General features: G+C 72.8%; 48 protein-coding genes (2 of these 48 only partly in view). 28 read left to right on the forward strand and 20 right to left on the reverse strand.

What is annotated here, in order from left to right; translation table 11 throughout:
* Positions 1–185, reverse strand: the start of a protein-coding gene (locus OG982_RS16745; RefSeq protein ID WP_266785990.1) for a response regulator transcription factor. Its footprint begins 490 nt before the window's first position; the window shows 185 of its 675 coding nt (coding positions 1–185); it begins with the start codon at positions 183–185; its stop codon lies beyond the left edge, outside the window.
* 32 nt (positions 186–217) lie between these two features.
* Positions 218–1,420, reverse strand: coding sequence for a sensor histidine kinase (locus tag OG982_RS16750; RefSeq protein WP_266785988.1), 1,203 nt, complete (start codon positions 1,418–1,420; stop codon positions 218–220).
* A 155-nt stretch (positions 1,421–1,575) separates the two neighbouring features.
* Between OG982_RS16750 and OG982_RS16755 the strand changes: the two genes are divergently transcribed.
* Entirely contained in the window at positions 1,576–2,511 is a 936-nt protein-coding gene (locus OG982_RS16755; protein ID WP_266791911.1) for an SAM-dependent methyltransferase, read from the forward strand.
* 356 nt (positions 2,512–2,867) lie between these two features.
* Here the strand turns inward: OG982_RS16755 and OG982_RS16760 are convergent, their stop codons facing one another.
* Together OG982_RS16760 and OG982_RS16765 are read right to left on the reverse strand one after the other, a co-directional pair.
* Entirely contained in the window at positions 2,868–4,421 is a 1,554-nt protein-coding gene (locus OG982_RS16760) for a M28 family metallopeptidase (RefSeq protein WP_266948808.1), read from the reverse strand.
* A gap of 186 nt (positions 4,422–4,607) precedes the next feature.
* Positions 4,608–5,732 carry a DUF5937 family protein gene (locus OG982_RS16765; protein ID WP_266785984.1) on the reverse strand — a complete coding sequence of 375 codons (1,125 nt, stop codon included), beginning with the start codon at positions 5,730–5,732 and terminating at the stop codon, positions 4,608–4,610.
* 325 nt (positions 5,733–6,057) lie between these two features.
* On the opposite strand from OG982_RS16765, the gene OG982_RS16770 reads away from it, so the two are divergent.
* The gene (locus OG982_RS16770; protein ID WP_266785982.1) at positions 6,058–6,267 is read left to right on the forward strand and encodes a hypothetical protein; all 210 of its coding nucleotides are present in this window, start codon (positions 6,058–6,060) and stop codon (positions 6,265–6,267) included.
* A gap of 1 nt (position 6,268) precedes the next feature.
* Here the strand turns inward: OG982_RS16770 and OG982_RS16775 are convergent, their stop codons facing one another.
* A complete protein-coding gene (locus tag OG982_RS16775) occupies positions 6,269–7,405 on the reverse strand; it encodes a low specificity L-threonine aldolase (RefSeq protein ID WP_266785980.1) in 1,137 nt (378 codons plus the stop codon).
* 86 nt (positions 7,406–7,491) lie between these two features.
* Here OG982_RS16775 and OG982_RS16780 point away from each other — a divergent pair, with 86 nt between their 5' ends.
* Genes OG982_RS16780 through OG982_RS16800 form a run of 5 tightly spaced genes read left to right on the forward strand, consistent with a single transcriptional unit; the run spans position 7,492 to position 13,029 of the window.
* Positions 7,492–8,469 (forward strand): Rossmann-like and DUF2520 domain-containing protein, encoded by a 978-nt coding sequence (locus OG982_RS16780; RefSeq protein WP_266948809.1) that lies wholly within the window; start codon positions 7,492–7,494, stop codon positions 8,467–8,469.
* Positions 8,466–9,479: a pantoate--beta-alanine ligase gene (gene panC, locus OG982_RS16785; protein WP_266785976.1), complete on the forward strand. Its 1,014-nt coding sequence runs from the start codon at positions 8,466–8,468 to the stop codon at positions 9,477–9,479. Before OG982_RS16780 ends, panC begins: the two co-directional genes overlap by 4 nt.
* Positions 9,476–11,221: an L-aspartate oxidase gene (locus OG982_RS16790; protein WP_266785974.1), complete on the forward strand. Its 1,746-nt coding sequence runs from the start codon at positions 9,476–9,478 to the stop codon at positions 11,219–11,221. Before panC ends, OG982_RS16790 begins: the two co-directional genes overlap by 4 nt.
* Positions 11,218–12,216: a carboxylating nicotinate-nucleotide diphosphorylase gene (gene nadC, locus OG982_RS16795; RefSeq protein WP_266785972.1), complete on the forward strand. Its 999-nt coding sequence runs from the start codon at positions 11,218–11,220 to the stop codon at positions 12,214–12,216. The genes OG982_RS16790 and nadC overlap by 4 nt, the downstream gene beginning before the upstream one ends.
* A gap of 3 nt (positions 12,217–12,219) precedes the next feature.
* Positions 12,220–13,029, forward strand: coding sequence for a type III pantothenate kinase (locus OG982_RS16800; RefSeq protein WP_266785970.1), 810 nt, complete (start codon positions 12,220–12,222; stop codon positions 13,027–13,029).
* Positions 13,030–13,074: 45 nt separating this feature from the next.
* Here OG982_RS16800 and OG982_RS16805 read toward each other — a convergent pair whose 3' ends face one another.
* Both OG982_RS16805 and OG982_RS16810 read right to left on the reverse strand, forming a co-directional pair.
* Complete coding sequence (locus OG982_RS16805; RefSeq protein ID WP_266785968.1) at positions 13,075–13,386, reverse strand: hypothetical protein; 312 nt, start codon at positions 13,384–13,386, stop codon at positions 13,075–13,077.
* A gap of 39 nt (positions 13,387–13,425) precedes the next feature.
* Complete coding sequence (locus OG982_RS16810) at positions 13,426–13,719, reverse strand: hypothetical protein (RefSeq protein WP_266785966.1); 294 nt, start codon at positions 13,717–13,719, stop codon at positions 13,426–13,428.
* Positions 13,720–13,851: 132 nt separating this feature from the next.
* Here OG982_RS16810 and OG982_RS16815 point away from each other — a divergent pair, with 132 nt between their 5' ends.
* From OG982_RS16815 to OG982_RS16845, 7 genes are all read left to right on the forward strand, one after another.
* Entirely contained in the window at positions 13,852–14,604 is a 753-nt protein-coding gene (locus tag OG982_RS16815) for a GntR family transcriptional regulator (RefSeq protein WP_266785964.1), read from the forward strand.
* Positions 14,605–14,734: 130 nt separating this feature from the next.
* Complete coding sequence (locus OG982_RS16820; RefSeq protein ID WP_266785962.1) at positions 14,735–14,920, forward strand: DUF397 domain-containing protein; 186 nt, start codon at positions 14,735–14,737, stop codon at positions 14,918–14,920.
* A gap of 83 nt (positions 14,921–15,003) precedes the next feature.
* Positions 15,004–15,612, forward strand: coding sequence for a hypothetical protein (locus OG982_RS16825; RefSeq protein ID WP_266785960.1), 609 nt, complete (start codon positions 15,004–15,006; stop codon positions 15,610–15,612).
* Positions 15,613–15,626: 14 nt separating this feature from the next.
* Positions 15,627–15,794: a hypothetical protein gene (locus tag OG982_RS16830; protein WP_266785958.1), complete on the forward strand. Its 168-nt coding sequence runs from the start codon at positions 15,627–15,629 to the stop codon at positions 15,792–15,794.
* A 112-nt stretch (positions 15,795–15,906) separates the two neighbouring features.
* Positions 15,907–16,338 carry a BlaI/MecI/CopY family transcriptional regulator gene (locus tag OG982_RS16835; protein ID WP_266785956.1) on the forward strand — a complete coding sequence of 144 codons (432 nt, stop codon included), beginning with the start codon at positions 15,907–15,909 and terminating at the stop codon, positions 16,336–16,338.
* Positions 16,339–16,347: 9 nt separating this feature from the next.
* The gene (locus tag OG982_RS16840; RefSeq protein ID WP_266785954.1) at positions 16,348–16,878 is read left to right on the forward strand and encodes an amino-acid N-acetyltransferase; all 531 of its coding nucleotides are present in this window, start codon (positions 16,348–16,350) and stop codon (positions 16,876–16,878) included.
* Positions 16,879–17,043: 165 nt separating this feature from the next.
* Positions 17,044–17,379: an Lsr2 family protein gene (locus tag OG982_RS16845; protein ID WP_266785952.1), complete on the forward strand. Its 336-nt coding sequence runs from the start codon at positions 17,044–17,046 to the stop codon at positions 17,377–17,379.
* Here OG982_RS16845 and OG982_RS16850 read toward each other — a convergent pair.
* Entirely contained in the window at positions 17,361–18,089 is a 729-nt protein-coding gene (locus tag OG982_RS16850) for an SCO3374 family protein (protein ID WP_266785950.1), read from the reverse strand. The genes OG982_RS16845 and OG982_RS16850 overlap by 19 nt on opposite strands.
* Before the next feature lie 450 nt (positions 18,090–18,539).
* Here OG982_RS16850 and OG982_RS16855 point away from each other — a divergent pair, with 450 nt between their 5' ends.
* Together OG982_RS16855 and OG982_RS16860 are read left to right on the forward strand one after the other, a co-directional pair.
* Positions 18,540–21,065 carry an ATP-dependent Clp protease ATP-binding subunit gene (locus tag OG982_RS16855; RefSeq protein WP_266785948.1) on the forward strand — a complete coding sequence of 842 codons (2,526 nt, stop codon included), beginning with the start codon at positions 18,540–18,542 and terminating at the stop codon, positions 21,063–21,065.
* Between the two features lie 380 nt (positions 21,066–21,445).
* Positions 21,446–22,069: a M23 family metallopeptidase gene (locus OG982_RS16860; RefSeq protein ID WP_266785946.1), complete on the forward strand. Its 624-nt coding sequence runs from the start codon at positions 21,446–21,448 to the stop codon at positions 22,067–22,069.
* A gap of 27 nt (positions 22,070–22,096) precedes the next feature.
* On the opposite strand, the gene OG982_RS16865 is transcribed toward OG982_RS16860, so the two are convergent.
* The 7 genes from OG982_RS16865 to OG982_RS16895 form a co-directional block, all read right to left on the reverse strand.
* The gene (locus OG982_RS16865; RefSeq protein WP_266785944.1) at positions 22,097–23,074 is read right to left on the reverse strand and encodes a LamG domain-containing protein; all 978 of its coding nucleotides are present in this window, start codon (positions 23,072–23,074) and stop codon (positions 22,097–22,099) included.
* 65 nt (positions 23,075–23,139) lie between these two features.
* A complete protein-coding gene (cseC, locus tag OG982_RS16870) occupies positions 23,140–24,453 on the reverse strand; it encodes a two-component system sensor histidine kinase CseC (protein WP_266785942.1) in 1,314 nt (437 codons plus the stop codon).
* Positions 24,450–25,157 (reverse strand): two-component system response regulator CseB, encoded by a 708-nt coding sequence (cseB, locus tag OG982_RS16875; RefSeq protein WP_266785939.1) that lies wholly within the window; start codon positions 25,155–25,157, stop codon positions 24,450–24,452. The genes cseC and cseB overlap by 4 nt, the downstream gene beginning before the upstream one ends.
* Positions 25,158–25,216: 59 nt before the next feature.
* Entirely contained in the window at positions 25,217–25,867 is a 651-nt protein-coding gene (locus tag OG982_RS16880) for a hypothetical protein (RefSeq protein WP_266785937.1), read from the reverse strand.
* 38 nt (positions 25,868–25,905) lie between these two features.
* Positions 25,906–26,466 (reverse strand): SigE family RNA polymerase sigma factor, encoded by a 561-nt coding sequence (locus OG982_RS16885; RefSeq protein WP_037794920.1) that lies wholly within the window; start codon positions 26,464–26,466, stop codon positions 25,906–25,908.
* A 230-nt stretch (positions 26,467–26,696) separates the two neighbouring features.
* Positions 26,697–27,626: an A/G-specific adenine glycosylase gene (locus OG982_RS16890; protein ID WP_266785934.1), complete on the reverse strand. Its 930-nt coding sequence runs from the start codon at positions 27,624–27,626 to the stop codon at positions 26,697–26,699.
* Positions 27,627–27,655: 29 nt separating this feature from the next.
* Positions 27,656–28,264 (reverse strand): phosphatase PAP2 family protein, encoded by a 609-nt coding sequence (locus tag OG982_RS16895; RefSeq protein ID WP_266948811.1) that lies wholly within the window; start codon positions 28,262–28,264, stop codon positions 27,656–27,658.
* Positions 28,265–28,487: 223 nt separating this feature from the next.
* Between OG982_RS16895 and OG982_RS16900 the strand changes: the two genes are divergently transcribed.
* Positions 28,488–29,222, forward strand: coding sequence for a hypothetical protein (locus tag OG982_RS16900; RefSeq protein WP_323139261.1), 735 nt, complete (start codon positions 28,488–28,490; stop codon positions 29,220–29,222).
* A gap of 39 nt (positions 29,223–29,261) precedes the next feature.
* On the opposite strand, the gene disA is transcribed toward OG982_RS16900, so the two are convergent.
* Both disA and radA read right to left on the reverse strand, forming a co-directional pair.
* A complete protein-coding gene (gene disA, locus OG982_RS16905) occupies positions 29,262–30,386 on the reverse strand; it encodes a DNA integrity scanning diadenylate cyclase DisA (RefSeq protein ID WP_266785928.1) in 1,125 nt (374 codons plus the stop codon).
* Between the two features lie 158 nt (positions 30,387–30,544).
* Positions 30,545–31,960 carry a DNA repair protein RadA gene (gene radA / locus OG982_RS16910; RefSeq protein ID WP_266785926.1) on the reverse strand — a complete coding sequence of 472 codons (1,416 nt, stop codon included), beginning with the start codon at positions 31,958–31,960 and terminating at the stop codon, positions 30,545–30,547.
* Between the two features lie 61 nt (positions 31,961–32,021).
* Here radA and OG982_RS16915 point away from each other — a divergent pair, with 61 nt between their 5' ends.
* Together OG982_RS16915 and OG982_RS16925 are read left to right on the forward strand one after the other, a co-directional pair.
* The gene (locus OG982_RS16915; protein WP_266785924.1) at positions 32,022–32,363 is read left to right on the forward strand and encodes a hypothetical protein; all 342 of its coding nucleotides are present in this window, start codon (positions 32,022–32,024) and stop codon (positions 32,361–32,363) included.
* An 819-nt stretch (positions 32,364–33,182) separates the two neighbouring features.
* The gene (locus OG982_RS16925; protein ID WP_266949931.1) at positions 33,183–34,523 is read left to right on the forward strand and encodes a hypothetical protein; all 1,341 of its coding nucleotides are present in this window, start codon (positions 33,183–33,185) and stop codon (positions 34,521–34,523) included.
* On the opposite strand, the gene OG982_RS16930 is transcribed toward OG982_RS16925, so the two are convergent.
* Positions 34,524–35,330: a hypothetical protein gene (locus OG982_RS16930; RefSeq protein ID WP_266785920.1), complete on the reverse strand. Its 807-nt coding sequence runs from the start codon at positions 35,328–35,330 to the stop codon at positions 34,524–34,526. It lies immediately after the preceding gene.
* Positions 35,331–35,393: 63 nt separating this feature from the next.
* Between OG982_RS16930 and OG982_RS16935 the strand changes: the two genes are divergently transcribed.
* From OG982_RS16935 to ilvD, 4 genes are all read left to right on the forward strand, one after another.
* Positions 35,394–36,323, forward strand: coding sequence for a Ppx/GppA phosphatase family protein (locus OG982_RS16935; RefSeq protein WP_266785918.1), 930 nt, complete (start codon positions 35,394–35,396; stop codon positions 36,321–36,323).
* A gap of 238 nt (positions 36,324–36,561) precedes the next feature.
* Complete coding sequence (locus OG982_RS16940) at positions 36,562–37,365, forward strand: sugar phosphate isomerase/epimerase (protein WP_266785916.1); 804 nt, start codon at positions 36,562–36,564, stop codon at positions 37,363–37,365.
* Positions 37,362–37,997 carry a TetR family transcriptional regulator gene (locus OG982_RS16945; protein WP_266785914.1) on the forward strand — a complete coding sequence of 212 codons (636 nt, stop codon included), beginning with the start codon at positions 37,362–37,364 and terminating at the stop codon, positions 37,995–37,997. The genes OG982_RS16940 and OG982_RS16945 overlap by 4 nt, the downstream gene beginning before the upstream one ends.
* Positions 37,998–38,140: 143 nt before the next feature.
* A complete protein-coding gene (gene ilvD, locus OG982_RS16950) occupies positions 38,141–39,991 on the forward strand; it encodes a dihydroxy-acid dehydratase (RefSeq protein WP_266948813.1) in 1,851 nt (616 codons plus the stop codon).
* 151 nt (positions 39,992–40,142) lie between these two features.
* Here the strand turns inward: ilvD and OG982_RS16955 are convergent, their stop codons facing one another.
* On the reverse strand, positions 40,143–42,284 hold the full coding sequence (locus OG982_RS16955; RefSeq protein WP_266948815.1) for a PQQ-binding-like beta-propeller repeat protein: 2,142 nt from the start codon (positions 42,282–42,284) through the stop codon (positions 40,143–40,145).
* A gap of 106 nt (positions 42,285–42,390) precedes the next feature.
* Here OG982_RS16955 and OG982_RS16960 point away from each other — a divergent pair, with 106 nt between their 5' ends.
* From OG982_RS16960 to proC, 5 genes are all read left to right on the forward strand, one after another.
* Positions 42,391–42,693: an SH3 domain-containing protein gene (locus OG982_RS16960; RefSeq protein ID WP_266785908.1), complete on the forward strand. Its 303-nt coding sequence runs from the start codon at positions 42,391–42,393 to the stop codon at positions 42,691–42,693.
* A gap of 156 nt (positions 42,694–42,849) precedes the next feature.
* On the forward strand, positions 42,850–43,380 hold the full coding sequence (locus OG982_RS16965) for a hypothetical protein (RefSeq protein WP_266785906.1): 531 nt from the start codon (positions 42,850–42,852) through the stop codon (positions 43,378–43,380).
* Positions 43,381–43,429: 49 nt separating this feature from the next.
* On the forward strand, positions 43,430–44,260 hold the full coding sequence (locus tag OG982_RS16970) for an ABC transporter ATP-binding protein (RefSeq protein WP_266948816.1): 831 nt from the start codon (positions 43,430–43,432) through the stop codon (positions 44,258–44,260).
* Complete coding sequence (locus OG982_RS16975) at positions 44,257–45,012, forward strand: ABC transporter permease (RefSeq protein WP_266785902.1); 756 nt, start codon at positions 44,257–44,259, stop codon at positions 45,010–45,012. Before OG982_RS16970 ends, OG982_RS16975 begins: the two co-directional genes overlap by 4 nt.
* A gap of 87 nt (positions 45,013–45,099) precedes the next feature.
* Positions 45,100–45,909 carry a pyrroline-5-carboxylate reductase gene (gene proC / locus OG982_RS16980; protein ID WP_266785900.1) on the forward strand — a complete coding sequence of 270 codons (810 nt, stop codon included), beginning with the start codon at positions 45,100–45,102 and terminating at the stop codon, positions 45,907–45,909.
* Between the two features lie 52 nt (positions 45,910–45,961).
* Here the strand turns inward: proC and trpS are convergent, their stop codons facing one another.
* Positions 45,962–46,180: the 3' portion of a tryptophan--tRNA ligase gene (gene trpS / locus OG982_RS16985; protein ID WP_266785898.1), read on the reverse strand. It continues 780 nt past the right edge of the window; the window shows 219 of its 999 coding nt (coding positions 781–999); its start codon lies beyond the right edge, outside the window; the stop codon is at positions 45,962–45,964.

The raw sequence follows: 46,180 nt of genomic DNA on the forward strand, positions 1-46,180 counted from the left end.
TCCAGCTTCGGCATGCGGACGTCCATCAGCACCACGTCCACCTTGGTGGCCCGCAGCACCTCCAGCGCCTCCAGGCCGTCGCCGGCCTCGGCGACGACCTCCATGTCCGGCTGGGCGGCGAGCACCATCCGGAAGCCGGTGCGCAGGAGTACCTGGTCGTCGACCAGCATCACTCGGATGGACATCAGTTACCTCGTCCTCGTACTCGTACTCGTCATCATCTTTTTTTGAGCGGGAGCAGCGCGCTGACCCGGAAGCCGCCACCCGGCCGCGGGCCCGCGTCCAGGGTGCCGCCGACCATGCCGATGCGCTCGCGCATGCCGATCAGGCCGTGCCCGGCGCCGTCGACGCCGCCGTCCTCGTACAGTTCGTGCGGCGAACCGCGGCCGTCGTCCTCGACGAGCAGGCCGAGCCCGTCGTCGAAGTAGACCAGCCGGACGCTGGCCTTCGCCCCGGGCCCCCCGTGCTTGCGCGTGTTCGTCAGCGCCTCCTGCACGATCCGGTACGCCGTCAGCTCCACACCGCTCGGCAGCCGCCGCGGCGCGCCCTCGACCTCGAAGTCCACGTCGAGCCCGGCCGCCCGCACCTGCTCGACCAGGACCTCGATCTGCTCGACGTCCGGCTGCGGCACGTAGTCCTCGGACTCCTGCGGCTCGCCGGTGCGCAGCACCCCCAGCAGTCGCCGCATCTCGGCGAGCGCCTGGCGCCCGGTGCCGGAGATGGTCTGGAGGGCCTCCTTGGCCTGTTCGGGGGCCACGTCCATGACGTACGCGGCGCCGTCGGCCTGGACCACCATCACCGAGACGTTGTGCGCGACGACGTCGTGCAGCTCGCGGGCGATCCGGGCCCGCTCGGCGGCCACGGCCACCTTCGCCTGCGCCTCGCGCTCCTTCTCCAGGCGCTGGTTCCGCTCGACGAGCTGGGCGTAGTAGGCCCGGCGGGTGCGCAGTGAGTCGCCCGCCACCCAGGCGAGGGCGAAGGGGATCGCGGCGAAGACGACGAACCCCAGGTTGTCGGTGGCGCTGCCCTTGTCCACCGTGAAGCGCAGCGCGTAGAGGGGGGAGGCCGTCAGCCCCAGGGCGAGCGCCAGCCGGGACAGCCGACGCGAGACCTCGGCCGAGGCCGCCACCGTGAACAGGATGACCAGCATGGCGAGGTCGGCGCTGTGCGCGTTGGAGTGGGTCACCAGCTGGTAGACGCCGGTGCCGACGGCCAGCCAGAACATCTGTGGCGTCCACTTGCGGCGCAGGGCGACGACCACGCCCATCGCGGCCACGGAGGGCATGGCGATCAGGCGCGCGGCGGTGGTGCCGTAGCTGGAGTCGGCGACTTGCAGCATCGCGATCCCGGACAGGAGAACAGCCCAGAAGCTGTCGACGCCCGTCGGGTGTCTGCGGAGGAAGTCGTAAAGGCGCTGCACGTAACCCAGCGTAGGCAACGGAGATAGGTGCTGGAGTCAACCACAGGGGCGAACCTCTCCCCGGGGGCGTACTCCGCAAGGTGGAGGCCGAGCTTAGCCTTTGGTGGGTGAGAATCCAGGGCGAATCCCGAGGTCCGGTCAGGTGGCGCGAGGCGATGGAAGCCGCGCTGTACGGCCCCGGCGGCTTCTACGTGCGCCCCGGCGGGCCCGGTCCCGCGGGCCACTTCCGCACCTCGGTGCACGCGTCGGCTCTGTACGCGGGGGCCGTCGCCCGGCTGCTGCGGTGGGTGGACGCGCAGCTCGGGCACCCGCAGGTGCTGGACCTGGTTGACGTGGGGGCCGGGCGGGGCGAGCTGCTGACGGGGGTGCTGGCCGCGCTGGAGCCGCAGACGGCGGCCCGGGTGCGGCCGTACGCGGTGGAGCGCGCGGCGGCGCCGCAGGGGCTGGATCCGCGGATCCGATGGGTCGCGGCGCCGCCCGAACGGACGACGGGCCTGCTGTTCGCGAACGAGTGGCTCGACAACGTACCGCTGGACATCGTCGAGGACGGCCATTACGTCCTGGTCGCACCCGACGGTACGGAGAGCAGGGGCGGCGCCGTCGAGGGCGAGGACCTGGCCTGGCTGGAGCGGTGGTGGCCGGGCCCGGGCCGCGCGGAGCTCGGCCGCCCGCGTGACGAGGCGTGGGCCGCGGCCGTGGCGGGCCTGGAGCGGGGGCTGGCCGTGGCCGTGGACTACGCCCACACCCGGCGGACCCGGCCGCCGTTCGGGACGCTCACCGGGTTCCGGGCGGGGCGGGAGGTTCCGCCGGTGCCGGACGGGAGCTGCGACGTCACCGCGCACGTCGCGCTGGACGCGTGCGCGGGGGCGGTGCCGGGGCCGGGCGCGGTGCTGCTGACGCAGCGCGAGGCCCTGACCGCCCTCGGGGTCTCGGGGGCCCGGCCCCCGCTGGCGCTGGCCTCCACCGATCCGGCGGCGTACGTCCGGGCCCTCGCCTCGGCCGGAGAGGCGGCGGAGCTCACCGCGCGGGGCGGCCTCGGCGACTTCGGCTGGCTGATCCAGCCGGTCGGCGTGGCCCCCTGGCGGGCGTGACCTCGGGCGGGTCTGACCTCGGGCGGGCGTGACCTCGGGCGGGTCTGACCTCGGGCGGGCGTGACCTCGGGCGGGTCTGACCTCGGGCGGGCGTGACCTCGGGCGGGTTTGACCTCGGGCGGGTCTGACCTCGGGCGGGCCTGCCCCCGGGCGGGCCTGCCCCCCGCCGGGCCTGCCCCCGGGCCGGTCTGAGGCCGGGAGCGCTGCGCGGGGTCGGCCCCGCCCCTTTCCGGAACCGGGAGCTCCGTCCCCGGACCCCCGGTCCTCAAAAACGCCGGACGGGCCGGGAGTGCCGCCGCGCGGCACCGTCCAGCCCGTCCGGCGCTTGAAGAGGCCCCGCGCGGCGGCGACCCGGCTTACTCCGTCACGTCGTGGTCGTGGCCCTCGCGCAGGCCGCCGCCGTTGTTCGCGGAGCCGTCGGTCGGCGCCGACGCGACCGGCCGGCTCAGCGGGGCCAGGTCGTACGCGTAGTGGCCCACCGCGTTCGCGATGACGTCGACGTTGATGTCGAGCGCCTTCTGGTTGATGTTGGTGATGTCGTCACCCTCGCCGTGGTAGTTCACGTCGTAGGCGACACCCGCCTGACCGCCGAACTTCACCGCCTGCGCCGCCGTCTTGATCCCCTCGGCGCCCGTGTCCGTACCACCGGACGGGATGCCCGCCTCGATGAACGGGCCGTAGTCCGAGCGGCCCGTGAAGTCCGAGCCCTCGTGCGGGATCTTCTGCGTGTCGAGGAAGTCGGTGATGCCCTTCTCCAGCTGGGCCGAGCCCTCCGGGCCGGGGCCCGCGCCGACGTGGTCGGAGTCGTCGCCGTCGTAGACGAAGTACGCGGCGTTCGGCGAGGCGATCATGTCGAAGTTCAGGTAGAGCTTGATCTGCTTCTTCTGCGCGTCCGTCAGCCCGCCGACGTACGCCTCGGAGCCGAGCAGGCCGAACTCCTCCGCCGACCACCAGGCGAACTTGACCTTGTTCTTGACCTTCTTCTGCTCGCTCGCGAGGCGCTGCGCGACCTGGAGGATGCCGGCCGAGCCGGAGCCGTTGTCGTTGATGCCCGGGCCCGCCGCGACCGAGTCGAGGTGCGCGCCGAGGAACACGGTGTTGTTCTCGTCGCCGCCCTTCGTCTCGGCGATCACGTTGAACGTCTTGCGGTTCTCGCGGAACTCGCGGATGTCCAGGGTGACCTCGACCGGGCCGGCCGCGGCCTCGGCGGCGAGCTTCTCGCCGTCGGCCTGGGAGACGCCGCCGGTCGGGACCTTGCCCGCGTTCGGGTCGCCCAGGGTGCCGTTGAGGGAGCCCTCGGTGTTGTTGTAGATGACGGCGCCGACCGCGCCGGCCGCCGCCGCGTTCTGCTGCTTCACCGCGAAGGTGCAGCCGCCGCGCTTGACCAGCGCGATCTTGCCGGTGAAGGCGCCGGCCGCGAAGTCGCCGGGCTCGCAGCCGTTCGTGCCGTCGGCGTCGACCGGGGCGACGGCGACCTGCGCCGTCACGCCGTCCTCCGGGCCGCTGGCCGTGTACGTCATCAGCTTGACCGGGACGTCCCGGCCGGCCGAGCCGTTCACCGTCAGCTTCTCGGCGACCGTCTCCACGTAGACGAAGTCGAACTCGTTGCGCGTGACGTTGTAGCCGGCCGCCTTCATCACGGCCTCGACGTACTGCGCGGACTGCACGTGGCCCTTCGAACCGGCCACGCGGGTGCCGTTGTTGTACTCCGCGATGGACTGGAAGACCTTCAGGTGGTTGTTGGCGCCCTTGCCGGTCGCCTCCTTGACCAGCTTCCTGGCGAGGGCGTCGCCCTTGGCTGCGTCACTTTGAGGACTGGTGGCACCGGCGGGCCCGGCGAGCAGCAGCGGGGACGCGAGGGCCACGGCCGCCAGGGCGGCAGTCGCTGCGGCTATACGGCGAGAGGGCATGAAGGTCCTTTCACGGCAGATGCATGCATACATGCGGACATGCGAAAGAAACGTGCGCACTGCGTGGGGGAGTGGTGGAGGCACGTTAAACAGCAACTCGCCACTCTGGCCAGAGTTTTCACTGTTTCCGGTTCGTGAATACCGGATATCGGTGAATTCGGCCGTTTGAATCAGGCCATGCCCCGGCTAGCGGAGGATGCCCTCTATGAAGTCGGAGCCGACCCGGGCGACCAGGGTCAGATCCAACTGATGCTGGACATAACGACCTTGGCGCCAGGTGTGCAGCAGTCCGGCCTTCTTCAGGACGGCCAGGTGCCGCGACACCTCCGGCGCGGATATCCCGTGCACGGTGGCGAGCTCGCTGGTCGTGTACGGGGCGCGGGCCAGGCTCCGGCACAGCATCATCCGCATCGGATGGGCCAGTGCCTCCATCCGCCGGACCAGGGTGTCGACGGAGGCGGGCTCGGCGCCGAGTTCCGGGGAGTTCAGCGGATAGTGGACCACCGGCCGCCAGCCGGGGGCGTGCAGCACGAGCAGGTGCGGCCAGCCGAAATGGGTCGGTACGAAGACCAGCCCGGCCCCGATCCGGGGATCGGTCGCGACCGCGGACCCGTTGACCATCTTGTCGACGGTGATCAGGGTCCGGGCCTCGTCCACGCTCAGCGCGGAGGAGACCTCCTTGAGGGCGGCGGGCAGCCCCTTACGGCGCAGCACCTCGGCCTTGTGACGGGCGTCGGCGGCCTGCTGGGGCCCGATGCGCTTCCAGGTCTCGGCGAAGAAGGCCTCGTCGCAGTCCTCCAGGAGCCGGCGCATCCAGACGCGGACGGCGGCGGTGTCGTCCAGCAGCCGCAGCGAGAACGCGAGCTGGCGGGGGCCGCGGGCGGCGGCGGTGTCCAGCGCCTTGGCGCGGGCCTCGGGGTGCTTGAGGGGGGAGGGGCCGCCGCCCTCGTTGTAGAGCGCGAGCCAGCAGTGCTCCAGGGCGGCCATCACGAACCGCTCGTCATCCATCCGGTCGAGTACGTCGAGCTCCTCGGCCAGGGTCCGGGCGGGCAGCCCGGATCCGCCGGGGACGCCGGCGAAGGCCATGAAGATGTCGGAGAAGGAGCTCCGCCACATGAAGTCGCCCTCCATCAGCCGGTCCGCGAGGCCGGGGTCGAGCGCGGCGGCGGTGGCGGAGGTCCAGGAGGCGAGGCCGGGGTGGTGGGCGGGCTGCGAGAGCGCGTGCAGCGCCATGCAGAGCTCCGAGAGCGGGGAGGGCGCGAAGCGGATCCGCTCGACGGGGAGCCCGGCGATGTCGATGGTGACGCTCATCGCCCCATTCTGCCGTCGCGCCGGCCGCGCGTCCCTCCCCGACCCCCTCGGTTCCGCCGCCCGTGTCTCACCCGGTTCCCCCTGGCGGCGGCGCCGCAGCCGGGTTCCCTGGGGCTCCGCTCCAGACCCCGCGCCTCAAACGCCGGCGAGGCTGGGATCGCCCCGGCCCTGGGCAGGGCTGCGCCCTGGGGAGGCGCGGCTGCCGGCGCGGGCAGGGGGTGCCTCCGTAAGGGAAATATCGCTGGTCAGGCGAGGGAAAGCCGTTCGATTGACGGGGGTTGTCAATTGTCGGGGCCGGGCGTCGCGGCGGGGTGAGGGTGGGGGCATGACCGCGATCGAGCAGTACCTCATCGACACCTACCGCGCCTCCCAGCACGCCTCCCCCATGCCCCCGCTCCCCGGCGAGAAGGACGTCGCGACCCTCCGCGCGGCCCGCGCGTACGTCCAGTTCCAGGCCGTCCTCGACGAGCGGCCCGCCCGCCACCCGTGGCTCGCCGCCTTCCGGCGGGCTCTGCGGCGCCCGCGCGCCTGCTGAGCTACAGCCGGGCCAGGAAGTCGGCCGCCGCCCCCGCCACGTCCGCCGGCGTCCACGCGAGGCCCGGCGCCGTGACCTCCAGTTCCGTCATCGCCAGCCCGGGAGGGCCCTCCCGGTGCCAGCGGCGGAACAGGACCGTGCCCGTCTCCTGCGCCTGCCGCAGCCCCGCCTCCGTCAGGACGTCCGCCTCGTACGGGAGCCAGACCTGGAACTGGTGCGTGTGCGGAACCTCCGGGTTGATCCGGAACCACGGGACCCCGGCCGACGCGAACGCCGAGCGCAGCGCTTCGGCGACGACCCCCGCCTGCGCCACGTACGACGGGAGCCTCGGCAGCTCCCGCTCCAGCCCGGCCAGCCCCGACAGCGCCTGCGGGAACTGCCGGAAGACCTGGCCCCCGTACCGGTGCCGCCAGACCCTCGCCTCCGCGATCAGCGACGACGGCCCGGCCAGGCACGCCCCGCTGATGCCGCCCAGCGACTTGTACAGCGACACGTAGACCGAATCCGCCAGCCCCGCGATCTCCGGCAGGGACCGCCCGAACCGGACCGTGGACTCCCACAGCCGCGCCCCGTCGAAGTGGATCACCGCGTCCCGGTCCCGGCCGGCCGCGACCAGCTCCTCCAGCTCCTCCCACGTCGGCAGCAGGAACCCCGCGTCCCGCAGCGGCAGCTCCAGCATCAGCGTCCCGAACGGCTCCGCCAGCTCCGCGACCTCCGCCGGCGTCGGCTGCCGCGGCTCACCCGTCACGTGCACCGTCCGCAGGCCGGATACCAGCGACACCGCGCCGCCCTCCCACCGCTCCGGGTGGCTCATCGGGTGCAGCGCCACCACCGGGTTCCCCGTCCGGCCCGCCCAGCACCGCAGCGCGACCTGCTGCGCCATCGTCCCCGAAGGGAAGAACGCCGCGTCCTCCATCCCCAGCAGCTGCGCGACCCGCGCCTCCAGCCGGGTCACCACCCCGTCCCCGTAAAGATCGGCGGGCTCACCCGCGGCGTCGGCGCCGGCCGCCGCCAGCTCCGCCAGCAGCTCCCCGACGGTCGGCTCCAGCAGGCTCCGGGACAACACCCGATCGGCTCCCCGCCACGCCGCCACCAGCCGCTTCTTGTGCTCCAGGTCATCCGTCACGCCCCGAATCATCGCCGACCGGCCACGGCACCCAGGGGCTAGCATGGCGGCGTATCGTCCGGTACCCCCCGCGGACTGGAACGGAAGGCACTCCCCGCGTGAACTCATCCCAGCAACCGCGACCCGCCCGGCTCACCGTCGGCGTCGTAGGGGCCGGCCGGGTCGGCCCCGCGCTGGCCCGCGCCCTGCAGCAGGCCGGGCACCGGCCCGTCGCCGTGTCGGGCGTCTCCGACGCGTCCCGCCGGCGCGCCGCCGAGCTGCTGCCCGACGTACCGCTCGTACCGCCCGCGCAGGTCCTGGAGCACGCGGACCTCGTCCTGCTCACCGTCCCCGACGACGCGCTGCCCGCGCTCGCCGAGGGCCTCGCCGAGACCGGCGCGATCCGGCCGGGACAGCTCCTCGTCCACACCTCCGGGCGCTACGGGACCGCCGTCCTCGACCCCGCCCGCCGCGCGGGCGCGCTCCCGCTGGCCCTGCACCCCGCGATGACCTTCACCGGGACGCTGGTCGACGTCCAGCGCCTGGCCGGCTGCTCCTTCGGCGTGACCGCCCCCGACGAGCTGCGGCTCGCCGCCGAGGCCCTGGTCATCGAGATGGGCGGGGAGCCCGAGTGGATCGCGGAGGAGAACCGTCCGCTCTATCACGCGGCCCTCGCCCTCGGCGCGAACCACCTCGTCACCCTGGTCGCCCAGTCGATGGAGCTGCTCCACAAGGCCGGTGTCGAGCACCCCGACCGGATGCTTGGCCCGCTGCTGGGCGCCGCCCTCGACAACGCGCTGCGCTCCGGCGACGGCGCCCTGACCGGCCCGGTGGCCCGCGGTGACGCCGGCACGGTCGCCGCGCACGTCTCGGAGCTGCGCAGGCACGCTCCCGCCGCCGTCGCCGGGTACCTGGCCATGGCCCGCACCACCGCCGACCGCGCCCTCGCGCGCGGCCTGCTCAAGCCCGAACTCGCCGAGGACCTGCTCGGCGTACTCGCCGACGGCGCGACCGGCGCCGAGCCCGGCCGCCCGGCCGACGACGCGACCGGCCCGGACGACGACGCGTTCGGCGCCGAAGGGAGCACCGACCGATGACGACCGCCGAGCTGCTGCTCAACACCGCCGAGGAGCTCCGGGAGCTCCCCCGCGCAGGCCGCCGCGCCGTCGTCATGACCATGGGCGCCCTCCACGAGGGCCACGCCACCCTCGTGCGCGCCGCCCGTGAGCTGGTGGGCCGCGAGGGCCAGGTCGTCGTCACCGTCTTCGTCAACCCCCTCCAGTTCGGGGCGAACGAGGACCTCGACCGCTACCCCCGCACTCTCGACGCGGACCTCCGCCTCGCCGCGGAGGCCGGCGCCGACGCCGTGTTCGCGCCGGCCGTAGACGAGGTCTACCCCGGCGGCGACCCGCAGGTGCGGCTCTCCGCGGGCCCCATGGGCACCCGCCTCGAAGGCGCCACCCGCCCCGGCCACTTCGACGGCATGCTGACCGTCGTCGCCAAGCTGCTCCACCTCACCGCCCCCGACCTGGCCCTCTTCGGCCAGAAGGACGCGCAGCAACTCGCGCTGATCCGGCGGATGGTGACCGACCTGAACTTCCCCGCCGAGGTGGTCGGCGTACCGACCGTCCGCGAGGAGGACGGCCTCGCGCTGTCCTCCCGCAACCGCTACCTCTCCGCCGCGGAGCGCCGCACCGCCCTCGCCCTGTCCCGCGCCCTCTTCGCGGGCCGCGACCGCCTCGCCGCCCAGGCCGCGCTGGTCGCCCGCGCCGAGGCCGCCCCGGCCAGCGACGAGCGGGCCACCGCCCTGGCCCGGCTCGGCGAGATCCGCGCCTCCGCCGACGCGCACGCCGTGTCGGCCGCCGGCGCCGGACTGCCCGGATGCGGCCTGCCGGACGCCGTACGGGCCGCCGCCCGGCACGTCCTGGAGGAGGCGGGCCGCTACGAGCCGCCCCTCGAACTGGACTACCTCGCGCTGGTCGACCCCCAGGACTTCACCGACGCCGGCCCCGGCTTCACCGGGCAGGCAGTGCTGGCCGTCGCCGCGAAAGTCGGCACGACCCGGCTGATCGACAACATCCCATTGGAGTTCGGAGCACACACGTGAGCACCCCAGGCACCGGCACCGGCACAGGCGCCCCCGGCACCGGCATACGGCTGCACGCCCCCGCCCCCGGCTGGGCCGTCGACGCCGACGTCGTGGTCGTCGGCTCGGGCGTCGCGGGCCTGACCGCCGCCCTGCGCTGCGCCGCCGCGGGCCGCCGTACCGTCGTGGTCACCAAGGCCCGGCTCGACGACGGCTCCACCCGTTGGGCCCAGGGCGGCATCGCCGCGGCCCTCGGCGACGGCGACACCCCCGAGCAGCACGAGGGCGACACCCTCGTCGCGGGCGCGGGCCTGTGCGACGAAGCGGCCGTCCGGCTGCTGGTCACCGAGGGCCCGGACGCGGTGCGCCGCCTCATCGCCACCGGCGCGGTCTTCGACACCTCCGCCGAGACCGGCGAGATAGAGCTGACCCGCGAGGGCGGCCACCACCGCCGCCGGATCGCGCACGCGGGCGGCGACGCGACCGGCGCCGAGATCTCCCGCGCCCTCGTCGAGGCCGTCCACGCCGCCGGTATCGAGACCGTCGAGAACGCGCTGGTCCTGGACCTCCTGCAGGACGCCGAGGGCCGTACGGCGGGCGTCACCCTGCACGTCATGGGCGAGGGCCAGCACGACGGCGTCGGGGCCGTCCACGCGCCCGCCGTGATCCTCGCGACCGGCGGCATGGGCCAGGTCTTCTCCGCCACCACCAACCCCTCGGTGTCCACGGGCGACGGCGTGGCCCTCGCGCTGCGCGCCGGCGCGGAGGTCTCCGACCTCGAATTCGTCCAGTTCCACCCGACGGTGCTCTTCCTCGGCCCCGACGCCGAGGGCCAGCAGCCCCTGGTGTCCGAGGCGGTCCGCGGCGAAGGCGCGTACCTCGTCGACGCCGACGGCGTCCGCTTCATGGTGGGCCAGCACGAACTCGCCGAGCTGGCGCCCCGCGACATCGTCGCCAAGGGCATCACGCGCCGCATGCAGGAGCAGGGCGCGCAGCACATGTACCTGGACGCCCGGCACTTCGGCGCCCAGATGTGGGAGCAGCGCTTCCCCACCATCCTGGCCGCCTGCCGCTCCCACGGCATCGACCCGGTCACCGAGCCCATCCCGGTCGCGCCCGCCGCGCACTACGCCTCCGGCGGCGTACGGACCGACCTGCACGGCCGCACCACCGTCCCCGGCCTGTACGCGTGCGGCGAGGTCGCCTGCACCGGCGTGCACGGCGCGAACCGGCTCGCCTCCAACTCCCTGCTGGAGGGCCTGGTCTTCGCCGAGCGGATCGCCGACGACATCACGGCGACCGCGCCCGTCGGCAGCGGCCCGGGCATCCCGGTGCCCGCCACCGGCCCGCTCCAGCCCGCCGAGGCGCGCTACGAGATCCAGCGCATCATGACGGACGGCGCTGGCGTGCTGCGCTCCGCCGCGTCCCTGCGCACGGCGGCCGAGGCCCTCGAAGGCCTCTACGCGACGGCCCTCACCGAACTGGAATCCCGGGGCAAGACCGCGGTGCCCGGCACCGAGACCTGGGAGGCCACGAACCTGCTGTGCGTGGCCCGCGTCCTGGTCGCCGCCGCCCAGCGGCGCGCGGAGACCCGCGGCTGCCACTGGCGCGAGGACCATCCCGACCGGGACGACGCCGAATGGCGCCGCCACCTCGTCGTCAGGCTGTCCGCCACCGAGAGGCGGGCCCTGGTCGTCACCCCCACCGACACCGCGGACCTTCCGTCCGTACAGCACCCCCTGAGCCAGGAGCAGTCATCGTGAGCACCCCCGAATCGCACGAGCACGAGCACGAGCACGCCGAGCTTCCCCTCCTCGACGGGGCCGAGGCCGGCTGCGGCGACGACTGCGCCTGCGGCGACGGCGAGGAGAGCGGCCTCGACCCGGCGCTGGCCCAGCTCCTCGCGGACGCGGGCCTGGACCCGATCGAGGTCGAGGACATCGCCCACATGGCGCTCTCCGAGGACCTCGACGGCGGCGTCGACGTGACCACCGTGGCCACCGTTGCGGAGGAGGCCGAGGCAGTCGCCGACTTCGTCGCCCGCGAGGACGGCGTCGTGGCCGGTCTGCGCATCGCCGAGGCGGTGTTCTCCGTGGTCTGCACGGAGGCGTTCGAGGTGGAGCGGCACGCGGAGGACGGCGACGCCGTCAAGGCCGGCGAGGTGCTCCTCTCGGTCCGCGCCCGCACCCGCGACCTGCTCACCGCCGAGCGCAGCGCGCTGAACATCCTGTGCCGCCTGTCCGGCATCGCGACGGCCACCCGCCGCTGGTCCGACGTCCTGCAGGGGACGAAGGCCAGGGTCCGTGACACCCGCAAGACCACGCCCGGGCTGCGCGCGCTGGAGAAGTACGCGGTGCGCTGCGGCGGCGGCGTCAACCACCGCATGTCGCTCTCGGACGCCGCCCTGGTCAAGGACAACCACGTGGTCGCCGCGGGCGGGGTCGCGCAGGCCTTCACCGCCGTGCGCGAGGCCTTCCCGGACGTCCCGATCGAGGTCGAGGTCGACACGATGCACCAGGTCCGCGAGGTCCTGGACGCCGGCGCCGACCTGATCCTGCTCGACAACTTCACCGTCCCGGAGACCGAGGAGGCGGTCGCGCTGGTCCGCGGGCGCGCGGTGCTGGAGTCCTCGGGCCGGCTGACCCTGGAGACCGCCCGCGCGTACGCGGAGACGGGCGTCGACTACCTCGCGGTGGGCGGGCTCACCCACTCCTCCCCGATCCTGGACATCGGCCTCGATCTGCGCGAGGCGGTGTAACCCGTGCTCCTCACCATCGACGTAGGCAACACCCACACGGTCCTGGGCCTGTTCGACGGTGACGAGATCGTCGAGCACTGGCGCGTCTCGACCGACCCGCGCAGGACGGCCGACGAGATGGCCGTCCTGATGCAGGGCCTGATGGGCATGCACCCGATGCTCGGCAACGAGCTGGGCGACGGCATCCACGGCATCGCGATCTGCGCGACGGTGCCGTCGGTCCTGCACGAGCTGCGCGAGGTCACCCGCCGCTACTACGGCGACGTCCCCGCGGTGCTCGTGGAGCCCGGCATCAAGACGGGCGTGCCGATCCTCATGGACAACCCCAAGGAGGTCGGCGCGGACCGCATCATCAACGCGGTCGCCGCCGTCGAGCTCTACGGCGGCCCCGCGATCGTCGTCGACTTCGGCACGGCGACCACCTTCGACGCGGTCTCCGCCAAGGGCGAGTACGTGGGCGGGGTGATCTCCCCGGGCATCGAGATCTCGATGGAGGCACTCGGTGTACGGGGCGCGCAGCTGCGCAAGATCGAGCTGGCGCGGCCGCGCAACGTGATCGGCAAGTCCACGGTCGAGGCGATGCAGTCCGGCGTGGTCTACGGTTTCGCCGGCCAGGTCGACGGGATCGTGACCCGCATGGCCAAGGAGCTGGCCGGCGCGCACGGCGACCCGGACGACGTCCGCGTCATCGCGACGGGCGGCCTCGCGCCGATCGTCCTCGGCGAGGCCTCGGTCATCGACGACCACGAGCCCTGGCTGACGCTGATCGGCCTGCGGCTGGTCTACGAGCGCAACGCGCCCAACTTCGAATGACCGACGGCCGCCGGCCCCGGCCCCCGCGGGGCCGGGGCCGGTCCGTCACACGGGCGGCCGCCCGGGGGTGGGCGTCGGCGCGGGAGTGGGCAGCGGCGGACCGGGGTTGGGCGGCTGCTCCGGGTAGCCCGGGTTGCGGTGCTTGTCCATGGTCACCTTGTCCCAGGTGAGCCCGTAGACGCCCAGCGGCGGGAACAGCTCGACCCGCACCGGGTAGCCCTGCTCCGCGCAGGAACAGCACAGCAGGTCGCGCCGGGCGCCGCGGGTGACCGTCCGGGCGGCCTGTACGGGCTCTCGCCAACAGGCCTCGCAGGTCACGACGTCCGTCACGGTGGTCTCGAACTCGGCTGTGATCACTCGCTCGACCTCACTTCGACCGGGGTGCTCGGGGTGTGTTCACGGTGTTCGTGGCGTTCGGGGTGTTCGGGGTGAATCCGGCAGCCCGGTACTGGTCTTGTCGATCTCCACCCACACGGTCTCGGCGCCGCCGCTGATCCGCTCGTGGCCGTACCGGGCCCCCGCGGCCAGGGCGCTGAGCAGCGCCGCGTGCGCCGGCGGAGCCAGTTCGCCGGGGAGGTCCGCCTCGATCCGGATGCGGTCGCACGTCGCCTCGGTGCGTGTCTCGGCGCCGCCGAGGACCGTGCTGAGCAGGGCGGCGAGCGCCGCTGCTTGTGTCTCGGCGGAACACACGGGTCCCCCTCAGGGCGAGCTCAGGGCGAGCGGTCGGTCACCCGTCGTAATGCTGAGCAATCAGCTTTAACCTGATGGGTTAGCTTTGTCAACGTCGGCCAACGCAGGACGGACGTGTACAGGACGGCCCAAATGCCCCGTGAATCCCCGTACTTGCAGGTGTTCGAGTCGATCCGGGCCCGCGTCGAAGCGGGGGAGTGGGCGGTCGGCGACAAACTCCCGTCCCGGGCGCGCTTCGCCCGCGAGTACGCCGTCGGACAGAGCGTCACCCAGCGCGCCATGGAGCGGCTGATCATCGAGGGCTTCCTCGAAGGACGCGCCGGTTCCGGCACCTACGTCCGCACCCCGCGCCGCCGGATGCGCATGCTCCGCACCCGCCGCGGTGAAGCGCGCGCCGGCAGCCCCTTCCGCGGCGAGACCACCGCGCACGGCCTCGCCGGGACCTGGGACTCCAAGACCGACGCCCGGGTGCCCGCGCCCGAGCGGATCGCCGCCCGCCTCGCCATCGCCCCCGGCGACCCCTGCGTCATGACGCGGTACGAGTTCATGGCCGACGGCAGCCCCGTCGAACTCTCCGAGTCCTGGGAGCCGTTGGCCATCACCGACGGCACCCCGATCGTCCTCCCGGAGGTCGGCGACCTGCGCGGCGCGGGGGTCATCGCCCGCATGCGGTCCATCGGCGTCACCGTCGCGGACGTGCTGGAGGTCCCGCGCCCGTCGCGCGCCACCCAGGTTCAGGCCAACCTGCTCGGCATCAGTGTCGGTGACCTGATCACGGAGATCGAGCGCACCTACTTCGACGCCGACGGGCGCCCCGTGGAGACCGCCGACCTCGTGGTCCCCGACGCCCGTTACGAGATCGCGTACCGCTTCCCGGTCGTATAAGCGCAGCGGGAAGTACACGAATTTCCGCGGAAATGGCCGGATCGGGCCCGCCCGGGGGTTACCGTCGCCCACGGAAGTACCGCGACCTGCGTCCACGGCGCCACGAGCGCCCGCGACCGGAGGAGACACCATGACCGCTGAGACCGACTGGCAGAAGTCCTCGTTCTGCGGCGAGGGGGACGCCTGCGTGTACGTCTCCGCCACCCCCGGCTCCCTCGTCAGGGTCGCCGACCGGGTCGACCCGGCGCACCTCGTCATGGCCACCACGCAGGCCGCCTGGGCCGATTTCCTGCGGGCGGTCAAAGAGACGGGCTAGACAGCTGCGGAACCCGGCGTTCCGCCGCGCCGTACGCGCCCGCCTTCAGGGGATTTTGTCCGATTAGCGCGTATCTTCGGCCCATGCCCACGCCCTACGGATCCCGCGGCGGCATGGCGTTCAGCGCCGCCGAGCTGCACGTGCTCAGGCGTTCGCTCGCCCACGCCCTCCAGTCCTCCACGGCCCCCCTGACGGCCGCCGAGGTGTCGGACTGCCTGCGCCTGGCGCAGTCGGTGGACGAGGCGGTCCGGGAGGCGGGGCGGCTCAGAGCGTTCCTCCTCGCCGACCTGGCCCGCTATCGGGGCGCCCTGCCCGGCAGCCTCTCCGGCTACCTGGAGCTGCTCCAGGACGCCCTGGCCGCCGGCTACGAACCGGTGCCCGACGATCTCGCCGCCCTGCGGGCGCTGCGCGCCAACCCGGTCGCCGCCGCGCTGCTGGAGCGGGCCCAGGTCGTCGCGGAGCGCTCCGTACGCCGCAGGCTCTCCACGACGCCGCCGCCGCGGACCCGGCTGCTGGCGCTCGCGGGCGGCAAGGAGGATCCCGCGCAGCCGGAACCGAAGCCCGAACCGCGGCCGAAGGACCCGGCGCACCCCGAGCGGCCCTCGGAGCGGCCCATCCCGACGCCCGGCGAGGTGTTCCCGCCACGCCGGAAGCCGACCCCGCCCCCGGGGTCCGGGCGCGCGGCCGTATAGCTACGCTGGGGGGCATGGACTACGTCTCCGCGCTCGTGCCCCCCGTCGTGATGGCCGCGTTCTTCATCGCCCTCGTCGTGACGATCGTGAAGAGCCAGGGCGGCGCCAACAAGGCCAAGGAGGACGCGGCGGTCGACGCCGTGATCGCCAGCGCCGAAGCCGCCCGCCAGTCGCAGAAGTAGCCTTCCCGCAGCCCCTCGATGCCGTCCCCGCAGCGGGACCCGCAGCGATTTCGCCGCGCGTTGCCGCGCGAATGGCCGGGCAATTCCGCACAAGCCGCACTATCGTGCTGTTGTGCCTCGCCCCTTGGGAGAACTCGAAGACGCGGTCATGACGCGGGTGTGGCAGTGGAACCGCCCGGTCACTGTTCGTGAAGTCCTGGAAGACCTCCAGCAGGAACGGTCCATCGCGTACACCACGGTCATGACCGTTATGGACAATCTCCATCAGAAGGGCTGGGTCCGCCGGGAAGCCGAAGGCCGCGCCTATCGATATACGGCGGTCTCCACCCGCGCCGCCTACTCGGCCGCACTGATGAACGAAGCCTGGTCGACGAGCGACAACCCGGCGGCCGCTCTCGTCGCCTTCTTCGGCATGATGTCGGCGGAACAGCGCGAAGCCCTCCGGGACGCCATCCGCATCGTCGGCCATGACGGCGAAGCCCCCCCGCCCGGGCCCGGCGCGGAAGGGGACTCCGCCGAGCGTGGGCCCGAGCCGGGGCGATAGCGTCCGGGCATGGGTGAGATTTCCGCGCCAGACGCAAAAACAGTGACGATCCGCCGTGCGCGCACCGGTGATGTTCCCGCGCTGCGCCGCCTGCTCGACCAGTACGTGCAGCAGCGGATCCTGCTCGACAAAGCCCCGGTCGTCCTTTACGAGGACATCCAGGAGTTCTGGGTCGCGGAACGCGACTCGGACGGTCAAGTGGTCGGCTGCGGCGCTCTCCACGTGATGTGGGAAGACCTCGCCGAAGTACGCACTCTCGCGGTCGACCGCGACTTGAAGGGCGCCGGCGTGGGCCACCAGGTGCTGGCGCAGTTGTTGGAGACCGCCCGCCTCCTCGGGGTCAGCCGGGTTTTCTGCCTGACCTTCGAAGTCGACTTCTTCGCCAAGCACGGCTTCGTCGAGATCGGGGAGACCCCGGTCGAGACCGATGTCTACATGGAGCTCCTGCGTTCCTATGACGAGGGCGTCGCCGAGTTCCTCGGTCTCGAACGAGTGAAGCCGAACACCTTGGGCAACAGCCGGATGCTTCTGCACCTGTGATCGATCGCCCGGGCTTTTCCGGCGCACCACGCACCTGTGACCTATGTCCGAATCGCGTACGTTTCCCGCCCTGTTGTGGTCCTGAACCTCTCGCCGGGGGTTTGTGTTTTCCAGGCAAAAGCGGTTTCCTTTCCGCGTACTGCATTTTCGATGAAAGGAAATCCGGTGGCACAGAAGGTTCAGGTCCTTCTTGTCGACGACCTCGACGGTGGCGAGGCGGACGAGACCGTGACGTTCGCTCTGGATGGCAAGACCTACGAGATCGACCTCACCACCGCCAACGCTGAAAAGCTCCGCGGTCTGCTCGACCCGTACACGAAGGGCGGCCGCCGCACCGGTGGGCGCGCCTCCACCGGCCGCGCCAAGGGCCGCACCGCCGCGCCCTCCGGCAACCCGGACACCGCCGAGATCCGTGCCTGGGCGAAGTCCAAGGGCATGAGCGTCAACGACCGCGGGCGCGTCCCGCAGGAGATCCGCGAGGCCTACGAGAACCGGGCCTGACCCGTCAGGGCCCGACCCGTCAGGGTCTGATCCGTCAGGATCCGGCCCGGCCGGCCCGCGCAGGGTCCGGCCACGGCGCTCCGCAGGGGCGTACGGCGCCGCAGCCGCGCCCGGTGGCATTCCGTCGCCGCCGCGGCGACCAGGCGTACGAGATCGGGCCCGGCGCTCGTCAGCCCGGGACCGGCGCCCCGTCCGGGACCGGACAGGGCGGGCAGAAGTGCCTCGCACCCCTGCTCGGGGGGCCGCAGCCACACGGCGGCCCCCCGGGAACTCCCCTCGTGGACGGGATGGCCCGGCGGCGCCGGGGCGGTGATCCGGCCGCCCGGACCCAGGGCGGCGAGATCCAGGGCGACCCCGCCCCACTCCAGCCAGTCGAGCAGCCCGTCCAGCTCCTCCGCGCTCCCCGGGGCCACGAGGAAGCGCATCCGGCGGCCCATGACCGCCACCGGACCGGTGGGGACCGGCCTGCGCAGCAGCTGTCCGCCGGCGTCGGAGGGCAGCTCCAGCACGTCGAACCGGGTCCCGGTGTCCAGCTGCCCGGGCGGCCCGCCCACGAGGCTCCAGCCGAGCTCCCGCCCGTACCAGAGGGCGTAGGCCCGGTCCGGCGCCCGGGAGGCTCCCACCGCCTCCCGCGGGCCCTCGGAGGCGCTCCGCGACAGCGGGACGGTGGCGGGGGGAACGGGCGCGGGGGGCGGCACGTTGACAGCCATACCGGAGCAACTCCCGAAACGCTCCGGGGTTACGCACCGCGCCGTCATGGATGCGGAACGTAAACATCCGCGGGGCTCGTGTCCTACATTCGAGACGCAAGCGTGTTCGCCCTTAGCGGAGGGAACCGGTGCTGAGAGCATGGAGTGTCAGTGCTTACGGGTAAGACATTCCTAGTGGTACGGGGCGACACGCTGATTTGAGCGGCTTCCGTTCGCCATCGGCGTACACCTGTGACGGGTATCTGCCTGGCCTGCGGGAACATCGTCTCGCACCATCGGGTTGGAGCAGTTGTCGGCTCTTCAAGCCGGTTTTCCCTACCGATGTCGGGGTGAGCCGCGGACGGATGTCGGCAGTTGGAATGAGCTGTCCCGCCCCGCGGGACTAGCATGCGGAAGGACAGGGCGGGGACCGACCCCGAACTGCCCGACCGCTCTGAGGAGCGATAAACGATGTTCGAGAGGTTCACCGACCGCGCGCGGCGGGTTGTCGTCCTGGCTCAGGAAGAAGCCCGGATGCTCAACCACAACTACATCGGCACCGAGCACATCCTCCTGGGCTTGATCCACGAGGGTGAGGGTGTCGCCGCTAAGGCCCTGGAGAGCCTCGGGATTTCGCTCGAGGCTGTTCGCCAGCAGGTTGAGGAGATCATCGGTCAGGGGCAGCAGGCCCCGTCCGGCCACATCCCCTTCACCCCGCGGGCGAAGAAGGTCCTGGAGCTTTCGCTCCGAGAGGCCCTCCAGCTCGGCCACAACTACATCGGCACCGAGCACATCCTGCTCGGCCTGATCCGCGAGGGCGAGGGCGTCGCCGCCCAGGTCCTCGTGAAGCTGGGCGCCGATCTCAACCGAGTCAGGCAGCAGGTCATCCAGCTGCTCTCCGGCTACTCCGGAGGCGGCAAGGAGTCGGCCACCGCCGGCGGCCCGGCCGAGGGCACCCCCTCGACCTCGCTCGTCCTGGACCAGTTCGGCCGCAACCTCACCCAGGCTGCCCGCGAATCCAAGCTCGACCCGGTCATCGGGCGCGAGAAGGAGATCGAGCGGGTCATGCAGGTGCTGTCGCGCCGGACCAAGAACAACCCGGTGCTCATCGGCGAGCCCGGCGTCGGCAAGACCGCCGTCGTCGAGGGCCTGGCCCAGGCGATCGTCAAGGGCGAGGTGCCCGAGACCCTCAAGGACAAGCACCTCTACACCCTTGACCTGGGCGCCCTGGTCGCCGGTTCCCGTTACCGCGGTGACTTCGAAGAGCGCCTCAAGAAGGTGCTGAAGGAGATCCGCACCCGCGGCGACATCATCCTGTTCATCGACGAGCTCCACACCCTCGTGGGTGCGGGCGCCGCCGAGGGCGCGATCGACGCCGCCAGCATCCTGAAGCCCATGCTGGCCCGTGGTGAGCTCCAGACCATCGGTGCCACGACGCTGGACGAGTACCGCAAGCACCTTGAGAAGGACGCGGCCCTTGAGCGCCGCTTCCAGCCGATCCAGGTGGCGGAGCCTTCCCTCCCGCACACCATCGAGATCCTCAAGGGCCTGCGCGACCGCTACGAGGCCCACCACCGTGTCTCCATCACGGACGAGGCCCTCGTGCAGGCGGCCACCCTGGCCGACCGGTACATCTCGGACCGCTTCCTGCCGGACAAGGCGATCGACCTGATCGACGAGGCCGGCTCCCGGATGCGCATCCGCCGGATGACCGCGCCGCCGGACCTCCGCGAGTTCGACGAGAAGATCGCGAACGTGCGTCGCGACAAGGAGTCGGCCATCGACTCCCAGGACTTCGAGAAGGCGGCGTCTCTCCGTGATTCGGAGAAGCAGCTGCTGGCGGCGAAGGCCAAGCGCGAGAAGGAATGGAAGGCCGGCGACATGGACGTCGTCGCCGAGGTCGACGGCGAGCTCATCGCCGAGGTCCTCGCGACCGCGACCGGCATTCCCGTCTTCAAGCTCACCGAGGAGGAGTCCTCACGACTGCTCCGCATGGAGGACGAGCTCCACCGTCGGGTCATCGGCCAGAAGGACGCCATCAAGGCGCTCTCCCAGGCGATCCGCCGTACCCGTGCGGGTCTGAAGGACCCGAAGCGTCCGGGTGGCTCGTTCATCTTCGCCGGTCCGTCCGGTGTCGGTAAGACCGAGCTGTCCAAGACGCTCGCCGAATTCCTCTTCGGCGACGAGGACGCGCTGATCTCCCTCGACATGTCGGAGTTCAGCGAGAAGCACACGGTTTCGCGTCTCTTCGGTTCGCCCCCCGGCTACGTGGGCTACGAAGAGGGCGGCCAGCTGACCGAGAAGGTCCGCCGGAAGCCGTTCTCCGTCGTCCTCTTCGACGAGGTCGAGAAGGCGCACCCGGATATCTTCAATTCCCTTCTCCAGATCCTGGAGGACGGTCGCCTGACCGACTCCCAGGGCCGGGTCGTGGACTTCAAGAACACGGTCATCATCATGACGACCAACCTGGGTACGCGGGACATCTCGAAGGGCTTCAACCTGGGCTTCGCGGCCCAGGGCGACACGAAGACCGGATACGACCGGATGAAGGCGAAGGTCAACGAAGAGCTCAAGCAGCACTTCCGGCCCGAGTTCCTCAACCGTGTCGACGACACGGTCGTCTTCCACCAGCTCACGCAGGAAGACATCATCCAGATCGTCGACCTGATGATCGCCAAGGTGGACGAGCGCCTCAAGGACCGCGACATGGGCATCGAGCTCAGCGGTGACGCGAAGCAGCTCCTGGCCAAGCGCGGCTACGACCCGATCATGGGTGCCCGCCCGCTGCGCCGGACCATCCAGCGCGAGATCGAGGACATGCTGTCGGAGAAGATCCTCTTCGGCGAGCTGCGTCCCGGTCACATCGTGGTCGTGGGTGTGGAGGGTGAGGGCGACGACGCCAAGTTCACCTTCCGAGGCGAGGAGAAGTCGGCCCTGCCGGACCTCCCCCCGATCGAGGCCACGGGCTCCGGCCCGGACCTCTCCAAGGGCGCCTGAGCGGGTAGCCGCAGGCAGCAGTACGAAGGGGCGGCCCCGGGACCTCACGGTTCCGGGGCCGCCCCTTTTCGCGGTCCCTGAGCAGGGCGCCCGGAGGTGGCCAGGGGTCTCCGCCGGTGACAAGCCGCACAGAACAAAACGGACCTACGAGGGCGTTTCGTAGATCCAGTGTCCGATTTGCCGCGCCTGTCACCGCAGGCGGGGAGGGGTCAACCGGGTCGGGAGGAATTCCTCCGTTACGAGCTCCGGTAGTAATCGGGACGTTTGGGGAAGTCCGGGGGCACGGGTTACCAAGGTTGGGCAAGCCCGGCATCCGCAGTGGCGGAGTGCCGGGTCGCTTGTTGCCCCACGTCCTTGTCCCCGGCCCCGGAGGTCTCCACATGTTCGCGAAGCGCGTCAGCACCCGTCGTACCCGCACCGCCCTCGTCGCCACCGGTCTCGGTGTCACGCTGGCTCTCGGGGCGGGGACGACCGCCGCCTTCGCCGACGAGGCCCCCTCCGTGACCGGTACCGCCCACCTGGTGGCCGCCCAGGCCCAGGCCCAGGCCAAGAAGGCGGAGAAGTCCGAGAAGTCGGAGGCCTCCGCCCTGTGGGCCAAGCCGGTCTCCGTCTACACGCTCTCCGCCACCTTCGGCAAGGGCGGCACCATGTGGTCCCACAAGCACTCCGGCCAGGACTTCGCCGTCCCGACCGGCACCGCGGTCCACGCGGCCAGCGCCGGCACGGTCGTCAAGGCCGGCCCCAACGGCGGCGGCGACGGCCCGGCGTACGGCAACGCCATCGTGATCAAGCACGCGAACAACACGTACTCCCAGTACGCGCACCTCTCGAAGATCAAGGTCTCGATCGGCCAGAAGGTCGCCAAGAACCAGCTGATCGCCCTGTCCGGCAACACCGGCAACTCCAGCGGTCCGCACCTGCACTTCGAGATCCGCACCACCGCGAACTACGGCTCGGCCGTCAACCCGATGTCCTTCCTGCGCAACGCCGGCGTGACGGTCTGATCGTCCGCCCGCTGAACCCGCGGCCGGTCAGCCGACCAGCCACGAGTGGCTCGGCTTGACCGCCGGGTCCAGCTTGCCCGCCTGGTACGCGGCAACCTGCTCCGCCGACAGGGCGGTGTCGAAGACCCGCACCCGGTCCATGGACCCGGACCAGGCGCCGCTCCACAGCCCGTGATGGCGGGCCCGGCCCAGCTGGAAGGGGCCGGGGCCCTGCCAGATGCCGGAGACCTGCTCCGGCTTGCCGGCGGGCTTCCCGTCCACGTAGAGCGCGATCGTCTTCTTCCCGGCGTCGTACGTCGCCGTCAGCGTCGTGCGGACCTTCTTCGGAGCCGGCCCCTCGGCCGCGACGGTACGCGCCGTGGACGAGGCCCCCTGGTCGCCCGTCTGGACGCGGAACACCCAGGTGAGCCGGCCGTTCACCTGGTCCCCGCCCAGCTCGAAGGTGAACGACTCCCCGTCGCCCTGGCTGACCGCGATCCGCGACGTCTTCTCGGCCAGGTTGTACACCCGCGCCGTGACCGTGAAGCTCCTGGTCGTCTCCACGACCCGCTCCGACGCCTGGGCGTACGACTTCGAGTTCGCCCGCATCTTGACCTCGTGCTTGCTGCCGAGCGGGACCACCGAGGCGTCGTCGCCCATCCGCAGGCCCACACCGCCGTACACGTCGCGGATCACCTTCGGCTCGCCCGCCACCAGTGCCGGATTCTTCGACGGGTCCGACGCGCCGGGCTTCGGCGAGCCCGAGCCCGAGGCCGGCGCGGTGGGCCGGCCGTTCTTCGCCTCCGGGGTCGTCCCCGGCCCTCCGGCGGCCAGCAGGTACGCCCCGCCGCCCGCCAGCAGCGCCAGTACGGTCGCCGCGCCGCCCCACGCCCAGAGCCGCTTGCGGCGCCGCTGCGTCTCGGCGCGCTCGCTCAGGGCCTCCCAGTCCGGCTCCGCGGGGTAGCGCGGGTAGCCGTAGGCGGGCTCGGGCTGCGGGGTGCTCGGGGGAGGTGTGCCGTAGGACATGCCCCGGATGCTAGGCCGTCTCCCGGATCACCCCGGAAGGGGCCCCTCCGGCGGCTGACGCCGGGCTACTGCGGCAGCGTGATGATCGGGAAGCTCCCCGTCGCCGTCGGCGCGTGCTCGGGCAGCCACAGCACCGCCACCGCGCCCGCCGCCCTGCCCTCGGACTCCCAGCCGCCCGGCGCCGCCACGTTGCGGAACGTCAGCCGGGCGCCCAGCACCCGCGCCTGTCCCTCCGCGATGGTCAGCCCGAGGCCGTGCCCCACGCCGGCGCGGTCCGTCGACCCGGTGCGGAACCGGCTCGGCCCCTCGCGCAGCAGCGCCTCGGGGAAGCCCGGCCCGTGGTCCCGGACGCGGACGACCCGGCCCTCGATGTCGACCTGGATGGGCGCCTGCCCGTACCGCGCGGCGTTGGCCAGCAGGTTCCCGAGGATCCGCTCCAGCCGGCGCGGGTCGGTGCTGACGATCTCGTCCGCGACCACCCGTACCGTCGCCTCCGGCATCAGCGCGCTCACCCGCCGGCTCACGAACTCGCCCAGCGCCACTTCCTGGAGCTCCGCCCGCTCGGACGCGCTGTCCAGCCGGGCCACCTCCAGTACGTCCTCGACCAGCGCCCGCATCGCCTGCGCCCGGTCCCGCACCAGCTCGGTCGGCCGGCCCGGAGGCAGCAGCTCCGCCGCCGTGAGCAGGCCCGTCACCGGGGTCCGCAGCTCGTGCGCGATGTCGGCCGTCACCCGCCGCTCCGCCTCCAGCCGCTGCTGGAGGGCGTCGGCCATGGCGTCCACGGCCCGCGCGAGGTCGTCGGTCTCGTCCCGTACGACGCCGCCGACCGCGTCCCGCACCCGTACGTCGGGATCCCCGTGCGCCACCCGCTGCGCGGCGGCCGCGGCCTTGCGCAGCCGGCGCGAGATCTGGCCGCCGATGAGCACGCCGAGCGCCGAGCCGCCGATGATGACCGCGAGCGAGCCGACCACCAGGGCCCGGTCGAGGTCGCGTATGACCTTCGCGTTCTCGACGAACTTGGAGTGCAGCGTCAGGATCTGCCCATTGCCGAGCGGGACGGCGGCCCACACCTCGGGCAGGCCCTTCGGGTTCTCCTGGACGTAGGTGCCGCGCCGGCCGGACTGGGCGGTCTTGCGCAGGTCGCCGGGCACCTCCGGGTCGTTGATCTTGGCGTTCATCGGCAGCTTGCGGCCGGAGTCGGCGTAGCGGGAGATGAACTGCACGCGTTCGAGCTGCGAGTCGCGGGCGCTCTCCAGCATCGACACCCGGGCAGCGCTGTGCACCACCAGACTCAGCGCGACCGCGATGAGGGCGCCCACGGCGGCGACGGCGAGTGTGATCTTCCAGCGGATCCCGGTACGGAAGGTGACGCTCCTCATGCCTTCAGCTTGTATCCGAAGCCTCGGACCGTTTCGATCCGGTCCTGTCCGATCTTGGTGCGCAGTCGCTGGACGTGGACGTCCACGACGCGGGTGTCGCCGCCCCAGTCGTAGTCCCAGACCCGCTCCAGCAGGCGGTCGCGCGACAGGACGGTGCCGGGCGCGGAGGAGAACTCCAGCAGCAGCCGCATCTCGGTGGGCGTCAGCGCGACCGGGGCGCCCGACTTGCGTACCTCCATGCCCTCGGTGTCGACCTCCAGCTCGCCGAAGGTGAGCACCCCGCGCTCGCCGTCCGCGTCGCCGTCGCCCCGGCCCCCGCCGTTCGCGCCGCCCGCGTGGCCGAAGCGGCGCAGCACGGCGCGGATCCGGGCGACGAGCACCGAGCCGTCGAAGGGCTTGGTGACGTAGTCGTCGGCGCCCGCCTCCAGGCCGAGGACGACGTCGATGGAGTCCGCGCGCGCCGACAGCATGATCACCGGGACGGTGGACTCGTCGCGGATCCGCCGGCACAGGCTGACGCCGTCCATGCCGGGGACCATCACGTCGAGCAGTGCGATGTCGGGCCGGTCGGCGCGGAAGGACTCCAGTCCGGACAGCCCGTCGGGCATGGCGGTGACCACGAACCCGTCGCGCTCCAGCGCCAGGGTCGTGGCTTCGCGGATGACGTCGTCGTCCTCCACAAACAGCACATGGGTCTCGGCCATGCCCAGCCTCGCTTCGGTTCCTCTGGGTACGTGTGTACGGGTGTGGTGGTGTTCGCGAGTCAGTTCTTCAGCGTGACCGCAGGCGCCGGCTGGCCCCCGCCGTCCACGTTGCTGTACTCCGTGTACACGCGGTCCTGCTCGGTGAACCCCTCCCCGCTCCAGCGGTACGTGATCACGTCCTCGCCGGAGGGGTAGTCGAGCGCGTCGGTCTTCGCGTAGACCGGCTTGGTGAGCACCAGCTCGCCCCGGTCGATCTCCGCGTAGACGGGTGGCTGCTCGTCCGCGAAGACATTCTCGTACCTGCCGCCCTCCGACCGGTACACGTACGAGCCCCGGCCGAGCGCGTCGGCGCAGGACAGCACGTTCACGACGACGTCGACGGCGTCGCCCCCGGTGACCTTCCCGTAGCTGACGTCGATCGGGTACTCCTTGCCCGTGCAGGGCTTGAGGTTCCGCTTGATCTCGGCGCTGACCTTCGGGTCCGCCTTCAGCAGGGCGACCGGGTCGATCTTCGTGAGCGCCGGCCGCCCCGAGGGCGCGGGCGAGACCGTGGACCCGCCCGAGGCGTGGGGCACGACGGCCGCCGGCGGGGCCGTCTTGGACACGGATTCGGTGCGGGCCGGCCCGCCGTCCTTGAGCCCCGTGCCTCCGCTGGAACAACCGACCGCGAACAGCACTGTGCCGACGAGGACGACCGTCCCCGCCGACATCAGCACCAGCGAACTTCTGCCGCTCAGGCTTTGGCCAGTCAGGCCGCGCACCGCTCCCGCCCCTCGTAACGGCTGGTGTGGTCACCGCGTTCGAGCGCACGCATGTCCAGGTCCCGGCTCTCCAGCTCCTGCCGGAGCCTGGCCAGTGCGCGGTGCAGAGTGCTCTTCACGGTTCCCGCCGACATGCCGAGCGCCGCGGCCGTCTCCTCGGTGCTCATCTGCTCCCAGTGTCGCAGCACCACCACACTGCGCTGCTTGGGCGCGAGCACCTTGAGGATGTCCATCAGCAGGGCGCGGTCGGCGCGCTGGTCGGAGCCGTCCTCGACGGAGGCGTCGGGGAGCTGCTCGGTGGGGACCTCTTCGAGCTTGCGGGCCCGCCACCACTCGGTCCGGGTGTTGATCATGACCCGGCGCAGGTAGGCGTCGGCGAGGGACTTGTCGGCGATGCCGTCCCAGCGGCCGTAGGTGCGCACGAGGGCGGTCTGCAGGAGGTCCTGCGCGTCCGTCGGGTCCGGGACCAGGCGCCGGGCGCTGCGCAGGAGGGCGTCCTGTCGAGTGCGTACGTAGTCCTCGAACTCGAGTACCTCGCCGTGCGCCATCTCAGACCGCCTCCCCGTTCCGTCGAACCCGCTCGTCCGCTGTCTTGCGGATTCCGCTGTCTTACGGATCCGAAGGTACGGAGGCGTTGTCACGGAGCTGTGCGGGTCAGCCTTCGGAGGGCGCACGGACACCCATAGGTTGTGTAACAGTGCCCTTGAGCTGGGGTTTCACCGTCACAACCGGAATGGTTGAGTCATGAACCTATCAGGGGGTGCGGGCCGCCGCCGGATCAGTTCGGCGAGCTCTGCGGAAGCCGGTACATGCCCTGCGCGAGCGGCTCCACCAGCCCGTCCGAGACCAGCCCGTCCAGCGCCCGGGCCCGCTGCACGGGCTCGTCCCAGACGGTGTCCAGCAGGGCCCCCGGAACCGGCCCCACCGCCTCCCGGAGTACGGCGAGCAGCTTGCCGCGCACCTGCCGGTCCGTCCCGGCGTACGTCTGCCCGCGCCGCGGCGGCCCCTCGTGGGCCGGCTTCCCGGCCAGCCGCCACGCGCACAGCCCGGCCACCGGGCAGCGCGCGCAGTCCGGGGACTTCGCCGTGCACACCAGGGCGCCCAGCTCCATGGAGGCCGCCGCCCAGCGCGCGGCGGTCTCCTCGTCCTCGGGCAGCAGCGCCCGGGCCAGGCGCCGCTCGGCGGCCGTGGTGGCGTTCGGCGGGTACTCGACTCCGGTGGAGGTGCGGGCGAAGACCCGCCGGACGTTGGTGTCGAGCACCGCGTGCCGCTGCCCGTAGGCGAAGGAGGCCACGGCGGCGGCCGTGTACTCGCCGATGCCGGGCAGTGCGAGCAGCTGCGCGTGGTCGCGGGGTACGTCGCCGCCGTGCCGGTCCGTTATCGCGACGGCCGCGCCGTGCAGGCGCAGCGCCCGGCGCGGGTAGCCGAGCCGGCCCCAGGCCCGAACCGCCTCGCCGGGGGCCTCGGCGGCCAGGTCGGCGGGCCGGGGCCACCGGGCGAGCCACTGCTCGTACACCGGAAGGACCCGGCTGACGGGGGTCTGCTGGAGCATGAACTCGCTGACCATGACCCCCCAGGGGCCGGCCTCGGGGCGGCGCCAGGGCAGGTCGCGGGCGTGCTCGTCGAACCACGCGATCACGGGGGAGTGCAGGGCGTGGGACACGTCGGGGGTGGTGACGGTGGCGGGGGATACCGGGGTCGCAGTCATGGCAAACGGCATCCTGGCATGTTTTGGGCCTACCTCGCCGGTCCCGGACCGGTGAACCAGACAGCCGCGCGGCCGCCGCTCGCCCGCATGGCGGCGGTGATCGTACTGATCCGACCGGCGAACCCGAGGACGAGCAGCGCGGCCAGCGAGCCGCCGAGCAGCAGGCCGAGGGTCACGTCGTGCGGGTAGTGCACGCCGACGAAGACCCGGGAGAAGGCCATCAGCAGCGCGAGCGGGATCGTCACCGCCGCGAGCCGGCGGACGGCCAGGGCCAGCGCGACGGCGGCGGCGCCGGCGATGGCGGAGTGGTTGCTGGGGAACGACCAGTCCCCGAAGGCGGGGCACTCCACCAGCGGGATCGCCGCCCCGGCAACGGCCCGGCAGGGCCGCTCCTCGTCCACGACGGACTTGACCAGCTCCGAGACGACGTAGGCGACGGCGGTCGCCAGCGGGGCGAGGATGGCGAGCGCCACGGCGCGGGAACCGTCCTGGCGGCGGGCTCGCCACCACACGGCGACGAAGAGCAGACCGAAGACGAACAGTCCGTACCGCGTCCAGGCCTCGAACAGCGACTGCACCCATCCGGGTGTGGAGTGCGCGAAGCCGGTGATGTCGAGGTAAAGGCGTGAACTGTCCATGGTCACCGAGCGTACTGATGTCCGATTACGTCCCGCATGCGACTGTTGGCCGATTCCGGGCGGTCCGGTGTCCTCCCGCAGGATGATCATCGGCAAAACAAGCGGAACGCGCGGCATGGGGGGCGCGGATCGGGTCCCGGACTCTCGTAAAGTTCCGTCCGTGGGATCTCTGCGCAATCCGGTCGGGCCGCTCCCCTCCTCCATCTACTGGCGACGGAGGGCTGTGCTGGCTTCCGTTGTCGCGCTCCTCGCGCTCCTCGCCGTATGGACCGTCAGTTCCGGTGGGGGGAAGTCGAGTACGAACGGCAAGGGCGGCGACGGCCGCGACCCGGTCAAGTCCATCACCCCGGGGCCCTCCGGCACTGGCCCGGCGATCAGTCAGGCGCCGGGCGGCCGCGGCGAGTCGGGCGGTGGCCCGGGCAAGAACGGCGAGCCGAGCGGCGACCCGAGCTCCTCGGAGGGCGGCGGCGGATCCACCGAGTCCGGAGGCTCCGCCGGCTCGGGCGGGGGCTCCGCCGCCCCCGGGCAGGCGCTCCCCGCGGACTCCCCGCTCCCCACCTGCGCGCCGACGTCCCTCCAGTGGGAGGTGCGGAGCGTGAAGAACGAGTACGAGGCGAACGAGAAGCCCCGCCTCGAACTGATCGCGCGCAACACGTCCGGCACGACGTGCAAGGTCGACCTCGGACCGAAGCAGGCGGTGCTGACGATCCTCCAGGCGACGGGCACCAAGGCCGTCTGGTCCTCGGCGGACTGCCCGACGGGCGCGGGGAACGTCTTCTTCCGCCTGCCGGGACAGGGCGAGACGAAGCACTCCCTGGAGTGGGACCGCAAGCCGAGCGCGGCCTCCCAGTGCCAGTCGCCTCCGGCGCAGGCCGTGGCCCCGGACACGTACGTGGTCGAGGTCAAGTCCCCCGGCATGCCGGTGGCCCGGACCTCGTTCGTCCTGAAGCAGGACTGACCCCGCTCCGGCCCCCGCTCCCGGGGGCCGCTCGGGGGGTTAGACGTAGCGTTCCAGGATCGAGGATTCCGCCAGGCGGGACAGGCCCTCGCGGACGCTGCGCGCACGGGCTTCGCCGACGCCGTCGACCGTCTGGAGGTCGTCCACCGACGCCGCCAGCAGCTTCTGCAGCCCGCCGAAGTGCTCGACCAGCCGCTCGATGATGGCCCCCGGCAGCCTCGGCACCTTCGCCAGCAGCCGGTAGCCCCGCGGGGACACCGCCGAGTCCAGCGTCTCCGGGGAGCCCGTGTACCCCAGCGCCCGCGCGACGATGCCCAGTTCCAGCAGCTCCGGGTGCGACAGCGCGTCCAGCGCCGGCAGCGCCTCGTCCACCGTCCGCGACCGCTTCGCCGTCGGCTCCGGCACGTAGTCCCGGATGACCAGCTCGCGTTCCTGCTCGATGCCCACCGTCAGCTCGTCCAGCTGGAGGGAGAGCAGCCGCCCGTCCGTGCCCAGCTCGACCACGTACTCCGCGATTTCCGTCGCGATCCGGCGCACCATTTCCAGCCGCTGCGCGACCGCCGTCACGTCGCGCACCGTGACCAGGTCCTCGATCTCCAGCGCGGACAGCGTCCCGGCCACCTCGTCCAGGCGGAGCTTGTACCGCTCCAGCGTCGCCAGCGCCTGGTTCGCCCGCGACAGGATCGCCCCGGACTCCTCCAGGACACGGCGTTCGCCGTCGACGTACAGCGCGATCAGGCGCATCGACTGCGACACCGAGACGACCGGGAAGCCGCACTGCTTCGAGACCCGGTCCGCGGTCCGGTGCCGCGTCCCCGTCTCCTCCGTCGGAATCGACGCGTCCGGCACCAGCTGCACGCCCGCCCGCAGGATCTTGGTGATGTCCTTGTCCAGGATCAGCGCGCCGTCGAGCTTGCACAGCTCCCGCAGCCGCGTCGCGGTGAACTCCACGTCCAGCACGAAACCGCCGGTGCACATCGCCTCGACGGACTTGTCCATCCCGAGGACGATCAGCCCGCCGGTGTTGCCGCGAACGATCCGTTCCAGGCCGTCACGCAGCGGCTGACCAGGTGCGACCGCGCTCAGCGAGGCACGCATCATGGCCTCCTGCTTGGAGCTCGCTCCCGACTTGCCGGATGCTGCTGCCCCGTCCTTGGCTGCCACTGCACTCCTCCGGTCGCGGGTTGCGCCGCCTGCGTACGGCCGGGCGGACCAGCCCAAAGTCTACCGGCGCGCCGCGCGGCCCCGCCGTGGCTTGACCGGCAAGGCCGCCGAGGGGCCTTCCGCGGACCCCCTGACCAGCCAATCCGCTCCCAGTTCCGTCAGTTCGGGTCCCGCTCGGCGCCCTTCGTGCGCGAGCGCCCGCGCGGCAACGCCCGTAGCGCGTCACCCATGTCGGCGACCTCCGTCACCTTCATCCCCGCCGGCACCCGCCCCGGATCCACCGGCACCAGCGCGTGCGTGAACCCCAGCCGGTGCGCCTCCGCGAGCCGCCGCTGTACGCCGGTCACCCGCCGCACCTCACCCGCCAGGCCGACCTCCCCGATCGCGACCAGGTTCTTCGGCAGCGGCACGTCACTGGCGGCGGATGCCAGCGCGAGCGCGATCGCCAGGTCGGCCGCGGGCTCGGTGAGCTTCACCCCGCCCACCGTCGCGCTGTAGATGTCCCGCTTGCCGAGCGCGGTGATCCGGCCGCGCTGCTCCAGCACCGCCAGCATCATCGAGACCCGGGAGGTCTCCAGCCCGGACGTGGTCCGCCGGGGCGAGGGGATCTGCGAGTCCACCGTCAGCGCCTGCACCTCCGCGACCAGCGGACGCTTGCCCTCCAGCGTCACCGTCAGACAGGTCCCCGGCACCGCCTCCGCGCGCCGGGTCAGGAAGAGCCCGCTGGGGTCGGCGAGGCCGGTGATCCCCTCGTCGTGGAGCTCGAAGCAGCCGACCTCGTCCGTCGCGCCGTACCGGTTCTTCACGCCGCGCACCAGCCGCAGCCGCGCGTGCCGGTCGCCCTCGAAGCTCAGGACGACGTCCACCAGGTGCTCCAGCAGCCGGGGACCGGCGATCGCCCCGTCCTTGGTGACGTGGCCGACCAGCAGCGTGGCCATCCCGCGCTCCTTGGAGGCCCGGATCAGCGCCCCGGCCACCTCCCGCACCTGGGCCATGCCGCCCGGCGCCCCGTCGATCTCGGGGGAGGCCACCGTCTGTACGGAGTCCAGGATCAGCAGCGAGGGCTTCACGGCGTCGAGGTGCCCCAGCACCGCCGACAGATCGGTCTCCGCGGCGAGGTAGAGGTGATCGCTGAGCGCGTTGATCCGGTCGGCCCGCAGCCGCACCTGGCTCGCCGACTCCTCGCCCGTGACGTACAGGGTGCGGTGCGCCTCGCTCGCCGCCTTCGCCGCCACGTCCAGCAGCAGCGTCGACTTGCCGACGCCCGGCTCGCCCGCGAGCAGCACGACGGCCCCGGGCACGAGCCCGCCGCCGAGCACCCGGTCCAGCTCGTCCACGCCGGTGCTGCGCGCGGTGGCCGTCCGGCCGTCGACCTGCGCGATCGGCAGCGCGGGCGCGGAGACCCGGCCGGCCGCCGTGGTCCGGACGGCCGGCGCGCCGCCGAGCTCCTCGACCGTCCCCCAGGCCTGGCACTCGGGGCAGCGCCCGAGCCACTTCGCGGTGGTGTACCCGCACTCGGTACAGCGGTAGGACGGCCGGTCCTTGGCGGATGAACGAGATGTACGGGCAGCCATGCGCCCCACCGTAGCCGCCCCCACCGACAGCCCCGCGGGGCGCGGCGGATATACCGGGGCCATGGACATGAACGACGAGGGCGCGCCCCTCGATCCGCGCTGGTCGGAGGCCGAGATCAGCGTCTGCGGCCAGGTGATGGGACTGCGCTCGGCGGCGGCCGTGGCCGGGCTGTTCGTCCGGGCCGGCTGGAGCTCCCGCTCCTCCTCCCGGGAGGGGTACGAAGTCGAGACCGCGTGGGCGTCGTTCGAGATCGACCCGATCGAGACCGGGGTACTGCTCAACGGCGTCGCCGACCCGCAGCGCCTCGACGTCGTCGCCGGGCTGCTGCGCCTGCTCGGCCGGCCGTTCGGGCTGGAGCACTACGACGAGGAGGGCGTGCTGGTGCGGGAGATCAAGGAGTGACGGGGGCGCCGCGGGCGGCCCGGGCGGCGCGGCGTCAGGGCGGCTGTCAGCAGGGGCCCGATCTGTTCACCCGTAAGGGCTAAATGTGCTGAAGGCTTCCGGGCCGTCACCCGCGTGCGCCCTACGGTCACCCAGGTGAGCAGCAGCAACCAGCGACACCCCGCATCGCGCACCGGCGCACACCGGGCGCACGGGCGCACTCCCTCCGAGGACGCCGCGGACGAGGTGACGCCGCCTCCCTTCCGGCACGAGCCCTACCTGGACGGCCTGTTCACGTACTGCCTGTCGGTCCTGTGCGATCACGACACCGCCACCGACGTGCTCGGCGACGTCCTGGCCGTCGCCGAACGCCATCCCGGCCGATGTCCCGACGAGGGCGACCGGCGGGCCTGGCTGTACGCCCTCGCCCGGTGGGCCTGCCTGCGCCGGCTCTCGGAGCGGAGGCGCACACGCCAGGGAGCGCATTCCGCCCGGCGCACGCCGGAGCGCACAGGGCGCGGGCGCGCGCCGGCCGCGGCTCCCGGAGCGGCGGGGCAGCATGCCACAACCGGCACTCAGGACTCACACGCCTCACAGACCCCGCCCCCCTCATCTCCCTCGTACGACCCACTCGCCCCGTACGGCTCGCACAGTCCCTCCGCCTCGCGGGGCTCGACGCCCCTCTCCGGCTCGTCGGCCACCTACGGCTCGCCCGCGGCGTCGGCCTCGCACGGAGCGTTCGAATCCCCGGCCCCGTACTCCGCCCACGTCCCGCAGCAGTCCCCGTCCTCCCCGCGGCCGGCGGACCGGCGGCCGGCGGACCGGCTCGACGTCCTCGACGTGTACGCCTACCGCCGTACCGAACTCGCCCGCCTCGCCTGGCCCGAGGCCGCCGGGACCACCCCCGAGCAGCGCGAGGCCCTCGAACTCGCCGTCCGTCACCGCCTCGGCGTCCCCGAACTCGCCGCCGTCCTCGGCACCCCCCAGCCCGTCGCCCGCGAGCTGCTGTCCGGCGCCGCCTGCGAGGTGGAGCGCACCCGCGCCGCCCTCGCCGTCGTCGAGACCGGCAGCTGCCCCGCCGTGTCCCGGCTCACCGCCGAGGGCGGCGACGGGCAGCTGCTGCTGTCCACCACCCTGCGGGCCGAACTCGTCCGGCACGTCGACGACTGCCCGCGCTGCCGCCGCGTCGCCGAGCGCGTCGGGGCCGCCGCCCCCTGGCCCGGCTCCGGCGGCATCAACACCGCCGCGCTCCCGCTCGTCCCGGCTCCACGCACCGCCGTCCACGCCGCGATGCTGCGCTCCGGCCGGGGCCGCGGGCGCGGGCCCGGCCCCCGCTTCGACCGGACCGGCTTCCCGATGGACCCCAGGGACCGCGCGGCCCGGCGCGACCGGCTGCGGGCCCGGGCGGTGACCACCACGGTCGTGGCCACCGTCGTCGCCGCGCCCGTCCTGGCCCTGTGGGCGGCCTACCGGGGCGCCCCCGCCACCGGCGAGTCCGTCGGCACCGACGCCTCGACCCGTATCTCCGCGAGCGAGACCCAGATCCCGCCGACCGCCGCCGGGCGCCGGATCGCCGCCTACGAGAACGCCGGGAACACCGTCCACACCACCGGCCGCCCCGGCTTCGTCACGGGCAGCGCCGAACCCGACGTCTCCGTCGAGGTCATCAGCATCGGCCCGCCCGCCACGCCCGAGGGCGCCGGCCCCGGAGCCCCCGGCCGGCTGAGCGTGGCCGCGTCCTCGCGCGGCGCCGTCACCTGGCTCACCCTCACCGGCTCCGGCGGCGCCCCGGTGGACTGGCGGCTCTGGTCCGACGCCCCGTGGCTGCGCGCGAGCGCGACCGCGGGCACGCTGGCCCCCGGAGAATCGGTCACCCTGCGGATCACCGTGGACCGCGAGACCCAGCCCGAGGGCGCCTGGAGTGCCCGGGTCGGCGTCGACCCCGGCGGCACGGTGGTCTCCGTCAGGGGGCGGGGCCGCCCGGCGCCGGCCCCCGATCCGACCCCCACGCCGACGCCGACCCCCACGCCCACGCCGGTGGACACGGGCGACCCGACGCCGACGCCGACGCCGACCGAGCCGACGACCCCGGCGCCCACGGCGACGCCGACCCCGTCAGAAGGAACGGTTTCCCCGGCGCCGCAGGACCCGACGCCGGCGCCGTCCCCCTCGGGCCCGTAGCTACACGGTGTCCGGGTCGGCCGGGTGCGGAGCCATCGGGAGCAGGGAGGCCAGCCGCGCCTCGCACAGCTTCACGAGCGCCTCGTAGCCCTCCTTGCCCATCAGCTCCGTCAGCTCGGCGCGGTACGACACGTACACCGGATCGCCGGCGCCGTGCGCGGAGGTGGCCGACGTACACCACCAGTGCAGGTCGTGGCCGCCCGGACCCCAGCCGCGGCGGTCGTACTCGCCGATCGAGACCTGGAGCACGCGCGTGTCGTCGGGCCGGTCGATCCAGTCGTACGTACGGCGGATCGGCAGCTGCCAGCACACGTCCGGCTTGGTCTCCAGCGGCTCCTGGCCGCTCTTGAGCGCCAGGATGTGCAGCGAGCAGCCCGCCCCGGCCGGGAATCCGGGCCGGTTCAGGAAGATGCAGGCGCCGTCCCAGCGGCGGGTCTGCCGCTCGCCGTCGTCGTCCTTCTGCACCCAGCCCGACTCGGTCCCGACGTCGTGGAACTGCCACAGCTCGGGCGTGAGCCGCGCCACGTGCTCCGCGACGCGCTTCTCGTCGTCCTCGTCGGAGAAGTGCGCGCCGAGCGTGCAGCAGCCGTCCGAAGCCCGGCCGGCCTGGATGCCCTGGCAGCCGCTGCCGAAGATGCACGTCCAGCGGGAGGTCAGCCAGGTCAGGTCACAGCGGAAGACCTGCTCGTCGTCGGCGGGATCGGGGAACTCCACCCAGGCCCGGGGGAAGTCGAGGCCCTTCTCGTCGGCCACGGCTTTGACCTTCTTGGGGGACTTGGACTTGTTGGCCTTCTTCGTATTTGGCACAAACCCAAGCCTAAGCGCCCCTTACGTCACCCATACTCCTGGCGCACAGTAGCGTTTCCTCGTATGAGACTCGGTGTCCTTGATGTGGGTTCGAACACGGTCCACCTGCTGGTGGTGGACGCGCACCCCGGCGCGCGCCCGCTGCCGGCGCACTCGCACAAGGTGGAACTGCGGCTGGCGGAGCTGCTCGACGGGCACGGCGCCGTCAGCCCGGAGGGCATAGAGCGTCTCGTCTCGGTGATCGCGGACGCGGCGCAGGCCGCGGAGGACAAGGGGTGCGAGGACGTCCTCCCCTTCGCCACGAGCGCCGTACGGGAGGCCACCAACGCGGACGAGGTGCTCGCGCGGGTCAAGGCCGAGACGGGCATCGACCTGCCGATCCTGAGCGGCGACGACGAGGCCCGGCTGACGTTCCTGGCGGTCCGGCGGTGGTTCGGGTGGTCGGCGGGGAAGCTGCTGGTCCTGGACATCGGCGGCGGCTCGCTGGAGATCGCGTTCGGCATCGACGAGGAGCCGTACGCGGCCGCGTCGCTGCCGCTGGGCGCGGGGCGGCTCACCTCGGGCTGGCTGCCGGGGGACCCGCCGGACCCGTCTGACGTACGGGCGCTGCGGCGCCATGTGCGGGCGCAGATCGCGCGGACGGTCGGCGAATTCAGCCGGTTCGGGGTGCCGGACCACGTGGTGGCGACGTCGAAGACGTTCAAGCAGCTGGCGAGGATCGCGGGCGCGGCCCGGTCGGCGGACGGCCTGTACGTCCAGCGGGACCTGACCCGCAAGTCCCTGGAGGAATGGGTCCCCCGCCTGGCGGCGATGACGACGGCCCAGCGCTCGTCCCTCCCCGGCGTCTCGGAGGGCAGGGCGTCGCAACTCGTCGCGGGCGCGCTGGTCGCGGAAGGCGCGATGGACCTCTTCGGCGTGGAGACCCTGGAAATCTGCCCCTGGGCCCTCCGCGAGGGCGTCATCCTCCGCCGCCTGGACCACCTCCCCACCTGACCGGTCCCGGACGGGGCGACACCGCCCCGCCACTGCCGAAGCTCCGCCCACACTCCAGCCCCGCCGGCGTTTGAGGCGCGGGGTCCGGGGCGGAGCCCCAGGGTGGGTCAGCCGGTGAGGCGTGTGGGGGTCGGGGTCGGGCGGAGACCCGTGCGGCCGGCCCGTCCGGCGGTTGGGGACAAGGGCCCCCGCCGGAACCACCGGCGGGGCGTCGGGGCGGGTGGGTAACCTGTCACCCGTGCCCCCGTCCCACCCCCCGGCCCCGAAGGTCGCCCTGTCCACCGCCTCCGTCTACCCGGAGTCCACGGCGACCGCCTTCGAGATCGCCGCGCGCCTCGGCTACGACGGCGTCGAGGTGATGGTCTGGACGGACCCCGTCAGCCAGGACATCGACGCCCTGCGCCGCCTCTCCGACGACCACCAGGTCCCGATACTCGCGATCCACGCCCCCTGCCTCCTCATCACCCAGCGCGTCTGGTCCACCGACCCCTGGACCAAACTCCAGCGCGCCCAGGCGGCGGCCGAGCGGCTCGGCGCGAGCACCGTCGTCGTGCACCCCCCGTTCCGCTGGCAGCGCGCGTACTCCCGCGACTTCGTCACCGGCATCTGGCGCATGGCCGAGGAGACCGACGTCCGCTTCGCCGTCGAGAACATGTACCCCTGGCGCTACCGCGACCGCGAGATGCTCGCGTACGCGCCCGAGTGGGACGTCACCAAGGACGACTACCGCCACTTCACGGTCGACCTCTCCCACACCGCCACCGCCCGCACCGACGCCACCGCGATGATCGACCGCATGGGCGACCGCCTCGCCCACATCCACCTCGCCGACGGAAACGGTTCCGCGAAGGACGAGCACCTCGTCCCCGGCCGCGGCACCCAGCCCTGCGCCGAGCTCCTGCACGGCCTCGCCGGCTCCGCTTTCGACGGTCACATCGTCATCGAGGTCAACACCCGCCGCGCCATGTCCTCCGCGGAGCGCGAGGCCGACCTCGCCGAGGCCCTCGCCTTCACCCGCCTCCACCTGGCCCGCGGCCGATGACGACCCCGCCGCCCAAGCCCCCGCCCCCGCGGCCCCGCCGCGGCCCCGGCCGCCCCCGCGCCGACGAGGCCGACACCGGCCCCGGCGCCCAGGAGCGCATCCGCATCGCCGCCCGCGCCGAGTTCGCCGCCCGCGGCTACGACAAGACCTCCGTACGCGGCATCGCCAAGGCCGCCGGCGTGGACCCGGCCCTCGTCCACCACTACTTCGGCAGCAAGGACGACCTCTTCGCCGCCGCCATCGAGCTCAGCATGGAGCCCGCCCTCGTCGTCCCCGCGATCCTCGGCGAGGGCCCCGACGGCATCGGCGAGCGCCTGGCCCGCTACTTCCTCGGCATCTGGGAGAACCCGGTCAGCCGCGCGCCCCTGCTCGCCGTCATGCGCTCCGCCCTCACCCACGAGGCCGCGGCGAAGGTGCTGCGCGGCCTGGTCCTGCGCCGGGTCCTGGAGCGCGTCGCGGCCGAGCTCGACGTCCCCGACCCCACCTTCCGCGCCGAGCTCGCCGCCTCCCACATGATCGGCATCGCGATCCTGCGCTACGTCGTCCAGGTCGAGCCCCTGGCCTCCGCCGAACCGGAGACGATCGTGGCCCTGGTGGCCCCGACCCTCCAGCGCTACCTGACCGAAGAGTGAGCCGGTCGTCCCGCCATCCGGACGCCGCGTCCACGTTCCGGGCGGTAGGCGTAGCCTCGTAACTGAGTCATATCTACCGTCGCGGCCGCGCCCGGTGTACTTCCGTACGCCCGTGCGCACCGTACTCATGGGGAGTGAACCCGATGCCCGAGCTGAGGTCCCGCACCGTCACCCACGGCCGCAACATGGCAGGCGCACGTGCGCTGATGCGCGCCTCGGGCGTAGCGAGCGAGGACATCGGCAAGCCGATCATCGCGGTCGCCAACTCCTTCACGGAGTTCGTGCCCGGCCACACCCACCTGGCCCCGGTCGGCCGGATCGTCTCCGACGCCATCCGCGCCGCGGGCGCCATCCCGCGCGAGTTCAACACCATCGCGGTCGACGACGGCATCGCCATGGGCCACGCCGGCATGCTCTACTCCCTGCCCTCCCGCGACCTCATCGCGGACAGTGTCGAGTACATGGTCGAGGCCCACTGCGCCGACGCCCTGATCTGCATCTCCAACTGCGACAAGATCACCCCCGGCATGCTGATGGCCGCCATGCGCCTCAACATCCCGGTCGTGTTCGTCTCCGGCGGCCCGATGGAGGCCGGCCAGGCCACCCTCGTCGACGGCACCGTCCGCAAGCTCGACCTGATCGACGCGATGGTCGACGCCTCCAACGAGAACGTCTCCGACGAGGACGTCCTGCGCATCGAGGAGAACGCCTGCCCGACCTGCGGCTCCTGTTCGGGCATGTTCACCGCCAACTCGATGAACTGCCTCGCCGAGGCCATCGGCCTGGCCCTGCCCGGCAACGGCTCCGTCCTCGCCACGCACACCGCCCGCCGCGCCCTGTACGAGGACGCCGGCCGCACGGTCGTGGAGATCACCAAGCGCTACTACGAGGGCGACGACGCGTCCGTCCTGCCGCGCAACATCGCCACCCGCCAGGCCTTCGAGAACGCCATGGCCCTCGACATCGCCATGGGCGGCTCGACGAACACGATCCTCCACCTCCTCGCCGCCGCCCAGGAGGCCGGCCTGGACTACGACCTCACCGACATCGACGAGGTCTCGCGCCGCGTCCCGTGCCTGGCCAAGGTCGCCCCGAACGTGGCGCCCGGCGGCACGTACTACATGGAGGACATCCACCGCGCCGGCGGCATCCCCGCCATCCTGGGCGAGCTGCACCGCGGCGGCCTCCTCAACAAGGACGTCACGACGGTCCACTCGGAGAACCTGGAGGACTGGCTGGCCAAGTGGGACGCCCGCTCCGGCACGGCGTCCGAGGAGGCCATGGAGCTGTGGCACGCGGCCCCCGGCTGCAAGCGCTCCGCGACGGCCTTCTCCCAGTCCGAGCGCTGGGAGACCCTCGACCTCGACGCCGAGGGCGGCTGCATCCGCTCCGTCCAGCACGCGTACTCCAAGGACGGCGGGCTCGCGGTCCTGCGCGGCAACATCGCGGCCGACGGCTGCGTCGTGAAGACGGCCGGCGTCGACGAGTCCATCTGGACCTTCGAGGGCCCGGCGGTCGTCTGCGAGTCGCAGGACGAGGCCGTCGAGAAGATCCTGACGAAGCAGATCAAGGCGGGCGACGTCGTCGTCATCCGCTACGAGGGCCCGCGCGGCGGCCCCGGCATGCAGGAGATGCTCTACCCGACCTCGTTCCTCAAGGGCCGCGGTCTCGGCAAGGTCTGCGCCCTGGTGACGGACGGCCGCTTCTCCGGCGGCACTTCGGGCCTCTCCATCGGCCACGCCTCCCCGGAGGCGGCCTCGGGCGGCACCATCGCGGTCGCCGAGGACGGCGACCGCATCCGCATCGACATCCCGAACCGCTCGATCGAGCTCCTGGTCGACGACGCCACCCTGGCCGCCCGCCACGCGGCCCTGAACGGCGTCTACGCCCCCAAGGACCGCGAGCGCAAGGTCTCCGCGGCCCTGCGCGCCTACGCCGCGATGGCCACGAGCGCCGACAAGGGCGCGGTCCGCGACGTCTCCCGCCTGGGCTGACCCGCACGCCCTCGAACCCCGCCGGCGGCCTCACCACCCGGCGGGGTTCGCCCCGTCGCCTTCCTGACGCGTCCCTTGCGCGGCTCGGCGCGGGGCGCCTCCCCGGCTGCGGCCCGCTGCGCCGGACTCCGTCCGTCGGGCGGCCGGGGGATCACCACCCGGCGGGGTTCGCCCCGTCCACCGCGAACACCGACCCGTCCGGCGCGGAGGCGTAGACCTTGCCGTCGGCGACCACGGGGGCGGGGAGCGTCGGCGCCAGTTTGTCCCCGCCCATCCGGGGCTTCGTCTGCCCCACCAGCCGGTGCGTCGCGGCGTCCACCGCCAGCAGCCGCCCGTCCAGGGCCGTGAGGTACACGCGGCCGTCACCGACGGCGGGAGCCGACGCCGCCGTGACACCCGTTTCCAGCCGCCACTGCTCCCGCTCCCCGCTCACGGCGGCCAGCGCCCCCGAGGTCCCGAAGACGTACGCGACCCCGTCGGGTCCGACCGTCGCCTGGGCCTGCAACATCGGCGCCAGCAGCCGGACGGACCGCACCGCGCGCGATGCCAGTTCGACGCGCACGACCGAGCGGGCCATCAGCCGTGCGTCGTTGTCCAGCAGGTAGAGGCTGCCGTTCGACAGCCCGAACGGCTCCACCGTCCCGGCCACCCGCACCTGTGTCCGCGCGGCCCCGTTCGCCGGATCGACCACCGTCACCAGCGTCGACCTGCCGTCCGCGGCGGGGGTGGAGACGTACAGGACGGGCTCGCCGCCCGACCGCTCCGATCCCGCGCGCCAGGCGGAACCCACCCCGCCGAGCTGCTTCGTCCACTGGACGGCCCCGCTCGCCGCGTCCAGCGCAGTGGCCTTCCCGTCCGCCGCCGTGACGAGCACCCGCGCCCCGGCCGGAACCGCCTGCGCACCGCGCGGCATCTCGCGTTTCCAGCGCTCCGTACCCGTCGCCGGATCCAGCGCCCGGAGCAGCCGGCCGCCCTCCGTCACCGTGAGCACCAGGCCGCCGGCGTGGAGGGGAGCGCCGGTCTGCGCCGTGTCCGTGGACGTGCGGGCGGACCACCGCAGCGAGCCGTCCGCGGGGTCGAGGCGAGCGGCGGCGACTCCGGGCCCCGAGCAGTACAGGGCCGCGGTGTCCCAGGAACAGGTCGAGACCCGATTCCCCAGGGTCACCGTCCACGGCGCGAAGGACTTCGGCGTCGGCCCCGCGGCCCTCACCGCGGGCCGCCCCTGATCGGACGGCCCCGCGAGCCACGCGTACCCACCGATCGTTGCGCCCGCGAGCAGCAGCCCGAGCGCGGCCACCACGGCCCAGCGCCGCCACCGCCGCCGCCCGACGACCTTGGCCCCGGGACCGGCCCCGGGATCGGCCCCGGCCCCGGCCTCGACCTCGATCCGCTCCCGCCGGTGCGTGGCCTGTGCCGGCTCCACCGCCTCCGCCGGCCGCCGCGGCTGCGGTACGAACGCCTGGGTGTCCTCCGAGGTCGGATACGCGATCGCCCGCATCTCGGCGATCAGCGCCTCGGCCGTGGGCCGCTCCGCCGGCTCCTTGGCCAGGCACCGCGCGACGAGCGGCGCCAGCCGCTGCGGCAGCCCCGTGAGGTCGGGCTCGCTGTGCACCACCTGGTACGCCACCAGGTAGTGGCTGTCCGAGTCGAACGGCCCCCGCCCCGTCGCCGCGTGCACCAGCACCGCGCCCAGCGCGAAGACGTCGGCCGCCGTCCCCACGTCCCGGGGCCGCTGGAACTGCTCCGGCGCCATGTACGGCGGCGTACCGATCAGCTTGCCCGTCTCGGTCCGCAGATCGCTGTCGGCCGGCCGCGAGATCCCGAAGTCGATGACCCGGACCCCGTCGGGCGCCATCAGCACGTTGCTGGGCTTGAGGTCACGGTGCACGACCCCGGCCCGGTGGATGTCCCGCAGCGCCTCCGCCAGCCCGGCGGCGAGCCGGGTCAGCTCAGGGGGGTCCAGCACCCGCTCCCGTACCCGCTCGGCGAGCGTCGGGGCGTCGATGAACAGGGTGGCCATCCACGGCCGCTCCGCATCCGGATCGGCGTCCACGACGGGCGCGGTGAACGCCCCGCTCACCCGCCGCGCGGCCGCGACCTCCTGCCGGAACCGCGCCCGGAACTCCGGATCCACCGCGTGCTCGGGGTGAACGATCTTGACGGCGAGTTTCAGCCCCGACCCCGACGTGGCCAGACGGACGACACCCATCCCGCCGGAGCCGAGCACGGACTCAAGCCGGTACTGCCCGGCATACTCCGGAAGCCCCGCGTAGCCCGCGCGCAGCGAATGCACCGTTCACCACCCCCGCCGGAGCCTAGTCGATGGCCCGTACGCATCTCGAAGGTCCTGCTACCCTGCGCGAGTTGCGCAGAGCAACACCCATGGGGGGAGATTTCGCATGTCGGTTGAGAACGATTCAAGCCACGTCAACACGGTGGCCGACGGCTCCGGATTCCAGACGTTCCCGGTCGCACCGGGCTACCGTGTGAACGTCCGCAGCGGCCCGTCCACCACCTATCCGATCGTCAAGGTGCTTCCCTACGGGGCATCCGTGACCATTCGCTGCCAGACGCCGGGCGAGCGGGTCAGCGGCCCGTACGGCACCTCGAACATCTGGGACTGCATCGGCAACGGCCAGTTCGTCGCCGACTCCTACGTGAAGACGGGCGCCGACGGCTACGTGGCCAACCGCTGCGCCTGATCCCTCACCGGTCCGGCCCTCACCGGTCGGGCCCTCACCGGTCGGGCCCTCACCGGTCGGGCCCTCACCGGTTCGGCCCTCACGTGTCCGGCCCTCACCGGTCTGACACGTGAGACACACCCGGCCGCCCCGGCCCGGCGAGGGATAATCGCTGGTGTGAGCGACGACCAGCGAGACCAGACCCCCGCCGGGCCGGCGCAGGCCACCACCCCGGCCCCCGGACCGCAACCCGAGCCGATCCGGTTCTTCGGCACCACCTGGGTGAACCACGACGGCGGGTACGCCCTGCTCCGCGTCGGCCTCGCCATCGGCTCCCTCTGTACGGCGGTCGCCGCCGCGATGCTGCTCCGGTTCGCCTACGAGGGCCTGGAGATCGGCAACGTCGGCCCCTTCCTGAGCATCTCCGTCGTCGTCCTCTTCGCGATCGCCAGCTCCATCGCCTTCGTCAAGACCTGGGACTCCTTCAGCCGCCGCCCCGCCCCGTCCTCCGACGAGGCCGCGCTCAAGGGCCTGAAGACCATCGGTTTCATCGGATCCCTCATCGCCTACTTCCTCCGCTGCTTCGCCGAGGCGCCCGGAGAGAAGCTGCGCCGCGCCGAGTACGAGCGCGCCACCGCCGAATTCGCCCGCCGCCGCAGTTCCCGTACGGGCAACCCGGCCGCGCGCCGCCCCAAGCGCAAGAAGTAGAGCCGCCCCCGGTTGACGCCCCGGCACAGCCAGGAGCATTATTCATCACATGATGAATAACCCGCAGGCGCCACCCGCGGCGCCCACCGCCCCCACCGGCGAGCCGGCCCCGCCCGCCGTCCACGCCCACGGCCTCACCGTCGCCCGCGGCACCGGCCGCACCCCCCGCACCGTCATCGACTCCATCGCCTTCGACGTCCCCCGCGGCCGCATCACCGGCCTCCTCGGACCCTCCGGCTGCGGCAAATCCACCCTCATGCGCGCCATCGTCGGCACCCAGGCCCACGTCACCGGCACCCTCGACGTCCTCGGCCGCCCCGCCGGACACCCCGAGCTCCGCTCCCGCATCGGCTACGTCACCCAGGCCCCCTCCGTCTACGACGACCTCACCGTCCGGCAGAACCTCGACTACTTCGCCGCCGTCCTCGACCCCGGCCGCGCCGCCGCCGACCGCCGACGCACCGCCGTCGACCGCGCCATCACCGACGTCGACCTCACCACCCGCGCCGGAGCCCTCGCCGGCAACCTCTCCGGCGGCCAGCGCAGCCGCGTCTCCCTCGCCGTCGCGCTCCTCGGCACCCCCGAGCTGCTCGTCCTCGACGAACCCACCGTCGGCCTCGACCCCGTCCTGCGCCGCGACCTGTGGAACCTCTTCCACGACATCGCCGCCACCCGGGGCGCCACGATCCTCGTCTCCTCCCACGTCATGGACGAGGCCGAGCGCTGCCACGACCTGCTCCTCATGCGCGAGGGCCGCATCCTCGCCCAGGACACCCCCGACGCACTGCGCACCCGTACCCACTCCGCCACCGTCGAGGAGGGCTTCCTCCGCCTCGTCGACGAGGCCAACGCCCTCGCCACCCAGGAGCGCACGCCGTGACCGTCACCACCGCAATCAGTGGCGCCCGCACCACCGCCACCGCCGCCCGCGTCCTGCGCCAGCTCCGCCACGACCCGCGCTCCATCGCGCTGATGCTGCTGGTGCCCGTCCTGATGCTGACGCTGCTCCGCTACGTCTTCGACGGCGACGCCCGCACCTTCGACAGCATCGGGGCGTCCCTCCTCGGGATCTTCCCCCTCATCACGATGTTCCTGGTGACCTCCATCGCCACCCTCCGCGAGCGCACCTCCGGCACCCTCGAACGCCTCCTCGCCATGCCGCTCGGCAAGGGCGACCTGATCGCCGGCTACGCCCTCGCCTTCGGCGCCGTGGCCGTCGTACAGTCCCTGCTCGCCACCGGCCTCGCCCTCTGGCTCCTCGGCCTCGACGTGGTCGGCTCCCCGTGGCTGCTCCTGCTCGTCGCCCTCCTCGACGCGCTCCTCGGCACCGCCCTCGGACTCTTCGTCTCCGCCTTCGCGGCCTCCGAATTCCAGGCCGTCCAGTTCATGCCGGCGGTGATCTTCCCGCAGCTGCTGCTCTGCGGCCTGTTCGCCGCGCGCGACACCATGCAGCCCGTCCTCGAAGGCCTCTCCGACGTCCTGCCCATGTCCTACGCCGTGGACGGCATGACCCAGGTCCTCACCCACACCGACATGACGGCCGACTTCGTCCGCGACGTCGTCATCGTCGCCGCCTGCGCCCTGCTGGTCCTCGCCCTCGGCGCGGCCACCCTGCGCCGCCGCACCCCCTGACCGCGATCCGGACGCCTCGCCGCCGCACCCGGCCCTGGTGCGAGGATGAGCGGTGAGTACACGCATCCCAGGCGAGGTGGATCGGGCATGACCCAGACAGTCGCAGTCCTCGGCACCGGCAAGATCGGCGAGGCCCTGCTCAGCGGGATGATCCGCGGCGGCCGACCCGCCGGGAAACTCCTCGTCACCGCCCGCCGCCCCGAGCGGGCCGAGGAACTGCACACCCGCTACGGCGTCGAGGCCGTCTCCAACGCCGAAGCCGCCAAGCGCGCCGACACCCTCATCCTCACCGTCAAGCCCCAGGACATGGGCAAGCTCCTCGAAGAGCTCGCCCCGCACGTCCCGGCCGACCGCCTCGTCATCAGCGGCGCCGCGGGCATCCCCACCTCGTTCTTCGAGGAGCGGCTCGCCCCCGGCACCCCCGTCGTGCGCGTCATGACGAACACCCCGGCCCTCGTCGACGAGGCCATGTCCGTCATCTCCGCCGGCAGCCACGCCACCGCCGCCCACCTCCAGCACACCGAGGAGATCTTCGGCGGCGTCGGCAAGACCCTGCGCGTCCCGGAGTCCCAGCAGGACGCCGCCACCGCCCTCTCCGGCTCCGGACCCGCGTACTTCTACTTCCTCGTCGAGGCCATGACCGACGCCGGCATCCTCCTCGGCCTGCCCCGCGCCCAGGCCCACGACCTCATCGTCCAGGCCGCCATCGGCGCCGCCGTGATGCTGCGCGACAGCGGGGAACACCCCGTCAAGCTCCGTGAGGCCGTCACCTCCCCGGCCGGTACGACGATCAACGCGATCGTCGAGCTGGAGAAGCACGGCGTACGAGCGGCCCTCATCGCCGCCCTCGAAGCCGCCCGCGACCGCAGCCGCGAACTCGCCTCCGGCAACAGCTGACGGCCGCCGCACACCGGTACGGGCCCCCGCGCGAACGGGGGCCCGCCACCCTTCAGGGCTCCAGCAGTCCGATCGCCCGGTACGCCCGGTCCACCACCGGCCGCGCCAGCTCCCTGGCCCGCTCGGCACCCTCCCGCAGCACCTTCTCCACCGCCCCGGGATCGGCCGCCAGCTCCGCGTGCCGCTCCCGAACCGGCCGCAGCAGCTCCACCACCGCGTCGGCGACGTCCCTCTTCAGCGCGCCGTACCCGTCGTACCCCTCGGCGAGCAC

The sequence above is a fragment of the Streptomyces sp. NBC_01551 genome, from assembly GCF_026339935.1.
Taxonomy (GTDB): Bacteria; Actinomycetota; Actinomycetes; order Streptomycetales; family Streptomycetaceae; genus Streptomyces.

Excerpts from the sequence above, each read along its gene's own strand:
- OG982_RS16775 (WP_266785980.1), bottom strand. The coding sequence starts at position 7,405 with ATGATTCGGGGCGTGACGGATGACCTGGAGCACAAGAAGCGGCTGGTG.
- OG982_RS16970 (WP_266948816.1), top strand. The coding sequence starts at position 43,430 with ATGATGAATAACCCGCAGGCGCCACCCGCGGCGCCCACCGCCCCCACC.
- panC (WP_266785976.1), top strand. The coding sequence starts at position 8,466 with ATGACGACCGCCGAGCTGCTGCTCAACACCGCCGAGGAGCTCCGGGAG.
- OG982_RS16765 (WP_266785984.1), bottom strand. The coding sequence starts at position 5,732 with ATGAGCGTCACCATCGACATCGCCGGGCTCCCCGTCGAGCGGATCCGC.
- radA (WP_266785926.1), bottom strand. The coding sequence starts at position 31,960 with ATGGCTGCCCGTACATCTCGTTCATCCGCCAAGGACCGGCCGTCCTAC.
- OG982_RS16865 (WP_266785944.1), bottom strand. The coding sequence starts at position 23,074 with ATGTCCTACGGCACACCTCCCCCGAGCACCCCGCAGCCCGAGCCCGCC.
- OG982_RS16935 (WP_266785918.1), top strand. The coding sequence starts at position 35,394 with ATGAGACTCGGTGTCCTTGATGTGGGTTCGAACACGGTCCACCTGCTG.
- OG982_RS16815 (WP_266785964.1), top strand. The coding sequence starts at position 13,852 with ATGCCCCGTGAATCCCCGTACTTGCAGGTGTTCGAGTCGATCCGGGCC.
- ilvD (WP_266948813.1), top strand. The coding sequence starts at position 38,141 with ATGCCCGAGCTGAGGTCCCGCACCGTCACCCACGGCCGCAACATGGCA.
- OG982_RS16840 (WP_266785954.1), top strand. The coding sequence starts at position 16,348 with ATGGGTGAGATTTCCGCGCCAGACGCAAAAACAGTGACGATCCGCCGT.
- OG982_RS16895 (WP_266948811.1), bottom strand. The coding sequence starts at position 28,264 with ATGGACAGTTCACGCCTTTACCTCGACATCACCGGCTTCGCGCACTCC.
- OG982_RS16830 (WP_266785958.1), top strand. The coding sequence starts at position 15,627 with ATGGACTACGTCTCCGCGCTCGTGCCCCCCGTCGTGATGGCCGCGTTC.
- OG982_RS16945 (WP_266785914.1), top strand. The coding sequence starts at position 37,362 with ATGACGACCCCGCCGCCCAAGCCCCCGCCCCCGCGGCCCCGCCGCGGC.
- OG982_RS16855 (WP_266785948.1), top strand. The coding sequence starts at position 18,540 with ATGTTCGAGAGGTTCACCGACCGCGCGCGGCGGGTTGTCGTCCTGGCT.
- OG982_RS16760 (WP_266948808.1), bottom strand. The coding sequence starts at position 4,421 with ATGCCCTCTCGCCGTATAGCCGCAGCGACTGCCGCCCTGGCGGCCGTG.
- OG982_RS16825 (WP_266785960.1), top strand. The coding sequence starts at position 15,004 with ATGCCCACGCCCTACGGATCCCGCGGCGGCATGGCGTTCAGCGCCGCC.
- cseB (WP_266785939.1), bottom strand. The coding sequence starts at position 25,157 with ATGGCCGAGACCCATGTGCTGTTTGTGGAGGACGACGACGTCATCCGC.
- OG982_RS16885 (WP_037794920.1), bottom strand. The coding sequence starts at position 26,466 with ATGGCGCACGGCGAGGTACTCGAGTTCGAGGACTACGTACGCACTCGA.
- OG982_RS16820 (WP_266785962.1), top strand. The coding sequence starts at position 14,735 with ATGACCGCTGAGACCGACTGGCAGAAGTCCTCGTTCTGCGGCGAGGGG.
- OG982_RS16860 (WP_266785946.1), top strand. The coding sequence starts at position 21,446 with ATGTTCGCGAAGCGCGTCAGCACCCGTCGTACCCGCACCGCCCTCGTC.
- OG982_RS16755 (WP_266791911.1), top strand. The coding sequence starts at position 1,576 with ATGGAAGCCGCGCTGTACGGCCCCGGCGGCTTCTACGTGCGCCCCGGC.
- OG982_RS16850 (WP_266785950.1), bottom strand. The coding sequence starts at position 18,089 with ATGGCTGTCAACGTGCCGCCCCCCGCGCCCGTTCCCCCCGCCACCGTC.
- OG982_RS16915 (WP_266785924.1), top strand. The coding sequence starts at position 32,022 with ATGGACATGAACGACGAGGGCGCGCCCCTCGATCCGCGCTGGTCGGAG.
- OG982_RS16890 (WP_266785934.1), bottom strand. The coding sequence starts at position 27,626 with ATGACTGCGACCCCGGTATCCCCCGCCACCGTCACCACCCCCGACGTG.
- proC (WP_266785900.1), top strand. The coding sequence starts at position 45,100 with ATGACCCAGACAGTCGCAGTCCTCGGCACCGGCAAGATCGGCGAGGCC.
- OG982_RS16960 (WP_266785908.1), top strand. The coding sequence starts at position 42,391 with ATGTCGGTTGAGAACGATTCAAGCCACGTCAACACGGTGGCCGACGGC.
- OG982_RS16770 (WP_266785982.1), top strand. The coding sequence starts at position 6,058 with ATGACCGCGATCGAGCAGTACCTCATCGACACCTACCGCGCCTCCCAG.
- cseC (WP_266785942.1), bottom strand. The coding sequence starts at position 24,453 with ATGAGGAGCGTCACCTTCCGTACCGGGATCCGCTGGAAGATCACACTC.
- OG982_RS16880 (WP_266785937.1), bottom strand. The coding sequence starts at position 25,867 with ATGTCGGCGGGGACGGTCGTCCTCGTCGGCACAGTGCTGTTCGCGGTC.